The sequence below is a fragment of the Agrobacterium sp. fls2-241-TYG-188a genome (assembly GCF_030209845.1).
On record NZ_JARVRD010000006.1, the window covers coordinates 1 to 57,671 of the forward strand.

Annotated in this window: 51 protein-coding genes and 3 pseudogenes (1 of these 54 running past the window's edge); 28 read left to right on the forward strand and 26 right to left on the reverse strand. The window is 55.8% G+C overall.

The window, feature by feature from the left end:
• Positions 1-845 precede the first annotated feature (845 nt).
• Positions 846-2,027: pseudogene (locus QRN85_RS17845) on the forward strand (IS3 family transposase); the annotation flags it as partial.
• Positions 2,028-2,132: 105 nt separating this feature from the next.
• On the opposite strand, the gene QRN85_RS17850 reads toward QRN85_RS17845, so the two are convergent.
• The 4 genes and pseudogenes from QRN85_RS17850 to QRN85_RS17865 all read right to left on the reverse strand — a co-directional run.
• Positions 2,133-2,840 (reverse strand): GAD-like domain-containing protein, encoded by a 708-nt coding sequence (locus QRN85_RS17850; RefSeq protein WP_284759616.1) that lies wholly within the window; start codon positions 2,838-2,840, stop codon positions 2,133-2,135.
• A gap of 21 nt (positions 2,841-2,861) precedes the next feature.
• Positions 2,862-4,550, reverse strand: a complete 1,689-nt coding sequence (locus QRN85_RS17855; RefSeq protein WP_284759617.1) for a PAAR-like domain-containing protein — start codon at positions 4,548-4,550, stop codon at positions 2,862-2,864.
• Positions 4,550-4,822 carry a DUF2169 domain-containing protein gene (locus QRN85_RS17860; RefSeq protein WP_284759749.1) on the reverse strand — a complete coding sequence of 91 codons (273 nt, stop codon included), beginning with the start codon at positions 4,820-4,822 and terminating at the stop codon, positions 4,550-4,552. The genes QRN85_RS17855 and QRN85_RS17860 overlap by 1 nt, the downstream gene beginning before the upstream one ends.
• A 52-nt stretch (positions 4,823-4,874) precedes the next feature.
• Positions 4,875-5,345 (reverse strand): annotated as a pseudogene (locus QRN85_RS17865) (type VI secretion system tip protein VgrG); the annotation flags it as partial.
• Positions 5,346-5,885: 540 nt separating this feature from the next.
• Here QRN85_RS17865 and QRN85_RS17870 point away from each other — a divergent pair.
• Positions 5,886-7,829, forward strand: coding sequence for an ABC transporter ATP-binding protein/permease (locus QRN85_RS17870; protein ID WP_284759618.1), 1,944 nt, complete (start codon positions 5,886-5,888; stop codon positions 7,827-7,829).
• 470 nt (positions 7,830-8,299) lie between these two features.
• On the opposite strand, the gene QRN85_RS17875 is transcribed toward QRN85_RS17870, so the two are convergent.
• On the reverse strand, positions 8,300-9,760 hold the full coding sequence (locus tag QRN85_RS17875; protein WP_284759619.1) for an FAD/NAD(P)-binding protein: 1,461 nt from the start codon (positions 9,758-9,760) through the stop codon (positions 8,300-8,302).
• A 138-nt stretch (positions 9,761-9,898) separates the two neighbouring features.
• Between QRN85_RS17875 and QRN85_RS17880 the strand changes: the two genes are divergently transcribed.
• On the forward strand, positions 9,899-10,438 hold the full coding sequence (locus QRN85_RS17880; protein WP_113098137.1) for a flavin reductase family protein: 540 nt from the start codon (positions 9,899-9,901) through the stop codon (positions 10,436-10,438).
• Positions 10,439-10,465: 27 nt separating this feature from the next.
• On the forward strand, positions 10,466-11,344 hold the full coding sequence (locus tag QRN85_RS17885) for an acyl-CoA dehydrogenase family protein (RefSeq protein WP_284759620.1): 879 nt from the start codon (positions 10,466-10,468) through the stop codon (positions 11,342-11,344).
• On the opposite strand, the gene QRN85_RS17890 is transcribed toward QRN85_RS17885, so the two are convergent.
• Positions 11,320-11,766, reverse strand: coding sequence for an RrF2 family transcriptional regulator (locus QRN85_RS17890; protein ID WP_062586212.1), 447 nt, complete (start codon positions 11,764-11,766; stop codon positions 11,320-11,322). The genes QRN85_RS17885 and QRN85_RS17890 overlap by 25 nt on opposite strands.
• Positions 11,767-12,029: 263 nt before the next feature.
• On the opposite strand from QRN85_RS17890, the gene QRN85_RS17895 reads away from it, so the two are divergent.
• Genes QRN85_RS17895 through QRN85_RS17910 form a run of 4 tightly spaced genes read left to right on the forward strand, consistent with a single transcriptional unit; the run spans position 12,030 to position 16,033 of the window.
• The gene (locus tag QRN85_RS17895) at positions 12,030-13,382 is read left to right on the forward strand and encodes an LLM class flavin-dependent oxidoreductase (RefSeq protein WP_284759621.1); all 1,353 of its coding nucleotides are present in this window, start codon (positions 12,030-12,032) and stop codon (positions 13,380-13,382) included.
• A gap of 8 nt (positions 13,383-13,390) precedes the next feature.
• On the forward strand, positions 13,391-14,230 hold the full coding sequence (locus QRN85_RS17900; protein WP_062586208.1) for an ABC transporter permease: 840 nt from the start codon (positions 13,391-13,393) through the stop codon (positions 14,228-14,230).
• Positions 14,231-14,278: 48 nt separating this feature from the next.
• Positions 14,279-15,256, forward strand: a complete 978-nt coding sequence (locus QRN85_RS17905) for an ABC transporter substrate-binding protein (protein ID WP_284759622.1) — start codon at positions 14,279-14,281, stop codon at positions 15,254-15,256.
• 3 nt (positions 15,257-15,259) lie between these two features.
• Positions 15,260-16,033 carry an ABC transporter ATP-binding protein gene (locus QRN85_RS17910; protein WP_284759623.1) on the forward strand — a complete coding sequence of 258 codons (774 nt, stop codon included), beginning with the start codon at positions 15,260-15,262 and terminating at the stop codon, positions 16,031-16,033.
• 264 nt (positions 16,034-16,297) lie between these two features.
• On the opposite strand, the gene QRN85_RS17915 is transcribed toward QRN85_RS17910, so the two are convergent.
• Complete coding sequence (locus tag QRN85_RS17915) at positions 16,298-17,623, reverse strand: NAD(P)/FAD-dependent oxidoreductase (RefSeq protein ID WP_112962552.1); 1,326 nt, start codon at positions 17,621-17,623, stop codon at positions 16,298-16,300.
• A gap of 227 nt (positions 17,624-17,850) precedes the next feature.
• Here QRN85_RS17915 and QRN85_RS17920 point away from each other — a divergent pair, with 227 nt between their 5' ends.
• Positions 17,851-18,327 carry an Lrp/AsnC family transcriptional regulator gene (locus tag QRN85_RS17920; RefSeq protein ID WP_062586280.1) on the forward strand — a complete coding sequence of 159 codons (477 nt, stop codon included), beginning with the start codon at positions 17,851-17,853 and terminating at the stop codon, positions 18,325-18,327.
• 10 nt (positions 18,328-18,337) lie between these two features.
• Here the strand turns inward: QRN85_RS17920 and QRN85_RS17925 are convergent.
• The 7 genes and pseudogenes from QRN85_RS17925 to QRN85_RS17955 form a co-directional block, all read right to left on the reverse strand.
• Positions 18,338-19,999: pseudogene (locus QRN85_RS17925) on the reverse strand (ABC transporter ATP-binding protein).
• Complete coding sequence (locus QRN85_RS17930) at positions 19,999-20,841, reverse strand: ABC transporter permease (protein WP_112962551.1); 843 nt, start codon at positions 20,839-20,841, stop codon at positions 19,999-20,001. Before QRN85_RS17930 ends, QRN85_RS17925 begins: the two are co-directional and overlap by 1 nt.
• Positions 20,842-20,843: 2 nt before the next feature.
• Positions 20,844-21,794 carry an ABC transporter permease gene (locus QRN85_RS17935; RefSeq protein ID WP_062586200.1) on the reverse strand — a complete coding sequence of 317 codons (951 nt, stop codon included), beginning with the start codon at positions 21,792-21,794 and terminating at the stop codon, positions 20,844-20,846.
• A gap of 130 nt (positions 21,795-21,924) precedes the next feature.
• Positions 21,925-23,538 carry an ABC transporter substrate-binding protein gene (locus QRN85_RS17940; protein WP_112962572.1) on the reverse strand — a complete coding sequence of 538 codons (1,614 nt, stop codon included), beginning with the start codon at positions 23,536-23,538 and terminating at the stop codon, positions 21,925-21,927.
• A gap of 75 nt (positions 23,539-23,613) precedes the next feature.
• Positions 23,614-24,330 (reverse strand): HAD-IA family hydrolase, encoded by a 717-nt coding sequence (locus tag QRN85_RS17945; protein WP_162723374.1) that lies wholly within the window; start codon positions 24,328-24,330, stop codon positions 23,614-23,616.
• 241 nt (positions 24,331-24,571) lie between these two features.
• Positions 24,572-25,945 (reverse strand): aspartate aminotransferase family protein, encoded by a 1,374-nt coding sequence (locus QRN85_RS17950; RefSeq protein WP_284759624.1) that lies wholly within the window; start codon positions 25,943-25,945, stop codon positions 24,572-24,574.
• 14 nt (positions 25,946-25,959) lie between these two features.
• Positions 25,960-26,808, reverse strand: coding sequence for a GNAT family N-acetyltransferase (locus QRN85_RS17955; RefSeq protein WP_284759625.1), 849 nt, complete (start codon positions 26,806-26,808; stop codon positions 25,960-25,962).
• Between QRN85_RS17955 and QRN85_RS17960 the strand changes: the two genes are divergently transcribed.
• Genes QRN85_RS17960 through QRN85_RS17970 form a run of 3 tightly spaced genes read left to right on the forward strand, consistent with a single transcriptional unit; the run spans position 26,794 to position 29,089 of the window.
• Positions 26,794-27,120, forward strand: a complete 327-nt coding sequence (locus QRN85_RS17960; protein ID WP_162739309.1) for a hypothetical protein — start codon at positions 26,794-26,796, stop codon at positions 27,118-27,120. The two genes, QRN85_RS17955 and QRN85_RS17960, sit on opposite strands and share 15 nt — an antisense overlap.
• The gene (locus QRN85_RS17965; RefSeq protein ID WP_112962546.1) at positions 27,117-27,785 is read left to right on the forward strand and encodes a haloacid dehalogenase type II; all 669 of its coding nucleotides are present in this window, start codon (positions 27,117-27,119) and stop codon (positions 27,783-27,785) included. The genes QRN85_RS17960 and QRN85_RS17965 overlap by 4 nt, the downstream gene beginning before the upstream one ends.
• Positions 27,786-27,811: 26 nt before the next feature.
• On the forward strand, positions 27,812-29,089 hold the full coding sequence (locus tag QRN85_RS17970) for an NAD(P)/FAD-dependent oxidoreductase (protein ID WP_284759626.1): 1,278 nt from the start codon (positions 27,812-27,814) through the stop codon (positions 29,087-29,089).
• A 41-nt stretch (positions 29,090-29,130) separates the two neighbouring features.
• Here the strand turns inward: QRN85_RS17970 and QRN85_RS17975 are convergent, their stop codons facing one another.
• The 6 genes from QRN85_RS17975 to argE all read right to left on the reverse strand — a co-directional run bounded on the left by QRN85_RS17975 (position 29,131) and on the right by argE (position 35,674).
• Complete coding sequence (locus QRN85_RS17975) at positions 29,131-30,588, reverse strand: NAD-dependent succinate-semialdehyde dehydrogenase (protein ID WP_284759627.1); 1,458 nt, start codon at positions 30,586-30,588, stop codon at positions 29,131-29,133.
• Positions 30,585-31,646 (reverse strand): tartrate dehydrogenase, encoded by a 1,062-nt coding sequence (locus tag QRN85_RS17980; RefSeq protein ID WP_284759628.1) that lies wholly within the window; start codon positions 31,644-31,646, stop codon positions 30,585-30,587. Before QRN85_RS17980 ends, QRN85_RS17975 begins: the two co-directional genes overlap by 4 nt.
• 14 nt (positions 31,647-31,660) lie before the next feature.
• Positions 31,661-33,124: an aldehyde dehydrogenase family protein gene (locus QRN85_RS17985; protein WP_284759629.1), complete on the reverse strand. Its 1,464-nt coding sequence runs from the start codon at positions 33,122-33,124 to the stop codon at positions 31,661-31,663.
• A 14-nt stretch (positions 33,125-33,138) separates the two neighbouring features.
• Complete coding sequence (locus QRN85_RS17990; protein WP_062586184.1) at positions 33,139-33,501, reverse strand: cupin domain-containing protein; 363 nt, start codon at positions 33,499-33,501, stop codon at positions 33,139-33,141.
• Between the two features lie 21 nt (positions 33,502-33,522).
• Positions 33,523-34,446: a 2-hydroxyacid dehydrogenase gene (locus QRN85_RS17995; RefSeq protein WP_062586182.1), complete on the reverse strand. Its 924-nt coding sequence runs from the start codon at positions 34,444-34,446 to the stop codon at positions 33,523-33,525.
• Between the two features lie 103 nt (positions 34,447-34,549).
• The gene (gene argE, locus QRN85_RS18000; protein ID WP_284759630.1) at positions 34,550-35,674 is read right to left on the reverse strand and encodes an acetylornithine deacetylase; all 1,125 of its coding nucleotides are present in this window, start codon (positions 35,672-35,674) and stop codon (positions 34,550-34,552) included.
• Between the two features lie 200 nt (positions 35,675-35,874).
• On the opposite strand from argE, the gene QRN85_RS18005 reads away from it, so the two are divergent.
• Complete coding sequence (locus QRN85_RS18005) at positions 35,875-36,771, forward strand: GNAT family N-acetyltransferase (RefSeq protein WP_284759631.1); 897 nt, start codon at positions 35,875-35,877, stop codon at positions 36,769-36,771.
• A 298-nt stretch (positions 36,772-37,069) separates the two neighbouring features.
• Here the strand turns inward: QRN85_RS18005 and QRN85_RS18010 are convergent, their stop codons facing one another.
• Positions 37,070-38,986, reverse strand: a complete 1,917-nt coding sequence (locus QRN85_RS18010; protein WP_284759632.1) for an ATP-binding protein — start codon at positions 38,984-38,986, stop codon at positions 37,070-37,072.
• A gap of 456 nt (positions 38,987-39,442) precedes the next feature.
• Here QRN85_RS18010 and QRN85_RS18015 point away from each other — a divergent pair, with 456 nt between their 5' ends.
• Entirely contained in the window at positions 39,443-39,778 is a 336-nt protein-coding gene (locus QRN85_RS18015) for a hypothetical protein (RefSeq protein WP_162723372.1), read from the forward strand.
• Positions 39,779-40,213: 435 nt separating this feature from the next.
• A complete protein-coding gene (locus tag QRN85_RS18020) occupies positions 40,214-41,407 on the forward strand; it encodes a glycosyltransferase family 4 protein (RefSeq protein ID WP_284759633.1) in 1,194 nt (397 codons plus the stop codon).
• A gap of 440 nt (positions 41,408-41,847) precedes the next feature.
• Here QRN85_RS18020 and QRN85_RS18025 read toward each other — a convergent pair whose 3' ends face one another.
• Together QRN85_RS18025 and QRN85_RS18030 are read right to left on the reverse strand one after the other, a co-directional pair.
• Positions 41,848-42,231 (reverse strand): response regulator transcription factor, encoded by a 384-nt coding sequence (locus QRN85_RS18025; protein WP_112962537.1) that lies wholly within the window; start codon positions 42,229-42,231, stop codon positions 41,848-41,850.
• Between the two features lie 69 nt (positions 42,232-42,300).
• Complete coding sequence (locus QRN85_RS18030) at positions 42,301-42,945, reverse strand: response regulator transcription factor (protein WP_284759634.1); 645 nt, start codon at positions 42,943-42,945, stop codon at positions 42,301-42,303.
• Between the two features lie 114 nt (positions 42,946-43,059).
• Here QRN85_RS18030 and QRN85_RS18035 point away from each other — a divergent pair, with 114 nt between their 5' ends.
• Positions 43,060-45,204, forward strand: a complete 2,145-nt coding sequence (locus QRN85_RS18035) for a sensor histidine kinase (protein WP_284759635.1) — start codon at positions 43,060-43,062, stop codon at positions 45,202-45,204.
• Positions 45,205-45,304: 100 nt separating this feature from the next.
• Here the strand turns inward: QRN85_RS18035 and QRN85_RS18040 are convergent, their stop codons facing one another.
• Complete coding sequence (locus QRN85_RS18040) at positions 45,305-46,339, reverse strand: glutamine synthetase beta-grasp domain-containing protein (RefSeq protein ID WP_284759636.1); 1,035 nt, start codon at positions 46,337-46,339, stop codon at positions 45,305-45,307.
• A 365-nt stretch (positions 46,340-46,704) separates the two neighbouring features.
• On the opposite strand from QRN85_RS18040, the gene QRN85_RS18045 reads away from it, so the two are divergent.
• Positions 46,705-47,856: an esterase-like activity of phytase family protein gene (locus tag QRN85_RS18045; protein WP_284759637.1), complete on the forward strand. Its 1,152-nt coding sequence runs from the start codon at positions 46,705-46,707 to the stop codon at positions 47,854-47,856.
• Positions 47,857-48,051: 195 nt separating this feature from the next.
• On the opposite strand, the gene QRN85_RS24530 is transcribed toward QRN85_RS18045, so the two are convergent.
• Positions 48,052-48,252 (reverse strand): DUF1127 domain-containing protein, encoded by a 201-nt coding sequence (locus tag QRN85_RS24530; protein WP_112962533.1) that lies wholly within the window; start codon positions 48,250-48,252, stop codon positions 48,052-48,054.
• 269 nt (positions 48,253-48,521) lie between these two features.
• Between QRN85_RS24530 and def the strand changes: the two genes are divergently transcribed.
• Positions 48,522-48,986 carry a peptide deformylase gene (gene def, locus QRN85_RS18050; RefSeq protein ID WP_284759638.1) on the forward strand — a complete coding sequence of 155 codons (465 nt, stop codon included), beginning with the start codon at positions 48,522-48,524 and terminating at the stop codon, positions 48,984-48,986.
• A 137-nt stretch (positions 48,987-49,123) separates the two neighbouring features.
• A complete protein-coding gene (locus QRN85_RS18055) occupies positions 49,124-50,422 on the forward strand; it encodes an MFS transporter (RefSeq protein WP_284759639.1) in 1,299 nt (432 codons plus the stop codon).
• A gap of 93 nt (positions 50,423-50,515) precedes the next feature.
• Here the strand turns inward: QRN85_RS18055 and QRN85_RS18060 are convergent, their stop codons facing one another.
• Positions 50,516-51,685 (reverse strand): cytochrome P450, encoded by a 1,170-nt coding sequence (locus QRN85_RS18060; RefSeq protein WP_284759640.1) that lies wholly within the window; start codon positions 51,683-51,685, stop codon positions 50,516-50,518.
• A 248-nt stretch (positions 51,686-51,933) separates the two neighbouring features.
• Here QRN85_RS18060 and QRN85_RS24535 point away from each other — a divergent pair, with 248 nt between their 5' ends.
• The 9 genes from QRN85_RS24535 to QRN85_RS18100 form a co-directional block, all read left to right on the forward strand.
• The gene (locus QRN85_RS24535; protein ID WP_350225082.1) at positions 51,934-52,074 is read left to right on the forward strand and encodes a TrmO family methyltransferase domain-containing protein; all 141 of its coding nucleotides are present in this window, start codon (positions 51,934-51,936) and stop codon (positions 52,072-52,074) included.
• A 140-nt stretch (positions 52,075-52,214) separates the two neighbouring features.
• On the forward strand, positions 52,215-53,423 hold the full coding sequence (locus tag QRN85_RS18065) for a cytochrome P450 (RefSeq protein WP_284759641.1): 1,209 nt from the start codon (positions 52,215-52,217) through the stop codon (positions 53,421-53,423).
• Between the two features lie 132 nt (positions 53,424-53,555).
• Complete coding sequence (locus QRN85_RS18070) at positions 53,556-53,801, forward strand: DUF1127 domain-containing protein (RefSeq protein WP_284759642.1); 246 nt, start codon at positions 53,556-53,558, stop codon at positions 53,799-53,801.
• A 17-nt stretch (positions 53,802-53,818) separates the two neighbouring features.
• Positions 53,819-54,088 carry a hypothetical protein gene (locus QRN85_RS18075; RefSeq protein ID WP_112962528.1) on the forward strand — a complete coding sequence of 90 codons (270 nt, stop codon included), beginning with the start codon at positions 53,819-53,821 and terminating at the stop codon, positions 54,086-54,088.
• Positions 54,063-54,698 (forward strand): c-type cytochrome, encoded by a 636-nt coding sequence (locus QRN85_RS18080; RefSeq protein WP_284759643.1) that lies wholly within the window; start codon positions 54,063-54,065, stop codon positions 54,696-54,698. Before QRN85_RS18075 ends, QRN85_RS18080 begins: the two co-directional genes overlap by 26 nt.
• Positions 54,699-55,318: 620 nt before the next feature.
• Positions 55,319-55,669, forward strand: a complete 351-nt coding sequence (locus tag QRN85_RS18085) for a hypothetical protein (protein WP_284759644.1) — start codon at positions 55,319-55,321, stop codon at positions 55,667-55,669.
• Positions 55,670-55,771: 102 nt separating this feature from the next.
• On the forward strand, positions 55,772-56,488 hold the full coding sequence (locus QRN85_RS18090; RefSeq protein WP_284759645.1) for an EAL domain-containing protein: 717 nt from the start codon (positions 55,772-55,774) through the stop codon (positions 56,486-56,488).
• 106 nt (positions 56,489-56,594) lie between these two features.
• The gene (locus QRN85_RS18095; protein ID WP_284759646.1) at positions 56,595-57,245 is read left to right on the forward strand and encodes a phosphatase PAP2 family protein; all 651 of its coding nucleotides are present in this window, start codon (positions 56,595-56,597) and stop codon (positions 57,243-57,245) included.
• A gap of 140 nt (positions 57,246-57,385) precedes the next feature.
• Positions 57,386-57,671, forward strand: partial view of a cytochrome-c peroxidase gene (locus QRN85_RS18100; RefSeq protein WP_284759647.1) — the 5' end (the start) only. The gene runs 740 nt beyond the window's last position; only the first 286 of its 1,026 coding nucleotides appear in the window; its start codon is at positions 57,386-57,388; the stop codon falls past the right edge of the window.

Consider the following 57,671-nt stretch of genomic DNA (forward strand, 5'->3'; position numbering starts at 1 on the left):
GCTCGTCAGGCTCATAACCTGAAGGCCGCAGGTTCAAATCCTGCCCCCGCAACCACTGAGACTTGTAACACCTTCCATTCAGCCTCCGCCTCGGCAAGTATGGCGCGGAAGCGCTCAAGATATGCCAGCTTCTCAGACTGATTATTGAACTCACCCGCCCTGACACGGCGGGCGAACTCGTTTCTATGCCGCTCTGTGAGACCGGCACTATATTCCTGAAACGCCTGCATCGAAGAACGGATAGCAGCAAGTTGGCCGTAAATTGTCAGCTCCGTCGACTTGCCGTCAGAGGTGGGCGAGATGACGACCTTTTGAACAAGCTGCCTCAGGAATTACAAATGTCGCTGAGCGGTATCATCTTAGCTAGCACCGGTGCGGACAACAGTGGTGAGCGCACCGATGACAGCTTTATATATCGCCGGATTGGTAACGAACGTCTTTGGAGGAGGGCCTTTCGTCTTTCCGGTGTTCTTCGCGAGATTGGCTTCAGTTTCATCGTGCTGGTTCCTTAGGTCATCGAGTATCTTATTAATTGCTTCGACCTGCGGCTGGAGAATTGAGCGGTGTGGCGCATCGCGTTGGCGAAATACTGGAAACGCAGTAAAGCACCTTGAGCTGTGCTCAAACGATCCAATTTGCGCCGAACACTCGCCAGAAAATGACCATGATGACCGCGAGATGCGCGAAGCGGCTTGCCACGCCTGTCTTTTGGTACCGGAAACCACGTGCGAAGCGCGGAATACTAGGCTCGACAAGGGGACTGCTAATCTGACGTTAGTCGTGACCATGCCCCGTTGACCGAATCCATTTTGAAGTAAGCTCTGGCCCATCGAGAGGACCAGAGAATGAGGCGCAACCGTATAGCAGACGAGCAGATCATCGGGATATTGAATGAGCATGAAGCAGGCATGCCGCTCTCGGAGCTTTGCTGCAAGCATGGCGTCAGCGATGCCAGCATCTATAAATGGAAGGCCAAATTTGGCGGCATAGACGCCTCCGAAGCCAAGCTGTTGAAGACGCTTGAAGATGAGAACACCAAGCTGAAGCGGCTCCTGGCGGACGCGATGCTCGACAATGCAGCTTTGAAAGAACCATTTGGGAAAGAAGTGGTGACGCCCGCAGCTAGGCGGATAGCTGTTGCGCATTTGATGGGGCACCCACCAGATGAGCAACCATTGCCTGGCAGGCGGTGTTTACACCGCTGAGAGGGGCGGGCGCGTAAAGCCGTCGGCTTATGCCGGATGACGATCCGTTACGAAACCAGTCGCAGCGATGACCACGACCTTCGCGAGCGGATGAAGGCGTTGGCGCATGAACGCGGCGGCTTTGGATATCGGCGCCTTCATGTGCTGCTCAGACGCGAGGGCCATCTTGGGAATCACAAGAAATTCTTCCGGCTCTATCGGGAGGCGGAGCTCACGGTACGCAAGCGTGGCGGGCGTAAGTGGGTGATAGGCACCCGAACGCCGATGTTGATCCCGACAGCCGCCAATGATCGCTGGTCGCTGGACTTCGTGTCAGATCAGCTCGCCGATGGCCGCAGGTTCCGGGTGCTTACGGTCGTCGATGATTGCACAAGAGAATGCTTGGGCCTCGTCGCCGATACGTCCCTTTCCGGCTTGCGGGTTGCCCATGAGTTAGACCGGATCATCGAAAGACGTGGCAAGCCGAAGATGCTCGTCAGTGACAACGGCAGCGAGTTCACCAGTAACGCAATCCTGCATTGGGCGGATCGGACCAAAGTGGAATGGCACTATATAGCACTAGGCAAACCGATCCAGAACGCCTTCATCGAAAGCTTCAATGGACGGCTACGAGACGAGTTCCTGAATGAGACCCTCTTCTCGTCACTGACCCATGCTCGATCTTCGCTTTCAGCCTGGCGCATCGATTACAACGATCATCGACCACACTCTGAACTCGGCTGGATGACGCCTACTGAGTTCGCTCAGACAATCAACCCGCGACGTGATGCGGTGCTGCGCAGCCGGAATGGCTCCGCACCGCAACCCGTCGCTACCGCCCCGAATACAGCAACCCAAAACCGCTGGAGCGAACTTAAAACTAGAAAAACTTGGGGGCAAGGTCAGTCCCATTCTCTCGGAAGTTATGACGTCCCAGTTCATTTCCAGTTATCCAATGGTCCGAATTGCGGTGTATTGCCCGCGTTCGAGACGCATTAAACTAAATGTTCCAAGTTGAGCAAGGATAGCAAAATGCTCGAGAGCCTTCACACGCTTGACGTTCTCTACTCGTCGCATCGAACTATCTAAGCCAACAGTGGCAATGGCAGGGAAGTATCCAAAACATTCTCCCCTCTCCAGGGACCCATGCGCAACAACACATCGGTCAAACATGGGTTGATCTTGTGCATCGAATTCCTCGAATGTCTTGCTCTTTGAAGGTAGCAGGGATCGAGCAAGAACATCTGGATCAGTGCTTCTGTCACGTTTGGGAAGGCCGGGTGGCAAAACGAATGCTGTAGGTGCCAGCTTGCTGGAAGTCAGTCGCATATCGACGAGATCGATCTCAAAATGATCATGACGCTGGGACCAGCAAACCAGCCGCCCAAATGCCGAATAGCCGATCACGAAGCAGTCTTTGTGACTGAAGTCAGGATCTGCAGCGAAAACGAGCGCAAGAACCTCCGAGAAATCGGAAGGATCGCAGTACTGTAGGCGACGGTCGAAATAATCACCAAACCCATACATGCGGAGGAAAGCCATAAAGCTCCTTGGGAGAACCTTCGACAAACGCTCATCCTGTTCACTAGTCAGTGGAACAGCGCGCTCCGGTGGGCCTAGCTCATCGATTATCTCGGAAAAGAATGTATCCAGCATGTAAAGCCTTCCTGTTACCTGTTATTCGCCGCAGATTTTGAGCGCAACCTTCATCAACTTGTTCGCTTGCCCGTTGGTACGCAAACGGTTTGCTTCTTGTTTCATCAAATTAGCGCGCCCCCGTTGTGCCCACATAGGCCCAATTCTTTGATTTTCGGCGCCGCCGCCGATACCGACTGAGGAGGGATTTCCGCCAGCATAGATGTCCAGATAGTGGGTCGCATTTAAGGAAGACATCGTTTTTTGTATTTCCGACGCGCTATATCCGGCCTCTCTCAATGAATCTTCATATTGACTTCTAGCAGCGTCCTGAGCTTTCGAGTCGCGCAGCAAATTCGTAAACGGTCCTTTTCTATTACCCCAAGCTTTCTTTGCGTGGTCGAGAACGGTATGAGCATATGCCATATCGTCCGCTGTCATGTTGTTAATGGTAGCCTGCTGCTCCTTCAACTGGCGACGAAACTCGTCGCGATTTACGCCCCTCGGCAGGTCGAAGCATGGCACATTCAGATGACCCGTGACACGTCCACCGCCGCCACCATCAACTTTTTCACCAGCATTTTCGACTTTCTTGGCATCTTCTACATGCTCAGCCTCCCGTGCGATCTTGCCAATTTTACCAGCTTCTTCGAGCCCTTCCCCTGCCTCTTTCAGCATCTTCAGCTTTTTGCCCGGGCTGAGAACGCTCGCTAAAACACCCGTTCCGGCGCCAAGCGCACCCGATACGCCGTGCGTGTTATAGCCTTTTTCAACGCTGTTGACCGCGCCCTTGACCCCGTCAGCAACAAACCCTCCAGCTGCCTTCGCGCTGCCGATTGGGTCGTTGATGACATTTTCCCCGACATTGTACAGACCGCTTCCAATATCCTGCGTACTTTGCCAGATTTGGGGTCTTGTAGGCAGACTTTCGTAGACCCCTTGAACGTCTTCCAAAAGCGACGCCTTGCCGTTGTAGTAGTCACTAATCTTATTAACGGCGCCATCTATCAGTGATGCCTCGTCTGAGGTGGCTTTCATTCCGGCCCAAAAGTGACCAAGTTCCTCTTTAGCTTGGCCAATTGTTGATCTGTCTTGATTGTCCGCGGCGTCTGGAGCTTCTTTGGTTTCCGTTGAGTTTACATAACAATATTCTCCTTCAGTGTTCCCGTTATTTAGTGTGCAGCGGTCGGCGTGACGTTGTATTGGAATGCCGTTCACTTTGACGATTGGAGAAGAGGTGGCGGGCTCGACAACATCAACCACAGTACCAGACTTGACCCCTAGGCCAGTGCCAGGCTCATCTCCGTAAGTGATTGTAAATTTCGAATCGAACCGCTTAATGGCCTCACCGTTCGCCAATACATTCGGTGAATAGTTGTAATCATTGTTAGCGGTACCCCACACGGGGAATGGGCAAGGTTTTTCGGGTGCGCGACAAACATCTGGCGAAAGACCGATTGCCAGTGCCTTTTCATTATCCGGTATTATTTCAGGCGGCGCCGGACTCGGAGCGGCCGGACGAGGCTGTACTTCTGCCACTCCTTTCTGATTCTCTTTTGGGGGTGGCCAAGGACCCTTATAACTGAGCAACGGCCCTTGCAGACCGTCGGGCGTTTTGCTCAAAAGCGTGCCACTGATAGGTGGCCCGGTGATTTGTGTGCCAGGTGGCAGACCATATTTGGCTGCAAACGCATCGTCGAAAAGTGGATCGGGGAATTGGCGGTCTCCCATTATGCGACTTCTCGCTGGGAAGAGAGAAAGATGAGCTTCGGCAAGCCTTTTCGGCTTGCCCAAGGAAAACCGACTCGCCAAGTTAAAAACACTCGCCCAACATCAGGCCGCATATCAAAATGGACGCCATCCAATACCATCGCCGCGCGGGCTGGTCCCTTGCCTTGGTCGAGTTCGATCGACAGCTTTAGTTTTGGAAGTTGTCCTTCTAGCCGCGTGTGTCCGGGCCGCGTGCCACTCCCACGCCCAACAGATCGCCGGCCATATTGTATTGACGAAACGCAAGCGCGGGAAACGGCGTGTGATTATCAACTGTCATCCGCTTCAGCCTTTTGCTTTGGAATCGGACTCTGAGGGATCAGCTTCATCAAATCCGCCGCCTGGCTTATTCAAATCCACCACGGTTCCGTTCATCTGTGTTGGCCCCGATGCTGTGAAGTTGAACTGCGTCCCGAGAATGATCACCGTACCATCCTTGCGCATGATAAACTTCGAGGTACCACACTCAATGACGAACTCCTCACCGACAATGGTTTTTTTGAATTTCCCGATGTTTTCAATCGATGTTTGACCAACATTGGAAACCTTGCTGACACCGATCTGCTCGGTCTTGGCGACACCGACCGACGTTGATTGGAACGCGCCAATGATCGTGTTCATGATGCCGGGGAGGGGGGACAGGCCGGATGCATCCGATCCGACACCCGTACCGGGACCGGCCAGTGCAGTACCCGCATCAGAACGCGGGCTTGGACCAGAGACCACACCCTCGCGTGACGACATGCCGCCAGCCCCGAAACGCGGCTGGCTTGGATGAAATCGGATGACGATGGCTGCTCGGTCATGGGGAACCCCGGTGATCGGATTGGAAAAATATCAATCAGCTGTCAAATTCAGGCCCAAATACAATCAATCATTGTGGCGAAAGGATGGACTGCTGGTCATGTTTGCAAGCAAAGGCTCATATTGCGTGGCATCCCAAACTCGCTGGCATCTTAAGACCGGACTGTCTGAGAGGTAAAACAGAGCAAGGGCACGTGGCACTGGAAGCCCATTTGAAGCAGCCGAATGAGAGTTATCAATCCTTGGACTGCCTAGGCCTTTGGAATTACCGGCAGCTGTTTCGAGCTTATTATGGGCGTAAAGGGTCCAGTTTCATCTCCTGAGATTGTATTTGTTGCTCCCGCGCCCGTCATCCAAATTTCCGGATATTTGGACGCACGCTTTATCTGCCGCAACTTTCAACTCCCCGGTTGCGCGATACGGTCGCGAACAATATTTCGCTCACCTTCACAAAGTCGTGAAACCTTTCCCATTGTCGCTCGTTCAGCGCCCATGAAAAACAATCAAGTAGAACCGGTCAATGATGCCGACGCAGCTGAGACCGAAGCCACATCCTCGCAAGATGTTCATGACAATGCTGAGGAGCTTCCCCCAGAGGCAGCGGAGCCCGATGCCGGTTTGACGCCGGAGGAGGCTGAGGAAGCGCGCCGGAAATATCTGCTGAAACGATTCTGGATCAGCGCGCGGGGCTTCTGGAGCCGCCGGGGCGATAAGTTGGCATGGCTATTCACGCTTGGCCTGCTGGCGATGATCGGAATCAATGTCGCAATCCAATACGGGGTCAACGTCTGGAACCGCGGGATTTTCGACGCTATCGAAAAACGGGATGCGTCGACTGTCTATTCCCTTGCCTCCATATTTCCGCTTCTGGTTCTGGGAAGTGTATTCATCGTCACCTCGCAGGTCTATGTCAGAATGCGCATCCAGCGGCGCTGGCGCTCCTGGTTGACCAAGTTAACGGTGGGTAGATGGATTGCAAACGGCCGCTACTACCAGCTCAACCTGATTGATGGCGACCACAAGAACCCGGAAGCAAGGCTGTCGGAGGATATGCGCATCGCCACCGAGGCACCGGTCGATTTCGTCTCCGGTGTCATCTCCGCTTTCGTATCCGCCTCCACCTTCATCGTTGTTCTATGGACGATTGGGGGAGCGCTCACACTGTCAATCGGCGGCGTTTGGGTCACCATTCCCGGCTTTCTCGTGATAGCGGCCATCATTTACGCGGCAGTCACCTCCACTTCCATCGCGTTCATCGCGCGAAACTTCGTCAAGGTTTCCGAAGTTAAAAACCAGGTTGAAGCGGAATACCGCTACACGCTGACACGCGTCAGGGAAAATGGTGAGAGCATTGCCTTGCTTGGCGGGGAAGAGGAGGAGCGTAGCGATCTCGACAAAAGATTCGGCAATGTCCGGCGGCAATGGCGGTTGATGGCGCAGCAATACATGCGGACCACCGTCGTCTCCAACGGCTCGGTACTGATTGCTCCAGTCGTGCCACTTCTGCTCTGTGCACCGAAGTTTCTCGATGGCAGCATGTCACTTGGCGAGGTCATGCAGGCAGCGTCCGCTTTCACCATTGTTCAGTCCGCCTTTGGATGGCTTGTTGATAACTATCCGCGCTTGGCCGACTGGAACGCCTGCGCGCGACGCGTGGCCTCCCTGATGATGTCGCTTGATGGTCTTGAGCGAGCCGAAAGAAGCGAGACTTTCGGACGCATTATTCGCGGCGAAACCGAAGGCGAAACCATGCTGAGCCTCAAGGACGTATCCGTATCACTCGGTGATGGAACTGCGGTGGTGAAGGAGACCGATGTCGAAATCGGGGCAGGCGAGAGAGTGCTCGTTTCAGGAGAATCCGGCTCGGGCAAAAGCACGCTGGTTCGTGCCATTTCCGGCCTCTGGCCTTGGGGTGGGGGTAGCGTCAATTTCCGCGCCGGGAGCCAGTTGTTTATGCTGCCGCAGCGACCATACATTCCAGCAGGGACGCTTCGCCGCGCGGTCTCTTATCCGGAACCTGCGGAAAGCTGGACGGCAGAAGAGATCGGCATTGCCTTAGATAAGGTCGGTCTCGGCCAACTCAAAGACAAGATCGAAGACGATGCGCCCTGGGACCAGACCTTGTCAGGCGGAGAAAAACAGCGGCTTACCTTTGCACGCCTGCTTCTCAACGCCCCGGATATTATCGTAATGGACGAGGCGACCGCAGCGCTGGACGAAAAAAGTCAGGACAAGATGATGCAGATCGTTATCGATGAGCTACCCGACGCCACAATTATCAGCGTGGCGCATCGTGCTGAGCTTGAAGCATTTCACAGCCGCAAGATTACTCTTGAGCGCCGAGACGGAGGCGCAAAACTGGTTAGCGATATCGAGCTTATTCCGCGTAAATCCAGAGCGCGGTCTATGCTTCGGCGGGTGGTGAAGCGAAGGTGATTTGAGTCTGCCTTCAACGTCAGAGGTGAGGTGGCGCACTTACTGGTGTCAGTGGGCGCCGCGCGCCCATTTTAATGGTGGAGGCAATCGAGAATGACGTTTCCTTATGCCGCTTCGCTGCTTGGTTATTTAAAAATAACAAACAAAAAAAGCATCAGCAGTCGCTTATAAAATGCCGCTGCTTGGCGCCCATGTTTTTTAAGGCGAATGTCGCGCGTCCCACTTGGTCGCATGTTCGTATGCGACTCTACCCTTTATATCTCATTGCACATTCCGTCAGCGGCAAATCATTGCGGTGCCGAAAGAGGGGGAGTTGTCCGTTAAGCCGCTGATCTTTGCTGCACGCATGGGAGCTCCGACGCGACCTTTTGTAATTGGAACGCTAAATACGGCGGCTTAAAAATGTGGAGTATAAAAACACCGTGGCCCTAACCACAGCTGGGTATAGCGTCAGTGGCAGGTCATAACCTCTACACCGATGGGCTGACAATGATCGTCCTTGTTTCACGCGCACAACAGCCGATGATCTGGTCCACCATACGCGCAGCCTGATTGGCAATTTCAGGAACGCCTGTAAGCTCGCCGAACGCCGGGCGGGCGGGCGGGCCGGCGACAAACAGCGTAGCGTTCGGGGTTCCTGCGATGCTGAGAGCTCTGCCTCCTGTATCGCAGCTAAGGCCGAGACCGAGAGGAGCTGACTGGATGAAGCCATCGCGGTGCATGCCGAGCAGAAACCTCTGGTGGTCTGCATAATCCCGGAATTCCGGCCCCGTCGCCAGAAGAATGCGGCGACAGCGAAGCTCGGACCCGCTGTTGCGAGTTTCAATCCAAGCCAGCAGGTCCTTTCCATCCCGTGTTATCGATACGAGCTCTCCGCGCTCGACGGTGACGCGGCCCATATTGAGGCCCTTTTCCAGCGTTAGGGCCGCCTGTGGCGGCATGCGATAACGGTGGACATCGTACCAGCGGCGAAGGCGGCGCAGAAACTTTTGCCGCTCGGGCATCGGTAGACCCTGCCAGATTTCCTGGGCATGCTGCCGAAGCGCATCGAAAACGGATTGCCATGGAATACCCTGCGTTTCCGCATCGGCGATCGTCGCCCGCACCTTTGCCAACAGCTTTCTGGCGGAGGTGAGCTCGGCGCTGCGAAAGTCACCAAAGGGCGAGAAGCCTCCGCCTGCATGCGGCCTTGGCATCAGGCCGGAGCGGGAAAGAAGCGTGATCTCCCCGTTATGGCCGAGGGCATCAAGGCGGCTGAGTGCGTCTAGCGCTGTAAGCCCCGAACCTACGATGAGGATCGGGTCGGATTTGCCGATGCCGTCAAACACGTTCGGCGCGAAGACATCGGCGATACGAGACGCCGTCAAAGGATCGAGGTTGTCGATCACGGGCGGCCTCGATAAAGGAGGATGCCCTGTAGCGATGATCAGGATATCGGCCGAGATTGCGGTGCCGCTGGAGTCCGTGACCCGCCAATGTTCGTTTTGGCGATCAACGCTCCGAACGGTTTGGCGAAGGTGCCTGATCGCGCCGCTGTCCAGATGTGGCGCTAATTGTTCCTGCATGAAGCGCCCGAAATCGCTGCGGCGGGCAAAGATGCCTTCCGGGGTCACAGCCTCGGGATCGACGGTGAGAGTTCCGCTGGTCTGCAGCCAGTCAAGAAAGGCTGCGGGCGAGCCGGGTATGGCGCGCATTCTATGCGCTGCGACGTTGAGGCGGACATCAATGTTCTCGACATCATAGGCAAGGCCACAACCGAGCTGCTCGCGAGGCTCGAAAACAGTGACCTCTTCAATGTCGCGCAATCCTCGCTCGACCAGAAGTTTGGCAATGATGGCACCGGTGTATCCGCCGCCGATGATGACGACGCGAGAGGCCGGACGTGTCGTTTGCGCCTGCAGTCTCGGCGATGACATCCTGATCTTCAACATGGCAGTCGTCCTTCCGGTCCGCGGGGTTAGATCTGGGCATATTTTCTATAAAATATATGGAGATTAAAAACGCTTGTCTACTGATTGGGTTCCGCGGCTGTTACCCATGGTTCAGATGAAGTAACGCGGAGAGGTCAGATGAACATTTTTACCAGAAGTGAATTTCAGGAACCCCGGACGCGCTCAGTGTCGGATCGCCCGGCAGATGCGGCTGGCTTGAAGGAGGCCTTGAGAACGCTTGGCGGCGGCGTCAGTGTCATCACGGCAGGTGACGGCGCGGAACGCACAGGCGCGACCGTCACCTCTGCGACGGCATTGTCCGTCGATCCCCCGCGCATGTTGGTATCCCTCAACAGATCCTCCTCGACCTGGCCCGTCGTTGAACGTTACGGACATTTCGCGGTCAATGTGATTGGCGCCGATCATCAGGACGTCGCAAACCGGTTTGCGGGCGTCGGCGGCTTGAAAGGGGCAGAGCGCTATGTCGGGTCCGAATGGACGAGGCTTGCCAGCGGAGCGCCAGTCCTGGAAGATGCGGTTGCCGCGCTCGATTGCGAGGTTGAGGAGGCGATCGAGCGACATAGCCATGTCATCCTGATCGGCCGGGTTCTGTCGATTCGCCTCGGTAGTGGCAGTTCACTGCTCTATCAGAATGGCAAATACCACGCGTTGACGTGACATCAGTCTGAGTGAAGGATAGCCTGCATGATGGTGCCGACTTCTGACCGATTGCGACCAGTGCCGCTTGCCCTGACAAGGGAGGGCGATGTCGTGGCAGCGCTCGATCGGTTGGAAGCGTTGGCGGCCAGTGGCAATTTGGACCAGTCCTCTGTTCTCCCCGCAAGCGGGCTTCTCGCTATGTCCATTCCGGCAAGCTTCGGGGGTGCGGATATTTCGAACCTGATCGTTGCAGAGGCCGTCAGCCGGATCGCAACGTGGAGCACCGCCGTGGCCGAGCGGCTTCTCGGACATCTTGTCGCCCTGGAAATGATCCGGACCAGCGGATCGACAGAACAGCGCAAAGCAATTTACGCACGCGTCGTGCTGGGTGATGTCTTCGAACTTAGCAGTCGTCGCGAGGGCGCCGCGCTACCAAGGCTGGTGCGGTCGGGTCTGGCTTTTGCTCTGGAGCATGGTGGATCGGTTCTAGCGAACAGTGCGGTTGACTGGACAATTATAGGGGCATCTAGCGCCGGTTCTGAGCCGATGGTCGCGATTCTGAACAACAAGCATCTGTTGGTGCACGATGAAGACGCATCATCGGATTTGACCGTTTACCCGGACTACGTTCTTTCACTTGGGGAAAACGCAGACTGTCTCGCGCGTCTGATGTTGGCATTTCTGAAGGCTGCTTATATCCGCGGACACGTCAACGCCCAGATGCGGATAAATCCGCCGGAACCCACCATCGCAGTCGAAGTCGAACTCTTGGACGGCATGATCCAAAAGGCCGCATCCCTGATTGATGTCATTCAGGTGGACGATCCCGCGATCGACCTTGAACAGATCGATCGATATTGCCGGTCGTTGGACACGGCAAGATTACGCTGTTCTAACGATCATCCGCCAGCGATCAAATCCTGATCGGTCTGTCCAGACGCCGCGAATTGCGTCAGCGTCATCGTGTCGAGAACGGCTGCCATCGCATCCCGGACCTGCGTCATGGAAATACGGATCTGGCACGAGGCTGGATCCCGGCAGTCGTCACAGGCTTCAAATGCCGTACGACTGGCACAGCGGATCGGCGCAAGCGGCCCGTCGAGGGCTCGGATGACGTGACCGATCATGATCTCGTCGGCTGGCTTTGATAGGGCGTAGCCGCCGTTCGGCCCCTTCTTCGAACGCAGGAAACCGTTGTTGCGCAGTTCCAGCAGGATCGTGTCGAGGAATTTCTTTGAAATATTGTTTCGCGTGGCGATATCGGTCACAAACGCTGTCTGCCCTGGTTCCAGACCGGCGAGGTCGACCAGCGCTTTCAAGCCATATTTGCCTTTGTTTGTGAGCATTGTTCAGACATCCGGTCGATGGCCATCGCGATTGAATTTGTCCAATTACATAGTTTTTATAAATTATCTGTTCAAGCTCTGATTGTCGCGACCTTATCCTTCTTCGCAGCGTTTCGAAATCTGCGGCAGGCTTGTTCGCATCGATTGCTTGGCCCGGAAATCCATTTGCCATTAGGCGCAATCTTCGAAATCTTATTTCTCCATAAAAAAGATAGACAATATAGGCTTCTTGTATTCGATCATCGAGTGAGAGAGGACCAGCCATGACACGCAAGATCAGACTAGGAGCATTCCTTCCAGGTGGTGGCCAGCATATCGCTTCTTGGAGACACCCCGATCAACCGCGCGACGGCGCCGTCAGCTTCGAGTTTCACAAGCAATTGGCTTTGACGGCCGAGAGGGGTCTGTTCGACGCCTATTTCCTGGCCGATGGCCTCGCAGTCGGCTTCGGCGGTGCACGCGAAGGCGGCAACGCACGCGTCGCCGGGTTCGAGCCCGTCACGCTATTTTCGGCACTCGCGCCATTCACCACCCATCTCGGTTTCATCGCGACAGCCTCGACGACCTACGAGGAGCCCTATAACACTGCGCGCAAATTTGCCTCCCTCGACCTGATTTCTGACGGCCGGGCAGGCTGGAACGTCGTGACGACGACAGGCGATGCCACGGCGCAGAACTTCAATCTCGACACACAACTGGCCCATGCCGACCGCTACAAGCGCGCCGCCGAGCATGTCGATGTCGTCAAGAAGCTCTGGGACAGTTTTGAGGACGATGCCTTCATTCGCGACAAGCAAACGGGCGTCTTCTTTGATCCTGCAAAGCTTCATGATGCCGCTCACAAGGGTGAGCATTTCAAGGTCAAGGGACCGCTCAACGTCTCGCGCTCCCGACAGGGGCATCCCGTGATCGTCCAGGCGGGCCAGTCCGATGACGGGCGTGGGCTTGCCGCGGCAACAGCGGAGGTAATCTTCACCGCCCATCAGCACATCGAGACCGCCCAGGAATTCTACCGTGACATCAAGAGCCGCGCCCGTGGCCTCGGCCGCAATCCCGATCACGTTCTGGTCATGCCCGGCGTCTCGCCTTTTGTCGGTCGCACCGAAGCGGAGGCGCGGGAGAAGTATGACCGCCTGACCTCGCTCATCCTGGAAGAAGACGGCATTGGCCTTCTCAACGGCCTGACAGGCGGCACGCTCGATCTGAAGGGCTATGATCTTGATGGGCCGCTTCCGCCCGCTCCGCCAACGGAAGGCATGAAGAGCCGCCAGGCGCTGATCCGTCAAATAGCCGATGAGAACAATTTCTCGATCCGTCAGCTCTATCAATGGGTCGCCTCGGCACGCGGTCACTTCACCATTGTCGGCACCCCCGGTCAGATCGCCGACACACTGCAGGAATGGTTCGAGAACGAAGCGGCTGATGGCTTCAACATCCTGCCACCGTGGTTGCCGACGGGCCTTAACGACTTCGTTGACCTCGTCATCCCCGAGCTGCAACGCCGTGGTCTGTTCCGCACCGCCTATGAGGGGCGGACGCTGCGCGAAAACCTCGGCTTGCCGTTCCCCATCAACCGCTACGCAGCCGAGCGCTCGGTACTGCAGGCAGCCGAGTGAGGTCCGCCATGTCCTATGAAGATATCCATCAAGTGCGGGCCTATGGCCTCGACCTCGCCCCTGCGGCGCCGCGCCCGCCGCGCTGGCTAACCCACGCGATGTCGGCAATCACGCCCTTCCTCGCGCGCTATGGACTTGTGATCGCTTTCCTGGTGCTATGGCAGGCGTCGTCCACCTTGGGCTGGGTCAACGCATCTGTCTTTCCTCCGTTGGACCAGATCATCAGAGCGTTGTGGAAGGCAATTGCGACCGGTGCCATCCTTGACGATATAGCCATCAGTTTACAGCGATCAGGTATCGCCTTCGTCGCTGCCGTTGGGCTCGGCGTCCCGCTTGGCCTTTTCATGGGGCAGGTGAGAGCCATTGAGCGAGCCCTCGATCCTCTCTTGCAGTTCTTTCGCCAGACCTCGGCGCTCGCCCTCTATCCCGTTTTCATCCTGCTTCTAGGCCTCGGCGAAACGTCGAAGATATTCGTCATCTTCTGGGCGACGCTCTTCCCGGTCCTGTTGTCGACGATTGGCGGCGTGAAGGAGGTGGATCAGAAACTCATCGAGATGGCCCGCACCTACGGCGCCGGATCGTTGCAGATCTTCCGCCGCGTGGTTCTGCCGGCCTCTGTCCCCGCGATTTTCGTCGGCCTGCGTCTTTCCGCTACGACGGCACTGCTGCTCCTCATCGCCGCCGAGATGATCGGCGCCAACAAGGGCATCGGCTTCCAGGTGATGAACGCCCAATACAATTTCCAAATCCCGCTTATGTTCGCGGCGATCCTGCTTCTCGCGCTGCTCGGCCTCGCTGCCAATGCCGCACTCGTCTTTATGCAGCGGCGTCTGTGCCGTTGGGCCTGACGAGGTATCAAAATTCACCCCAAAATTCGTGATCTGAAGGATTTTCCCATGACATTCCATTCCCGCAAGTTCCTCCTATCCGCAGCAATCACCTTCGCCCTCTCGGGCTCCGCCTTCGCCGCAGAGGAGGTGAAGTTGCGCTATCTCGCCAGCCAGGGCGGCTTGTCCGCGCATGAACTTGCCGCCGAACTCGGCTATTTCGACGGCACCGGCATCACCATCGAGAATGTCGGCTACGCCACGGGTGGCCCGGCATCGCTGATTGCTCTCGCCTCAGGCGATGTCGAAATCGGCAGTGCCGCTACCTCTGCCGTCTTGAACTCGATCGTCGGCGGCAACGACTTTGTCGCAGCCTATCCGTCGAATGGCATCAACAATGAAGTGCAGTCGATCTTCTATGTGCTGGAAGACAGCCCCATCCATGACATCAAGGACATTGCCGGAAAAAGCATTGCAGTGAACACGCTCGGTGCCCATCTCGATTACACGATCCGCGAAGCCTTGCACTCCGTCGGCCTGCCGACCGACGCCGCCAACCAGATCGTCGTTCCGGGGCCGCAGCTAGAACAGGTCCTACGTTCGGGACAGGTCGACATCTCGGCCTTCGGTTACTGGCAGACGACCTTCGAAGGCGTGGCGAAGCAGAAGGGCGGGTTACGTGCAATCTTTGACGATACCGATGTACTCGGCGAAATCGCTGGTGGCTTCGTCGTCCTGCGCCGGGACTTCATCAAAAAACACCCGGAAGCTGCCAAGGTCTTCGTCGAACAGTCCGAGCGCGCTCTCGACTATGCCCGCGAGCATCCTAAGGAAACCAAGGCTATCTTTGCCAAGGCGCTGGCCGAGCGAGGTGAAAATGCCGACATAGCCCAGTATTTCCGTGGTTATGGTGTACGTCCGGGCGGCAAGGCGGTCGAGCGTGACCTGCAGTTCTGGATCGACGTTCTGGTTCGCGAAGGCAAACTGAAACAGGGCCAGCTTTCGGCAAACGATCTTCTCTACACCTCCGAAACTGCGAGCAACTGATCCATGGCGCTTCCTCAGTTCAACACCGGCCGCGGAGAGGTGACGATCCGTCACCTCTCCAAGACTTTCACCCTAAACGGACAGCCGCTGCCGATCCTGAAAGATCTGAACCTTACCATCCGCTCCGGCGAAAGCCTGGCGATCGTCGGTGCCAGCGGCTCCGGCAAGACAACGCTTCTGCGCATTCTCGCAGGACTTGAGGAGGCGGATAGCGGCGACGTACTGATCGACGGTCGCCGCATCCGCGGTGTCGGAACAGAGCGCGCCGTCATCTTCCAGGAGCCGCGCCTACTTCCCTGGCTGACGGTCATCGACAACATCGGCTTTGGCTTGGAAACCAGGGGTGTGTCCCGCGAGGAATCACGCCTTGTCTCCCAGCGCTATGTCGATCTGGTCGGGCTGAAGGGCTTCGAAACCGCCTATCCGCGTCAGCTCTCAGGCGGAATGGCGCAAAGGGTCGGTATCGCTCGTGCGCTCGCCGTCCAGCCGGAAATCCTGTTGCTCGACGAACCGCTGGGTGCGCTCGATGCCATGACCAAGATCGGCATGCAACAGGAACTGGCGCGGATATGGAAGGAGGAGGACGTGACGACGGTGCTCGTGACCCACGATCTCGAAGAGGCGATTTTCCTTGCCGACCGCATCTTGATCCTGCCGCGAGAAAAGGGCGGTGAACCGCGGCTGATCGACATCGACTTGCCCCGGCCCCGCGATCGCAGCGCTTCAGGTTTCGTGCGCCAGCGGGAGGATCTGCTCGGATTGTTTGGGCTGCATTGAAATAGGATACGCGGTGTTCTGTAGTACCATGAACGGACTCCTTCCTAGCCGTGGAGAGTGCCGTAAGACTACAAGGCCTTTGCCGCGCGCGATTGCCGGAGCCCTCATCAACCCGGCTCGGATGCACGGCTAGCGGCTGAGGGGGTTGAAACTAAGGAGTAGAGAGACGCACCTACGTTATTGGGTTGCGATAACGTCTATGGTTTGTGAGCGCGCGTCCAATAGCTTGAAGGAAATTGTTGAGAGAATTTACCGTTCCAGGATTTAGAAATCTGCAACCTTGCCCCAGACGGAGGTGTTCAGACGGGAGGGGCGGTAGGGAACGGGATCGACGATGGGCGTCGCTCCGGTCACGATATCGGCGACCAGATGTCCTGCACCCGGCCCGATGCCGAAACCGTGGCCGCTGAAACCGGCGGCCAAAATGAGGCCGGGTACGCTATCGATTTCGCCAATCGCCGGCACGCCGTCAGGCGTGCTGTCGATGAAACCGGCCCAGGCGCTGGCGATGGTCGTCTTGCGCAGTTCGGGCAGCAAATCTTTTGCCCGGCGAAAGGTTTCGTCGATTTGGGTCTGGTCGGTCTTGGGGTCGAGAATGCGGTTTTTCTCCATGGGCGTGATCTTGTGCATGGACCATTTCTTCAGCGTCTCATGGCCCGCCTTCCAGCCCTCTAACCCGCCGAGTGCCAGGCTTTTGCGGCGTTTTAGGAACATCGGTACGAACTCGCGGGAAAAGCGGAGCTGTTGCGGTGTGGGGTCGACACGCGCCCTGCCACTGATTGCCAGCGTGTAACCGCCATCGCCACGCCTGGTGATTGACACATCTGCCGTGTGCAAGGCATCCGGCAGATCTTGGGCACCTGGGGTCACCGATAAAATAGATGAGCGAACGGCTGCCTGCGGAAAGCGGATTCCAAGCTGGTAGCAGAAGGACGATGCCCAGGCACCGCCTGCCAACACGACTAACTTCGTCGCGATGGTTCCTTTTTCCGTGACGACACCGGATACGCTGCCAGCCTGCAACTCGAGACCGCGTGCAGCGCACATCTGGTGCACGGTTCCACCAAGCTTCATGATTGCCCGCGCCACGACGGGTGCAGCCCGGGAGGGGTCGGCGATGCCATCAGTCGGTGAAAAAACGCCACCCCGCCAATCCCGTCTGGTGGCGCGGCCACGCTCCTTCGCCTCATCAGCACTGAGCATATGTGTGGTTACTCCGACTGTGCGAGCGAAATCACGCCAGCGCGCCCAACCCTCGAGTTCCGCCTCATTGTTGCTGAGATAGAGCAATCCGCACCGGCGAAATCCGGTTTCTTCTCCTGTCTCGGCGGCAAACCGCTCCCATAGCGCCAAGCTGTGCGTGGACATGGGCAATTCACGCGCATCGCGGTTTTGTTGTCTGCACCAGCCCCAATTGCGGCTGCTTTGTTCGGCTCCAATGAGACCCTTTTCGACCAGTGCCACCTTCAGCCCACGCTGCGCCAGATAATAGGCGGAAAACACACCCGCCACGCCGCCACCAATGACGATCACATCGGCTTCTCCAGGCAGTTGCGACGTCGTCTCGATGCGGTAAAGCGGTGCAGGCATTGGATTCTCCTATCGACGCCCCATACTAACAGCAACATCCTATTGCACCTGCCGCAAGGAGCAGGTTTGACAGAATTTTATTCTGTAGCGTGTTATCGCGCCGCATCTATCTGCCAAATTTGCGTGGAGACCCGGCGGAGAACCTGTATTTCGGCGGTTTTGCTTGCGCTGCTCGATACGCCGCATATTATGCTGCGTGGAAATGACCCAGCGGGATGTGGAGCAACATGAAGCTTGACCGGATCGATATCAAGATTCTCCATGAACTTCAAAAGAACGGCCGCATCACGAATGTTGAGCTTGCAGAACTGGTGAATCTCTCACCCAGCCCGTGCCTGATGCGGGTCAAAAAATTGCAGGCAGAAGGGTTCATCACCAGCTATTCGGCGCACATCAATATCGGCAAGCTTGGCCAGACATTGACGGTCTTTACCGAAGTGACCTTGAAAAACCATCGTCAAATCGATTTTGCACGCTTTCTCGCCGCCGTCGAAAAGCTGGATTCGGTTATTGAATGCCATCTGGTTTCCGGTGGCTATGATTATCTGCTGAAATTTGTCACTGGCAGCATTGGCGAGTATCAGACCATCATGGAGCGCCTGATCGACATGGATATCGGAATCGACAAATATTTCAGCTTCGTCGTGCTGAAATCCCCCATCGTCAAACCGCATATGCCGCTGACCAGCTTGTTCCCGATGTAGCAACAGCGCTTCAGCGCTGCGCGAATGCCCGTACCAATTCTGGGTCCCGCTCCAGACCGTCCAGCCAACCGGTGTCCAGTTTGGGTACGGAAGAAAACAGCAGCTTGGAATAGGGATGAGCGTTGGCATTGCCCACGGCTGATGGTGGCATCTGCTCCACCTTTTCGCCCGCATACATGACGGCGATTTCATCGCAGATGGCCTGCACCACGGAGAGATCGTGGCTGATAAAGATGTAGGAGAGCTTCAATTCCCGCTGCAACTCTTTCAACAGGTCGATGATGGCGGCGGCGACGACCGTGTCCAATGCAGACGTAATCTCGTCGCAAAGAATGATTTTCGGATCGGCAGCCAAAGCACGCGCCAGGTTGACACGCTGTTTTTGCCCGCCGGACAATTCGGCCGGACGGCGAAATTTTAAGGTGCGTGGCAGCCGAACCATATCGAGAAGCTGATCGACCCGTGCTTGGCGCGCAGCTCTGTCCATGTCGTGATAGAATGCGAGCGGTCGTTCCAGAATGTCGCCAACGGCCTTGGAGGGGTTGAGCGCCGTATCGGCAAACTGAAAGACGATCTGAAGCTTGCGCAGCTCTTCGCGTCGGCGCTGGCGGGCGTCCGCGGCCAACTCCTTGCCATCGAAGATGATGTGGCCGGACACAGGCGGCAGAATGCCTGCGATGACGCGGGCAAGGGTTGATTTTCCGCAACCGGATTCACCGATAATACCGAGATTTCGGCCCTCTTCCAGTGCGATATCGACCGATTTCAATGCGAGCGCTAATGGCATGCCGTTGGGATGAATCGGTCCGTAACCTGCAACAATGCCCTTCGCTTCCAGCAGTGGCTTTTAAAATTTACTTCCAGTTTCCTCTGCGCTGGCGTGGATACGAGGTTTAAAGGCTGCAAGAAGCTCCTGCGTGTAGGGGTGTTGCGGCGCGGTCAGAATCTGTTCGGCGGTGCCGATCTCCTGCACTTCGCCGCCCTTTAAAACGACGATGCGATCCGCAATCTGTGCGACGACAGCAAGATCGTGCGAGACGTAAACACCTGCTAGGTTGCCGGCTTTCATGACAGATTTGAAGGCGCGCAGAACTTCGATCTGGGTCGTGACGTCAAGCGCAGTCGTCGGTTCATCAAAAATCACGAGGCGGGGATTGCCGATCAACGCCATGGCGGCAGAAAGCCGTTGAAGCTGACCGCCGGAAACCTGGTGCGGGTAACGATCACCGATCGTATCGGCATTGGGTAAGGCAAGTGCCCGGAACAGTTCGATGGCACGCTCCTTTGCGACTTCATCGCTCATGAGCCCGTGAATACGCATGACTTCTATCACCTGATCCATGATGCGCTGCGCGGGATTAAAAGCGGCAGCCGCACTTTGCGGAACATAGGCGACTTCCGTGCCACGCAGTTTCGCAAGCCCTTTGCGTGACGTCGCGGCCATATCATTGGCGCCCAGACGAACCGAGCCGCCAACGATCTTGCAGCCCGGGCGGGTGTGACCCATCAACGTCAACGCAATGGTCGTCTTGCCGGAACCGCTTTCACCAATCAGAGCAACGATTTCACCATCGGCAATATCGAAACTGACGCCGCGAATGATTTCGACCGTCCGGCCAGTATCGGTTTTTGCTTCGACCTTGAGATCACGAACTTCAACGAGATTGGCCATCATGCGCTCCGGTCACGAATTTTCTGCGGCAGATTGTCGATCAGCATGTTGACGCTGATGGTGAGCGTCGCGATCGCGATGGATGGAAACATCACGGCAGGTGCGCCGTAGGAGAGCCCGCCGATGTTTTCCCTCACCAGTGCGCCCCAGTCGGCGTTGGGCGGCTGCACGCCAAGGCCAAGGAAGGACAGGCCGGACAAAAGTAGCACGATGAATACGAAGCGAAGGCCAAAGTCTGCCAGCACCGGGCCCAAGATATTGGGCAGGATTTCCGAGCGGATAATGTAGAAAACGCCTTCTCCACGCGCGCGGGCGACAGTCACAAAATCCATTGTGTTGATGTTGACGGCAAGCGAGCGGGCAAACCGGTAGGAACCCGGGGTATAGATGATGGCCATGGTTATGATCAGGACCGGAATCGATGGCCCCATGGCTGCCACGATGACGAGGCCGAAAAGCTTGCTGGGAATTGAAATCAGCGCATCCAGAAAGCGTGACAGGCATGTATCGAACCACCCGCCCGTAACGGCGGCGCACATGCCAAGCGTCACACCCGAAACGCAGGCTATGGTAACTGAGGCAAGCGAGATGCCGACCGTGTAGCGTGCGCCCATCAGAATGCGGGAGAAGATATCACGACCCAGATAGTCCGTGCCCATGACGAACTTCTGAGACATTGGACCGAAGTAGTCGAAATCAACGATATCGCCGACCGGATAGGGGATCAGCAGCGGCGCGAAAATCGCGATGACGGCCCAGAAGAGAATGACCGTCAGCGCCGCAATTCCGACTGCGTTGAACCGATATCCGAGCTTGCGGGGGGAAAGAGCAAAACCTGCCATGATCAGCGGAGCCTCGGATTAGAGACGATGGCGATGATGTCTGCAATGGTGATCAATATGAGATAACCGAGGCAGAAGATCAGGGCACAGGTCTGGATAAGGGGCAAGTCGCGGGTGGAAACGGCATCGACCATCAATTTGGCAATGCCCGGATAATTGAAAATGGTTTCAACGATAATGACGCCTCCCAGCAGGTAGGATACAGAAAGCGCGACGGCGTTGACGATGGGGCCGAGCGCATTGGGAAGAGCATGGCGCAACACCATGCGGGACCGTGATGCGCCTTTCAGCAAAGCCATTTCCACATAGGGCGTGTCGAGCGTCTCAATGACGGCTGCGCGTGTCATGCGGATCATCTGCGCGGAAATGACGAAACTCAGCGTAATCACGGGCATTGCAAAGACGCGCAGCAATTCGCCGAAGGATTGGACCTCATTTGCAAAGGCAAGCGCTGGCAGCCATTTCAGATAGACCGCGAAAATCAGAACGGCGGAGGTTGCCACCATGAATTCGGGAACGGATATGACCGTGATGGTGATTGTCGTGACGATACGGTCGTATATCGTCCCACGCATGATGGCGGCGGTGATGCCGAGCGTCAACGCGATAGGAATGGAAAACAGCGCGGTCACGGCGGCCAGCTTCATTGTATTGGCCAGACGTCCACCGATGAGGTCGACAATGGCCATGTTGTTTGCGTAGGATTTGCCCAGATCGCCAACGAACAAACCGCCAAGCCAACGGAGAAAGCGTAGAATGGCGGGGTCATCAAGATGCATGGCGGTTCTCAGACCCGCTACGGCCTCTGGCGTGGCTGACTGTCCGAGCAGGATTTGCGCGACATCGCCTGGCAACATCTCGGTTGCGAAAAACACGGTGAAGGCAACGATCAGCAGGGTGATGATTGCCACGAAGAGCCGGTTTATCACAAGTGCAAGGACATGTTTGTTCATACGGCCTCTCTTTCGGAAACGATCCTGGCTCCCGTTTCAAGTCATTGTCCGGCCAAAGCGTGCGGATATCAATGCGGGGAAATAGGCGAACCTTCGCCCGCCGCCTGTCGCGACGGGCAAAGGTCCGGGATCAGGCCTCGAGCCATACATATTCGGCGAAGGCGTAACCCATCATTCCGCCAAGCGGGCTGGGCTGAAGGCCCTTCAGCTTGGAAGATATGCCATCGACATTTGAGATATAGACCGGAACGATCGTACCGGCTTCTTCCGCGATCATCACCTGCATTTCGTTGTAGATCGTTTTGCGCTTTTCGATGTCGAGCATGCCGCGTGCTTCCACCAGCATCTTGTCGAACTTCTCCGACTTGTATTGGCTTTCATTCCATGGCGCGTTGGAAGCGTAGAGAAGCGAAAAGAGGATATCAGGGGTCGGCCGCGGGTTGATGTTGCCGAAGTGCATTGGTGCTTTCAGCCAGTAGTTCGACCAGTACCCGTCGGAGGGAACGCGCTGGACATCGAACTTCATACCAAGTTGAGCGCCTGCCGCCTGTACGACCATTGCCATGTCAATGGAGGAGTTTGCAGCTTCCGATGCGACGATCGGGATGGACTGGCCGAGCAGGCCAGACTTCTGGAAATGGAACTTCGCCTTGTCAGGATCGAAGGCTTTCGGCTTGAGGTCCTTGTTATGGTACATGTTGGCTGGCGAAACCGGCTGGTCGTTGCCGAGTTCGGCCAGACCGCGCAGCACAGACTTCTGGATTTGCTCGCGATTGACCAGATTTTTCATGCCTTGCACGAAATCGGCCTTATTGCCCGGTGCCATGTCCAGGCGCATGTTGAGGTTGGTGTAGTTGCCTGAAGTCGTCTTGGAGATGACAACGTTTGGCTGACCTTCCATCAGGCGGATGGCGCGTGGGTTTACGGATGCGGCAAGCTGGATATCGCCTGCCAGAAGCGCGTTGACGCGGGCGGTATCGTCGGAGATCGCGAAGAACTCGAAGGAATCGAGATAAGGCCCTTCGGACTTCCAGTAGTTTTTGTTCTTCGTGGCGACCGAGCGGACGCCGGGTTCGAACACTTCGCAGACGAAAGCGCCGGTGCCGTTGGCTTTCGAGAAATCCGTCGTGCCATCGGCGATGATCATGAAGTGGTGCAGCGCCAGAATGGTCGGCAAGTCAGCATTGGGATTTTCAAGGGTGATTTCGACGGTCAGATCATCGATGGCCTTGAAGCCGGTCATCTGCTTGGCAATGGAATTGACCTTGGAGCCGACGGCGGGGTCGAGGTGGCGCTTGAGAGAATAGACGACGTCTGCCGAGGTCAGCGACTTGCCGTTGTGGAATGTCACGCCCTTGCGAAGCTTGACGGTCCAGACCTTGGCGTCCTTGCTGTCAATGGTTTCTGCCAGTTCCATCTTCGTCATGCCGGCCTGATCGATGATGGAAAGGCGATTATAGAAGGCGCAGCAGCGTACATAGTCCGTGGAAAGGGATGCCTTGGCCGGATCGAGCGTATCTGCGGTGGAAGACGACCAGCCAGCCGCCTTTAGCGAGCCACCGGAAACCGGCGCGGCAGCAAGGGCCTGACCTGCGCGTCCGAGAATGGCGGAGCCTGCGGTCATGGCAACGCCACCCGCCATTAGCATCTTAAGAAGGTCGCGACGGCTCGCGCCACGGCGAATGGCATTTTCAACCATGGCATCGTCAGCTGAGGTCCAGTTGATGAGGGTGTTATCGGTCATGTTCATTCCCCTTTTTGTTAGATTCAGGCGGGTCGAACGGCTTATGTGCGCCGCTTTTACCCTTGGAGGGCAGTGTCAGGCGTTGGCTTTCTCCTCGACTGCATCGGCGAGCGCTGCCATGGAGGTGAAGTGGAAATCCGGTTCGGTAAAGTTTTCCGGCTCGATGGTTCCGCCATAGCCCTTTTGCGCATGGCGTCTCTCGATCCAGCAATTCGTCATGCCCAGCTTCCGGGAAATTCCGATGTCGTGATACTGGCTCTGGGCGACGTGCAAAATGTCGTCCTTGCTGTTGCCTTCGGCTTGAACGAACTCGAAGACATGGTGGAAAAAGGCAGGGTCGGGCTTTTCCGTGCCGGTGTCGTCGGCGGTGAAGCCCTGATAGAACGGATTTCCAAGTTCCTTGGAAAAGCATTCGAAAGCCCAACGCTGGGCGTTTGTCATGGCAATCAACCTGTAGCGCTTGGCAAGTTGCGCGAGGGCGTCAGCGCTATCGGGAAACGCTTTCCAGCTTTTCGCGGAATCGCGAAGCCGTTCGCCAAGCGCGCGTTCGGCGGGCAAGCCGAGATCCGGTGCGATTACCAGATAAACGCGAACGAGATCATCCGGGAACAGGCCGACATCAGGCAGATAGCGGGCCTTGCGATAAAGCGTCAGCGCAGCTTCGGCATCGACGGACACGCCATGCTCTTCAGCGATCTGCTTCAGGCATGTAATCAGGCCGCTTTCGAAATCGATCAGCGTTCCCACCACATCGAAGCTCAGATATTTGAAGTCTGCTAAACTCTTCGGCAAAGTCATGCTCCTGTTTTGCAAGCGGATCGCGGATGGGTCTTGATGTCGTCGCAGAATTCTGTGCTGTCAGTTTTGATCCGTAATCGCTCTGTTCCTGGCTTGGACGGTCGATTCTGGCGAAAGTACCGCGTTCTTTGCGTTCATCATGGCAAGAATTGATCGCGGGATTCGCTGAAAGACCGGACCATTGCGGCACAATATTCTGAATATGCCGCCCGAGCGGTATTTCCAACACAGCCCGTCAGGCCATAGCGGCGCGCACGTCCGGATCTTCGAGCGTCTGGTCCAGCGTCATGCGCGTGCGCTCGATGATCGCGTCAATCTCGCTTTCGGTGCAGCAGAGCGGCGGCGCATAGCCGAGGACACCATTGCCGAAGGCGCGAATGACGAGGCCATTTTCCCAGGCTCGGTCAAAAATTCGGCGCGATGGGTCAGCAGCGGCAGGCAAAGGCGTCTTCCTATGCTTGTCCGTTACCAATTCAATGGCTGCCAGCATGCCGCGACCGCGGACATCGCCGACGAGGGGATGGTCTGCAAGGCTCTGAAGTCCCGCCATCAACCGCGCGCCGGCTTTGACGCCGTTTTCAAGTAACCCGTTTTCATAGAGTCTCAGCACTTCCAGCCCAACAGCCGCGCTGACTGGATGGGCCGAGTAGGTGTAGCCATGGCCGATTGCCGCGGCCCCTGCACCATCCGCGATGACATTATACACCCTGTCGGACATGAACACGGCACCCATCGGCACGTAACCGGAGGTCAGGCCTTTGGCGGTGGTTATGAAATCCGGCACGACATCATCTTCCGAACACGCAAAGAGCGGGCCGGTGCGGCCAAAGCCGGTGATGACTTCGTCGGCCACCAGCAGCACATCATACTCTTTGCAAACCTCGTGCATAGCCTTTAGCCATCCCCTTGGTGGCACCAGAACACCGCCCGAGCCTTGAATTGGTTCTACATAGAATGCCGCAACACGTTCAGCCCCAATCTCTTCGATCTTCGCTCGCAAGGCCGCAACGGAAGAGGCGATAATGGCGTGTGGATCGGCGCCGACCGGATTGCGATAGGCATAATGCGACGGAATTTTGTGCTGCCAGTCAAACGGCAGACCGAAGCCCGCATGAAATATCGGAAGCGCAGTGAGGCCCGCACCGACGGTGCTTGAACCATGATAACCCTGTTCAAGGGAAATGAACTGATCCTTCTGCGGTGTGCCGAGAGAATGGTAGTAATAGCGGATAAAGCGAACCGTGCTGTCCACGGCATCTGAGCCACCAAGCGTGAAATAGATATGGTTGAGGTCACCGGGCGCACGGTCTGCCAGTTCCGATGCCAGGCGGATTGCAGGTTCGGAGCCGAGGCTGAAATAGCCTGTTGCATATGGCAGCTCGCGCATCTGTTTTGCAGCGGCTTCTACGATGCTTTCATGGCCGTAACCGGCATTGACGCACCACAGACCGGCGAAACCATCAATCATCTGGTGACCGGTCATGTCGGTCACGGTGGCACCGTTGGCCGATTTCAGCACGCGGACACCGAGCTTTTCATGGCCTCTGTAGGACGCAACGGGATGGACCAGATGTGCGCGGTCGAGTTCGATAAGGGAATTGCTGAGCATAACGATCTCCAGGATTAACCGAGGGCCTGACTGGCCAATGCAAATGTTTGGGGGATGATTGTTTGAACGGCGATGTTTTCGCGATGCTTTGCATCCCGCACCATGGCGATGCCGCCGCCGACATGAAACAGGCCATGATCCTTCAGCCACGGGGCAAGGCCGGTGTGTTCGCTTGTGTCGACGCGCAGGAACTGGCCCTCCCTTCCGGCAAACAGAAACGAAAGCAGAGTCTTTGCATCCGCGGCGTTGTCTGCGACGACAGGCCCCGCGACTTCACCGCGCCCGAAGTGGCGGATGGCGCCGAAGCCGACAATGCGGCTTTCACGACGAATGACGGCAAGGTGGCCGTGTTCTGCCAGGTAGTCAAGCAGAGTGCGGCGATCCATGGTGCAGGCCGTGCGGTCAAGGTCCAGGCATTGCGCCAAATCCTGCTTGCCCGCCCACTCAACACCTTCACCGGGCGGAATGGAAGATATCTGTCCCTGATGTTGGACGATGCGGTGCGTCTCGCGAAAACCGAGCTTTTCATAGAGCGGCAATCCATCCTGCGTGGCAACTAGCCTGCACTCGCGCCCACTCGCCGCGTTCAGCGCAAAATCCATCAGACGCTTGCCGATGCCGAGTCCGCGCATTGTTTCATCAACAATCACCATGTTGATAGTCGCGACATCATCGCCATAGAGCGTTGCCATTGCTGTTCCAAGAACGCGGCCCTGATGTACGGCAGCGACGCCCCTGCTGAGTGCAAGACCCATGGCCCAGTCTTCGATTCTATGCGGCCATTGCGCTTGTTGCGAAAGCGCCAGCGCACCCTCCAGATGGTTGGAAGTGAATTCAACGAGATCGATTTGGCTCGCCAGCATGGCGTATTCCCTCACGGCATGTTTGCTTTCTTCATTGATAGCCCTTGGCGCAAAGAAGATCGTCCTTACCTCAGCGTCGGTTCGATCAGTTTGCGCTGTCTGTGGTTGAAGCTGCCGCATCTTATGCTGCGGCCATGGTGGATGGCCCTAACGAGCGAAGGTCGCGCAACTCTCTGCCAAAGCGCTGCATCTTTACGCAACAATCTGCTTCGGTTGACGGTGATTGCGGTGACCGCCGCCGAATCCGACCACTATTATGACGTGATGAAGAGCTCAGCCCCACGGCCACTGCACAAGGACAGAACGACATGACCCAGTTTCGACCGAAGTACATCACCTTCGATTGCTACGGTACGCTGACCAACTTCCAGATGGCGGAAGCGGCACAGACGCTCTACGGCGACCGGCTGGATGCGCAGCAGATGGCGCAGTTCATCAAGAACTTTGCAGCCTACAGGCTGGATGAGATTCTGGGAGACTGGAAGCCTTATAACGAAGTCGTTCACAACGCATTGGAGCGCACATGCCGCAAGAACGGCGTTACCTTTAAGGATGAAGACGGTCGCTTCGTTTATGAGCAGGTGCCGAGCTGGGGGCCGCATGCGGATGTTCCCGCCGGTCTAGCCAAGGTCGCCAAGGAAATTCCGCTGGTTATCCTGTCGAATGCCATGAACGAGCAGATCATGTACAATGTGGAAAAGCTCGGCGTGCCTTTCCACGCCGTTTACACCGCGCAGCAGGCCAACGCCTATAAGCCGCGCTTCAAGGCTTTCGAATATATGTTCGACATGCTGGGCTGTAATCCGGAAGACATTCTCCATGTTTCCTCGTCATTCCGCTACGATCTCATGTCTGCGCATGATCTCGGCATCAAGAACAAGGTTTGGGTCAATCGCGGCCATGAACCAGCCAATCCTTATTACGGCTATACGGAAATCAAGGATATCTCGGGTCTCGCTGGCGTCGTCGGACTTTAACGCAGCAACATAGGGGAATGAGGACGATGCAGTTCAAATCCTACTGGCACGACACGGCCCCCATCTTTACATCTGCAACACCGGGAGAGGTGGAAGGTACGTTCGATGTCGCCATTATCGGTGGCGGCTTTACCGGCCTGTCCGCAGCGCGCAGTCTGGCCAAAGGTGGTGCGAAAGTTGTTGTGCTGGAGGGGCAGCATGTCGGCTTCGGCGGCTCCGGCCGCAATGGTGGGCATCTGAACAACGGCATCGCTCACAGTTTCATTTCGGCAAAAGAACATCTAGGCGTAGAGCGCGCCAGCGCGCTCTACCGCGCATATGATGATTCCGTTGATACGATCGCGGCGATCGTGGCGGAAGAGGGCATTGATTGCAGCTTCCGCCGCGCCGGCAAACTGAAACTGGCGTCAAAGCCTGCACATTTCGACGCCATTGCCAAGAATTTCGAAGTCGTCCACCGCGAGATAGACGCCGATACCGCGCTACTTTCCAAGGCTGAGCTGCAGACGGAAATCGGTTCTGATGACTTCCACGGTGCGATGCTGTCGAAGAAAAGCGGCATGATGCATATGGGTCGTTTCGTGCATGGCGTTGCACAAGCGTGCGTGCGCCACGGTGTTACCATTTTTGAAAAGGCGCCTGTGACGGACCGCACCGAACAGGGTGGCATCCATCGGCTGACAACACCCCGCGGTTTTGTCGAGGCGCGCAATATCGTCGTCGCCACCAACGCCTACACGTCTGGCCCCTTCGATTATTTCAGGCGCCGCATCATTCCGGTCGGCAGCTTTATCGTGGCGACACGACCGCTGAGCGAAACGGAAGTCGCTTCCGTCATGCCCGGCAACCGCACCTGCGTTACCTCCATGAATATTGGCAACTACTTCCGTTTGTCGCCGGATAACCGGTTGATATTTGGCGGGCGAGCGCGTTTTTCCGCGACATCGGATGCGCGCTCGGATGCCAAAAGTGGTGAAATCCTCAAAAGCGGGTTGGCAGAGATTTTTCCGCAGCTACGCGGTGTGGATATCGACTATTGCTGGGGTGGTCTGGTGGGCATGACCAGCGACCGGTTCCCGCGCGCAGGCGAAGTCGAAGGCCTGAACTTTGCCATGGGCTATTCCGGCCATGGCGCGCAGATGTCGATCCATATGGGAACGCTGATTGCCGACAAACTGCTCGGAAAGCCGGATCGCAATCCGCTGAAGGGACTGGATTGGAATGCGGTGCCGGGCTATTCCGGCAAGCCCTGGTTCCTGCCAGTGGTCGGCTTTTACTACAAGATGCTCGATAAGTTTCAGTAGAGCCAGAGGCCCGCAACGATCAGGTTGCGGGCATTTTTCTCTCAGTTCAAGCCGCCTATATGGAATGCCTTGGTCTCAAGATATTCCTCTATACCGCACTGCGCGCCTTCACGACCAAGCCCGGATTGCTTCATTCCGCCAAAGGGTGCGACTTCCATGGAAACGGAACCAGTGTTGAGCCCAACCATACCGAATTCCAGTGCTTCTCCCACGCGCCAGGACCGCTTCAGGCTTTCCGTGTAGAAATAGGCCGCCAAGCCAAAAGGTGTGCCGTTGGCAATGGTAATTGCCTCTTCTTCTGTTTCAAACCTGAAGAGCGGGGCGACGGGCCCAAAGGTTTCCTCAGCGGCCAGAGCCATGTCTATTGTCGCACCGCCCAACACGATGGGTGCGGTAAATTGATCGCCCTCAGGCAATGTCGGGCGGGTCGACAGAATTTCCGCTCCCTTGGAGAGCGCGTCTTCGACGTGGCGGTTGATCTTCTCGATAGCGGCAGCGTTGATCATCGGACCGATTGTGACGCCAGCTTTAGTGCCCGGACCAACCGTCATGGCGGACACTTTTGCCGACAGTTTCGCGGCAAAAGTATCGTAAACGCCAGACTGGACCAGAATGCGGTTGGAGCAGACGCATGTCTGGCCGCCATTGCGGAATTTGGACGCAATCGCGCCTTCGACAGCAAGATCGACGTCGGCATCATCGAAAACGATGAACGGCGCATTTCCACCAAGCTCCAGGCTCAGGCGCTTGATGCTGTCTGCGGCGCCTCGCATCAGCAACGAGCCGACACGCGTGGAGCCGGTAAAGGATATCTTGCGGACAGTTTCGTTGGACAGCATCTCGTTGCCGATCTCTGTCGGCATGCCGGTGACGATGTTGATGACGCCTGCGGGAATGCCTGCCCGCTCTGCCAAAACGCCCAATGCCAGAGCGGAATAGGGCGTGAATTCGGAGGGTTTGATGACGACGGTGCATCCGGCGGCAAGCGCTGGAGCCACTTTGCGGGTAATCATCGCATTGGGAAAGTTCCATGGTGTGATGATGCCGCAGACACCCACAGCTTCCTTCAAAATGACGATACGTCGGTCTGGGGTGGGGGATGGGATGGTATGGCCATTTATGCGACGGGCTTCCTCGGCAAACCATTTGACGAAGGATGCGCCGTAGCGGATTTCACCCTTGCCTTCTGCCAAGGGCTTGCCCTGTTCCATGGTCAGCAGGAGCGCGAGATCGTCCTCGTGCTCGATCATCAGCGCATACCACTTTTCTAGGAGGGCTGCGCGCTCTGCATGGGTTTTGGCCTTCCACGGTGCGAAGGCCTTGGCCGCAGCATCAATGGCTGCGCGTGTTTCATTCCCACCCATATCCGGCACGGTACCCAGCACACTCTGTGTGGCGGGGTCGATGACATCGACAGTCTTGCCTGACGCTGCGTTCAGCCATTTACCGGCAATGAAACCTTGCTGCTGAAACAGGCCCTGATCTTTTAGAGCGTTCATTCCATTTCTCCTCTAAGCAACGCAGTCAGCACGGCTGCGGTAATCACGTCGGTTTTGTCCTTGCCAGGCACGGTTCCAACACCTTTGGCGGTGGCTGTCTCAATGGCCAAAATGATAGCAGCGGCGGCTTCTTTCTCGCCGAGATGATCGAGCATCATCGCGCCCGACCAGATGGCCGCTATGGGATTGGCAATGCCGAGATGGGCGATATCGGGTGCCGAGCCATGCACGGGTTCGAACATGGAGGGGGCCGACCTGTCAGGGTTGATGTTCGCCGAGGCCGCAAAGCCCAGCCCGCCCTGGATGGCGGCACCCAGATCGGTAAGAATATCGCCGAACAGGTTGGAGGCGACAACGACATCCAGTGTTTCCGGTGCCATCACCATACGCGCGGCCATTGCGTCGATATGATAGGTCGTCACTTCGACGTCGGGATAGTCTGCTGCAAGTTTCGCCGTCATCTCGTCCCAGAAGACCATAGAGTATTTCTGGGCATTGGACTTGGTGATCGACGCCAGTTTCTTGCGGCGGGAGCGGGCCTGCTCGAAGCCGAAACGCAGAATCCGCTCTACGCCGGTGCGCGTAAAGATAGAGGTTTCGACCGCCACCTCGTCCGGTGTGCCGACATGGACACGACCACCCGCCCCGGAATATTCCCCTTCGGTGTTTTCACGGATGCAAAGAATATCGAATTCGTCCTTTTTTAAGGGGCCTTCGACACCCGGCAACAGGCGGTGGGGGCGGATATTGGCATATTGTACAAAGGCTTTACGGATCGGTAGCAGCAGGCCGTGGAGCGATACAGAGTCCGGCACCTCTGCTGGCCAACCCACTGCGCCCAACAGAATGGCATCGAAACCGCGCAGCTCTTCTATTCCATCCGCCGGCATCATTGCGCCGGTCTCCTTGTAGAAGGCGCAGGACCACGGAAATGTCGTCGCGCTCAGCGTAAACGTGCCCTGCTTTTTCGCCGCTGCCTGCAACACGGCCCAAGCGGCATCGATAACCGCAGTGCCGATGCCGTCACCGGGAATGAGTGCGATGGAATGGTTTTTCATGGATTGTGTCCGCCTTAGAGATCGATAAGAACGCTTTTGGACTTACGGTTTGCAATATAGGCCTCACGCCCCAGATCCTTGCCGATCCCGGAGCTCTTGTAGCCCCCTGTCGGCAGAATGTGGTCGCGAGAGCGGCCGTAGCGGTTCACCCAGATCGTGCCCGCTTGCAACTTTCGCGTTACGCGGATGGCGCGCGAAAGATCACGCGTAAAGACGCCTGCCGCTAAGCCGTATGTCGGATGGTCGGCCAAGGCGAGAGCCTCCTCCTCATCCTGGAATGTCTGGACCGTGAGAACCGGCCCGAAGATTTCCTCCGTGACCGCGGGGGAATCCTGCGTGACGTTCGCAAGCAAAGTCGGGGCGTAGAAATAGCCATCGCGATCCATTATCTGCCCACCCGTCAGACACTCTGCACCGGCGCCGATCGCGGCACGGACGATTGCGTCGATGCGTTCGATCTGCTTTTGCGAAATGATCGGGCTGTATTGGGTTTTCTCGTCCCATGTCGGCCCTGTCTCAACGCGGCACATGATCGCGGCGATAGCTGAGATGAGTTCCTCTGCGATTTCCTGCGCAACGATGAGGCGTGACCCTGCCACACAGGCTTGGCCCGCATTGGAAATGATGCTTTGTGCGACGGCCTTGGCGGTGCGCTCGATATCGGCATCGGCAAAGACGACTTGCGGGCTTTTGCCGCCAAGCTCCAGCGTCATCGGCTTGATGCCGTTGCGAGCGACATTCTGCATGATAGCGGCACCAGCGGTGGTGGAGCCGGTGAAGCTGACTTTCGATATATCCCCATGGCCGGTAAGAGCATTGCCTGTGACCAAGCCATCGCCCAGGACGACGTTGATAAGTCCTGCGGGAATGCCTGCCTCGACCGAAAGCTCGGCAATGCGGAGGGTCGAGAATGGTGTCATTTCCGACGGTTTCAGCACGACGGCATTGCCCGCCGCCAAGGCGGGGCCGAGCTTCCAGCCCGCCATCGACAGCGGAAAATTCCACGGCGTGATGGCGCCGACGACACCATAAGGCTCGGTCATGATCAAGCCCAGGCTGGTGTCGGAGGTGGGAACAAGATCGCTGCCTTCCTTGTCCGCAAATTCGGCAAAGAAGCGGATTTGCTCTGCAGTGACGGCGATATCGCCCGCAACCAGATGCCCAACGGGACGGGTGGAGGATACCGCTTCAAGCTTTGCCAGATGTTCCGCGTCCTGCTCGATTAGATCCGCCCAGCGTTGCATCGCGCGGGTGCGGTCTCGCGGGCGCACACCGCCCCAGTTGCTGCCTTTGAGCGCGGTTTTGGCAATCTGCACGGCCTGATCCACAAGATCGGCACTGGCGACCGGGCAATCTCCAAATGCCACACCATCCGAGGGGCGATGCATGGCAATGCCCTCGCTGGCATCCACCCTTTCACCGCCGATGAAGTGGTAATGCGGCAGTGATATCGTGTCTGGATCAAAGCTAAGCGTCATCGCCGTGTCGTTCCTTATGCCGGATCCGTCACGGTCACGTAGATTTTGCGAACCGTCTCGATGGTACGCCAGACGCCGACAAAGCCGGGCTTCATCATGAAGCTGTCGCCTGCGCGATAGGTAGTGGTTTCGCCGTCTTTTTCGTCCAGCTCGATGACGCCGGAGATGATGTGGCAGAATTCGTAGGTCGTGCCCTTGATGGAATGGGTCTCGCCTGGTGTCGCCTCCCAGATGCCGGTGTGAACGGTGCCATCGCGGCAGTCGTCCAGCGCCCATGTCTTGAAGGATGGGTTGCCGGAAATGAGCCGCTCAGGGGTTGGCTTTGCTTCTTTCGGCGTGGTCTGCGGATTAGTGTCGATACGGGTGATGAGCGACATGGACTGTCCTTTCTGTGCTATTCAGTAGCCGCGGCTGCGGTCGATGAGGCCGATGGGGTCGAGGCCGTTTGTGTGGCGGCGGATATTGTCGATAACGGCCATCGCTGCCGTTTCCGGCTGGGTGACAGAGGCGATGTGCGGGGTAATGATGACGCCGGGGTACCGCCACAGCGGATGGTCCGCAGGCAGCGGTTCCGGGTCTGTCACATCAAGCACTGCACCGGACAGATGGCCAATGTTCAACGCGTCTATCAACGCTGATTGGTCGAGCTGCTGTCCACGCCCGGCATGTATGAGAGCCGCTCCGGCGGGCAGCTTCGCAAAAAGTTGGGCGTTCAGGAGCCCTCGCGTTTCAGGCGTCAACGGTAGAAGGCAGATGAGAATATCCGTCTGCGCCAGAAAGCCATCGAGCTGATCTGCGCCGTGGTGGCAGGTCACGCCTTCGACGGCATGGGCGCTGCGGCTCCAGCCAGAGAGCGGAAAGCCGAAAGGTTTTAGCCTCTCCAAAACCGCCTTGCCGAGATGACCGAGGCCCATGACGCCGACGCGCCGCTCATGTGCTTGTTTTACTGGCAGTGCTTTCCATTCGGCTTTCGCCCGCTGCGCAAGATAGTCTGGCAGGCGACGGTGGAGTGCCAGAACGCCGAGCGTCACATATTCCTGCATCATCCTTATAATGCCGTCTTCCACCATGCGCACCAGTTTCACATGGGCGGGCAGGGCCGAGGTATCGAACTGATCGATGCCGGCACCGATGGAAAACAGAATTTCCAGATTTTTATAGCGGGCAAGGTCGTCAGGTGCCGTCCAGGTGATGAGATAGTGCACGCTTTCTGGATCGACGGAGGCGGGATCGCATATGAACGGCACCTCTGGCAGCTCCTGCGCAAAATGCTCGGCGAAGATTTTCGCGCGCGCCGCGTCGGAATTGAACAGAAATGTCATGCGCCAGCCCTCGTATTTCAGTCGCCCGAAGGTGGCGTATTTCAAACGGCAGGATGCACTGAAGCAGCAATGGATCGCAGCACATCTGACCGATTTGGCAGCGTCACGCGCTCAATCGCCTTCCAAGCTGGAGAAGCATTCTGTGGCAGAGGGAGAGTTCGTCGCGGGTAATGAACTCGTTTGCCTTATGCGCGCGCGCGATATCACCCGGACCGCAGATGATGCTGTCGATACCGGCGGCCTGGTATAGTCCGGCTTCGGTGCCATAGCTGACGGCGGCTAATGGTTCGAGCCCCGTTAATTCACGCATGAGTGCGGTTAGAGGTGCGTCTTCTGCGAGTGAGAGAGCCGGGTATTCACTCAATGTATCGAAGCTGACGTCGAAACCGTTTGTTTCCAACGTTTCTGTTGCCTTGCGCAGTGGCTCGAGCAGACTGGCGGGCGAAACACCGGAAATAGCCCTTGCCTCGATATCGGCGACGCAGAGGTCGGGAATGATGTTCACGGCCTGCCCACCTTTGATCGTGCCGACCTGGAGCGAGGAGTAGGGAGGCTCAAAATTGCTGTCGAAAGGACCATGCGTCAATGCATCTGCCGATTTCACCGCGCTTTCCAGTATCTTGCTCATCGCATGAATGCCATTCAGGCCCTGATCGGGTCGCGAGGAATGGCCTGTACGGCCCCTTACCGTGATACGTGCTGCCGCCTTGCCCTTGTGCGCGCGAATGGCGCGCAGGCCGCTCGGCTCTCCAACGATGCACATATCGGGTAGGGCGCAAAGTGTGGGCATGAGGTTGATGAGGTGCGGCACACCTTTGCAGCCAGCTTCTTCGTCGTAGGAAAAAGCCAGATGGACAGGTCGCTTCAGCCGCATCTTCGATAGCTCGGGCAAGGCAGCGAGAGCGCAGGCAAGAAAGCCTTTCATGTCGCTGGTGCCGCGTCCATAAAGCCTGTCGCCGTCGGCATGCAGGGAGAAAGGATCAGATACCCAATCCGTTTCACCCGCCGGAACAACATCCATATGGCCGGAGAGAATGACTCCCGGCACATCGCGCGGGCCTATGGTGGCGAACAGGTTCGAGCGATCTCCCTCCGGTCCCAAGGCGATGCTGACCTGTGCACCATGGCTGCGGGCGTAGTCGGCAATCCATTGCACGATCGTTGCATTAGGCTGCCCAACGACTGACGGAAATGACACCAATCGTTCCAGTATGTCGAATTCACCCATGCCAGCCTCGCGATCTTTTCGCGACAAACTAGAACCTTTATCATCCAGAATACCTCGAATGCATCGCAGCTTTAGTGGATACTGCTGAAAGTCAGGCGAATTCGGCTGAAATATTTGGCGTCGATGAAGTATTTCTGGAAACCGTATTTATGACATGCAGGGAATGCCCATGGCGCGCGGAACCTGCACAGGGGGGCGCGGTGGATAATCACGGCACCATACAGCTTGAGGCCTTTGAACTGACGCTGGAAGATATCGCCAGCGCCGATATCGAAAAGCTGCACGCATTGTCCGTCGGCGTTGGCTGGCCTCATCGGCCCAAAGACTGGCAGATGCTTCTGGAAAACGGCAATGGTGTCGTCGCGGTCGATTCCATTGGTCGTCTTGCGGGCTCGGCCATGTGGTTTGACTTCGGACCATCGTTTTCCACGATTGGTATGGTCATAACGCCTCCTCGGCTTCAGGCAAGAGGGGCCGGAAACTGGATGATGCTGCATGTGATGCAGCAAGCAGGCAAGCGGCGGTTTGGGCTGAATGCCACCCGTGCGGCAAAGCGGCTCTATCAGTCTCTGGGTTTTGTAATCGAAAAGACCGTGTTTCAGTGCCAAGGCGAGGCAACGCCGGTCGCCAATCCCCCCCTTGCGGCTGGCGCTACGCTGCGCGCTCTGGCACCCGGCGATGTAGAAGCCATTCTTGCACTCGATTTGACCGCTTTCGGTGCCAGCCGCGACAGGCTGTTCAAATCTCTGCTTCCGGTTTCCAAAGGCGTGGTACTGGTGCGCGGGCAACGCATCGAAGCCTTCTCACTGTGCCGTCGTTTCGGGCGCGGCGCCTTGATCGGCCCTGTTGTCGCAACCAACGAGGCCGATGCCATCGCCGTGACCCATCCGCATGTGGTGGATCATGCCGGACAGTTCCTGCGCCTCGATACGAGAGAAGAAAGCCACGCATTTCCGCAATACCTCGCAAACTCGGGCATTGCAGTCTTCGATACTGTCACCACCATGTCACTTGGCGGTTGCTGGATAGGGGGGCACGAGGCTTCTAAAAATCTCGAACCCAAAATATGGGCACTCGCCAGTCAGGCCTTCGGCTGAATCTCTTCGTCTGAACCGGAAATAATTCTATCAACGTCGTATTCCGTTTCCGGGAGCTTCAGTTTCGGCGCGGTTTTTACCGATATACATTGCGTCGGTGCTGGGGCTTCATATGACCAGTTATCCGATCAACCTCGCGAACCGCTCCACCAGCCTGCTCAACGGCCAGTACCGCGCGAAAGCTGTCAAATAGGCCAGCTTTTGATGATGAGCTTGCCGTGCGTAGGTTCCATTTCATCGAATTGATCATCGAGTGTGGCAGGCGCTTGGCGTTGCGTCGGCTCGATCGGGTCGAATGTCATTCGGTCCGCATCAATGCCTCTCTGATACCTTCGGCGAGTGCGCTGGTGCTTAACGGCTCTCGTAGCACGTTGAAGCGCAACGCGATTGCAGCGCTGAGCATGTCCTCGTTTCCCGCGTGCGAGATCAGAACGACAGATGCGCCGCGGGCCATTGAGGCTATGTCGCATGCTGTATAGCGTGGCGGTAGTGACCTGATATCGATAATGATCAAGTCTGGGGTCTGGGTGGACAGCCATTCCTCCATGGCGCCGATAGCGAGAAACCCGACCGGTTCGTAGCCAAGCGCTGCAATCTTTTCCTCATGCATCGCAAGGTCGCGTGCATGGGGTTTTAGAAGTGCGATCAGCTGCCCGTTGCCCAAAGTCACTTTCGGCGTTTCGAAGAATTGGTTGATAGGAGTGGGCAATAGTGTCGAATGGGGAAAATACACTTCGAAAGATGTGCCCTTGGCGCAGTCGCTTTCTACATTGATCCGGCCATCCATGGCGGTTACCAGGCCGTGGACCGCGGAGAGCCCAAGGCCCGTCCCTCCTGTGGCAGCCTTTGTCGTGAAGAATGGTTCAAAGATATGCGGCAGGGCGTCTGGTGATATCCCTGTGCCGTTATCCGCGATACGGACCCGCACATATTTGCCTGGTTGCAACAGTCCCAGGGACAGGGACTGAACATCCTTTATGACGACAACATCGACATTTATGTCAACCCGGATTTCTCCGCGTGACGCTTCTGCTGCGTTTTTACAAAGGTTCATGACAACCTGTTGGAGTTCAACAGGATGACCGAGAAGTTTGCAATCCTCGTCGGGCTCCAGACGTGCATTGACCTCCAAGAGAGGCAACGAGGCCGATATCAGCGGTAGGGCGTCCCGGATCGCTTCCACCAGGTTGATCGGGCGCCTTTCCTGCTCCCGGTTTCGACTTAAGGTGAGGATCTGGTTCACAATATATTCTGCTCGTCTGGCAGTAGACATCATTTCCGCAAGATAAGGCTCCACCTGACCACCCTCCTGCGAGCGCTGCAATGCCATCTCACCGTAGCCCAGCAGTGCGCCCAAGATGTTGTTGAACTCATGCGCTATGCCTCCCGCCAACGTACCAACCGCTTGTACGCGTTCCGCATGCCTGAGGCGGCGTTCGAGATCTTCCCTGTTTCTCCGCTTGCAATGGTCAGAAGCCGTCTGGATGAGACCAGATAGAGATGAGCACAGCAGCGATACTTCATCCTGTCGAAAAGTTCGTCGAGGCTTGGGAAAGGTCAGGAGCATTATGGCAATGCGTCCGAGTGGCGTTAAAACCGCCGCGGCGACAGTGGTTGTTTGGCGGCCAGTGAACGATTTGAAATTTGAATTCGCAATGTCGAGGAAATAGCCGGCAGACTGGTCTTCGGTGGTTTGCGATGCGCTGACCCGTGTCAGGAAGTGTGCTTTGACTTCAGGCGCGAGGGGAGGCGGGAATTGTGCACTCAAATATTCTTCGATCGTTACACCTGTCCGCGGCTCCACGATTTCGACCCTGAGCGCGTCCGCCCCGAAATAGAATGCGAACTCCGAGAGAACTCTTGTTGCAACGACTGTGAATTCGTCCCTGTTCAGGGTCTCGTCAAACGCTTGAGCGAACCTGTGCAGGAGTGACTGTCCATCCAGCAACCGCTTGATGGATGTTGCCTGCCTCATTCCACTGAATGTCAGCCACGAGGCGTAAGCGCACAAACAAAGAGACGCGAAGGCAAAAACCGCACCGGCCAGAGAAAAGCGATCAGTTATGCCCCATGCCCTGCATCCCGCCATTACACCGCCGCAGGACGCAAAATAGGCGAGGAAGAACGCGCCTGATATGCAGACCAATATCCTCAAGGAATTGTCGACAAAGATAAATCGAGTCAGCGTGGTGGGCACAGATGGGAGGGTCGTCATATCTGCTCATGTTGTGAAGGGGAAATCGGGTTGCTGAGGGGCTGAGACTGAGCCAAGCAATGCGAGTTGACGACGAGCTCTGAGGCAAGCGAGCAAATTTGAAGGTACGCGCACCTGGAGACGGCCAAATTGATCTGAGGATAGGCAGTCATATTGGTCCGCAACTTGGGTTACCCGCGGTAAGAGGTGGCGAAGTGTCTCGGCATGAAGGCCATCACCAGACTCTGCCTCTCCCAAAGTGCGACATTGTTTCTGTTTTGACGTCCCGCGTTACAAATGAAATTCGTCGCCGCCCGACAAACGCGCCGGGAGCACACGGTTTGTTGCATTTGAAAGCAAATATTGCCGATCTGACACGCATCCGATAATCGGGTCGTCTTTCTATGAAAGTTCATCTCCGACACGCTGCCATTCCTGTCACAGTCGGACCCGATTGCGGCTATGAGGATCGATCAAATGCCCCAGGTTGAAAGTCTGAAAGCGTCAGCAGCAATAAAATCGGATCCGATGTGCAGTTGCTCAGTCGAGCACTTCCTGGCGACCATTGATGCAGCAGGCGGGAGAATTCTGCTGACGTCCGACGAATTGGAAAGTCTGGAGACCGACCCCAGCTTTACGAAAGCTTGGCAGCGCGATCTTGTCCGGATTGATGCTGGTGGAGAGTGGTGTGAAGGGGGAATTGTTTACCTGACCAAGTCTGGACGTTCCTTTTTAAAAGCATCCCGCCCGTCCATGCCTGACGAAAGTATTGTCACAAGGCTTCTGCGCTGGTGCGCAAACCTATCACGATAAGTATTCCCCGCGTTTCATTTTAAGTCCGGGACAACCGGAGTGGCAACTCGGGCCGCCGGCTCGATTGCTGAGATTACCTGGGCCAAATAAGCGACGTTCAGCATTTTTGCACCCCAGCCATTTCGGCTCGTTGCAGATGTAATTCTATTTCGCTTCTCGTTCACATTACGCTTTTGCAGGCCGTCCAGAGGTTCGTCATCGCAATGATGGAGAACGGACGTTGATGCCAATCGAGTTAACCGCAAAGCCGAGGTTACCACGTCTACGTGGCCACGTGATCCAATCCAGATCTACGGGAAGGCACACCCTGTGCCCTAGGCGGTAACGCCCACAGTGATGCCACTGGCGGCCCCGATCCGTCCGCAGGCTTCGGCCGATTGATGCGACCAAGTTGGGAGCCACACCTCATATAATCCCGAGAACGCGAGAAGAACCATGACTGGTCACCTCACTATTCTAGCTCCGGTCCGTTATCCCTCCCTCTTCAACAGCCCAAGAAAGTCTCGTCATCACATTCTCCGGCGTCGATTTCTGCCGATGAATTACCTGTCGCCGAAAGTTGAAGGCGTGACGGTATTCCCCCCAAGTTTGCTCGACAGGATTGATCTCATTCATGGATTCAACCGGATTCCACTCAATCCCAAGCCCTTTGTCATAGGATTCGAGTCACATCTTCCCAGGGGTTTCGGAATTGAAAACTCATTCTTCTTTACGTTCATGCGAAACCAGTTGTTGAATGAGCGGTGCAGGGCCATCGTCGCAATTTCCGAATATGCAAAACGCACCTTTCTCGCGCAACATGAGGGCACATCTGCATATCATGAACTTGCGGCGAAGCTGGTTGTCCGCATGCCCTCCGTCGTATTGCCAAAGGATCCGCCAGCGAGAAAACAGACTTTGCCGCCAATTCGTCTGCTGTTTGTTGGAAACCACTTTGCGAGAAAGGGTGGTTGCGTGGCTCTGCGTCTTGCGCAGTTGTCGCTGGATGCAGGGCTGCCATTGGAAATTGAAATTATTTCCAAGCTGGAAATTGGTCGCGTCTCGTGGACAGATCCACTGGATGAGAGTTTTTTCGATCGGTATCGACCACTTCTCAATTTGCCCAATGTCCGATGTTGGGGAGAGCTGCCCAATCAGCAGGTGATCGAAAAAATCCGTCAATCCCATTTCCTTCTGCTCCCGACCTTTGGAGACAGCTTCGGTTACAGCGCGATTGAGTCTCTCATCAACGGCACCCCTGTCATCGCTACCCGGCAATGTGCACTGCCGGAATTTATAAGGGATGGCGTCAACGGCATCATGCTTGACCTGCCTTTGAATGAGAAAGGCGAATGGATACATTTGAACAGTCCAGATCGCGGGTCAAAAATATTCGAGAAAATCCATGCGCAGGAGGTGGATCAGCTGGCAGAAGAGACGCTTCGTCGTCTGGAGGAAATGTTGAATTCTCCGACCTCTTTCGATGCGATGGCACTGAATGCGCATGAAACCGCGGTCCAGAGATTTGACTCTCGACTGCATGATACGTTTTGGGATGATCTTTATGAAACGGCGGTTTTGCAGCCTGTGGAGGCCTATGCCCCGGACGGTGCACATCAGGCCTACCCAATCGACCATTTTGAGACTTGACGGAGCAAGCTGCCAGGGCGACGAGACCAGCAATCTCGTCACCCCCAGTGGCGTCGGACCTGATTAGCTTGGACCAGAGCTGAGCTACAGCCGAAACGAATTTCTATAAATTTTGAAACAATGGCGAGGTTCGGGCGACCGATCATGCTGCCTTCAGTCTGATATCACCCCACCTCACCATTGGAGTCTAGAATGAAGACACTGTTTCAAACGATGGCAGTCCTGGCCGCCCTCATTGTGCCTGCCAATGCTTTCGAACCTATTCCGTTCAGCCTTACATTTCCAACCCAGCCCCGGTCAAAGGTGTCCGCCATTCCAGGCGGTAAAGTTTCGAGGCTGAACAGATCGAACTCGAACGTCGCTTCCGACAACTCGAAAAAATTCGGTCAGACACAAAATCCTGCTCGACATGAGAAACATTCGCGGTGACGCGCCGCCGACTAGCAGAGCAGGTTGCCTATCACGGATTGCACAGCGTCGATCAAGGCCTGGCCACTGAAGGGCTTGTATAGCAATACGAAGCCACCACATTCAGACACCCGTTTGACCAAGGAAGCGTCGGACTTTGCGGTGACGAAAATCACTGCGGTTTCGCAGCCATCGTCGTTCATTTTCTGTTTCATCTCGATGCCTGACATTCCCGGCATGTGAATGTCGGAGATTACGCAGGCCGGGTTCAGGCCTGTGCGGGCTTCCAGGAATTCTGTGGCTGTTGCAAACCCTGCTGTCTCGTATCCAAGGGACCTCATCAAGCCTTCCGTCGCTGTGCGAAAGGAATTGTCATCATCTACGATGGCGATGAGCACGTTGCTGTGCTTCGGCATTGCGATTACCCTTGTGGAAAGATACTGGTACGTATCCTACCTCATCGCATAAACGCGCCCGTCACGAAATCATACGGTGGTGTTAGTGCTTCGTTTTGGATCGCGTTCCTGCAAGGCATCCGCCATACGCACCAGATCAGGGACCGTGCGGGCACCCATCTTCCGCATTGCAGCGCCACGATGGATTTTGACCGTAACCTCGCTGATGCCCAGATCTCCTGCGATCTGTTTGTTCAGCAAACCTCTCGTCACCATCCACATCACCTGCTGTTCCCGACTGGAGAGCGTCTGGAAGCGCGCTTCAGTCTCGGCAGTCTGTCCGTGCTCCGCGCGCCTCTTTCGATCAAGCTTGAGTGCTGAAGCGATTGCATCCAGCATATCCTGATCGCGAAATGGCTTTGTCAGAAAGTCCACAGCACCCGCTTTCATACCGCGGACCGACATCGGAATATCACCGTGACCCGTCATCAGGATAACTGGAATGAAAATGCCATGGGCGTTCAACTGATCCTGAAAATCGAGCCCACTCGTCCCCTGCAATCGGATATCGAGCACCAGACATCCTTCAGCATCCGAACGATTGGCTGCCAGGAAAGCCTCAGTCGACACATATGTCGCAGTCGTAAAGCCGACAGACCGGAACAGGCTGTCCAAAGCAGACCTGAGAGATTCATCGTCATCGATGACGTGAATGATGGGGGGCTGGGGCTTCACGTGTTCCCTCTTGCAAAAACACACATTGCTTTACTTAAAAGCGTTTCCCCTTCATGCCAAAAAAGTAGACATTGTGAAAGTCGTTTTGTGCGCAAGCTTTTTTAAGGATGAATCGTGAGCCCTTTGCCTGAGCAAATCGGTCTGATGGACTCGAAGCCAAGCTCCCCTGAAGCTTTGAGCAGGCTTCTCACGGCGATGGGTGCACTCGTGCTGGAGGTCGATGCATCTTCTGCCATGGCTGTGTTGACCACGCTCCAAAAGGAGGGGGTCTCAGATCTCGGAAACCATCTTGAAAGTCATCACGACGTCACCCGTCAGATCATGCGAGACACAACATGGGCGGTCCAGCTTGCAGATCATGCGGCATCGGGGATCGGTGTCCTTTGGCCAGAAGAGAGCGCGAGCAGTTTCATTGATCTGGTCGTCTCGTCCTTTTTGGGCGGGGGCGAGTGGCGTGGCGAGTGCCGGATGCGCCATGACAACGGTAGTGTCTATCATGCTCAACTGACGTCGGTCATAATCCATCGATCGGAAACAGACCTTCGTCTTCTTCTCGCACTGAAGGATATTTCCGCCGAAAAAGAAGAATTTGACCGGCTCACTGCGAGTGAGCGCCGCTTCAGACAGCTTTTCGATTACATGCCGATCGCATTGACGGAGGTCGATGCCAGCCGTCTTGTCGATATATTCCGTAGCCTTCGTGAGCAGGGCGTAGAAGATCTTTCTTCATATATTGACGCCAATCCCGGCTTCATGGCCGACGTGATGAACGCGATGCATGTTGAGGAAGTCAATCACTACAATGTCGCGATGTTCGGGGCAGAATCTCAAGAGGCGATGAAGGGGCCGATAACGCGGTACTGGCAAGCCGGGATAGCAACGCTTAGACGGTCTATCGAGGCGAGATATCGGGGTGAGAACTTCTTCCAGGAGGAAGGTCAAGTTTGCCGTATGGATGGAACGGTCATCGACGTTCTCTATGCGGCGGCGCGGCATGGATCCAGTCCTGACAAGAGTCTTGTGGCTTTCATTGATATTTCGGATCGTAAGAAAGCCGCAGAAGCACTGCGCCGGAGCGAACGACGTTATCAGGACCTTTTCCAGCATGTGCCGGTTCCGGTGTTGCAGGTGAATGCCAGCGGGCTCCTTGCGCTTCTCGCAGAGCTGAAGGAGCAGGGGGTAGACGATCTCGAAGCCTACATCGCCGGGAACCCGCAGTTCCTGTGGGCAGCGATGCAAAGCACCGTGATAGAGGAGGCAAATTACGCTGCGATAAAAGTTCTTGGAGTGACCAACGCGGATGAGTTGAAAGGTCCGATCACGCCGCTGTGGCGCAACCACCCGGAAATCTATTCCCGTCTGCTCAAACATCGTTATCTCGACAATACGACCTATGAGGAGGAGGTTACGATCACCTCCTACGATGGCAGAACAAGGGAAGGATCGTTGACTGTCACATTCCCTCCTGAGATGGGCGACAATGGACTAACAATTAATGCCTTCGTAGACACGACGGACAGGAAATTGGCGGAACAGAAGCTGAGGCAAATCGAGGCAGATTACGCACACGCAGCCCGGATTTCCATGCTGGGAGAATTGACGGCGTCTATCGCCCATGAGGTCAATCAGCCGCTTGCAGCAATCACCACCTATGGCGAAGCCGGGTTGCGCTGGCTAGGAAGACCGGAACCTGAGCTTTCCGAGGTCAAGGAAATCGTGGAGCGAATCGTCGCGGATGCCCAGCGTGCCGCTAGCGTTATATCCCGAGTGCGAAACCTCGCGCTAAGGCGGGCAACAAGCGAACAGGTTCTGCCGCTCGATGATGTGGTTGCCGAAGCACTGTCATTTTTAAAGCACGAGTGCCATACGCATCAGGTTCGTGTAACGCATCTGCCGGCACTGGGCCGCACGGATGTTGTTGTGGATCGCACGCAGTTGCAGCAGGTCGTCGTCAATCTTACCGTCAACTCAATTCAGGCGATGGCCTCGGTCAGCAAAAATCGACGTCAAATCTCTATTCAGACGGTAGCTGACGGTATCAAGGTGCGGTGCATAGTCGATGATTCCGGGCCGGGTATCATGGATGCAGAGGCTGAGAACCTGTTCCAGAGCTTTGTTACGACCAAGGAAAACGGCATGGGAATGGGCCTGGCCATATGTCGCTCCATTGTGGAAGCGCATGGCGGACACATCCATGCAAGCGCAGACAGCGCGCTCGGTGGGGCGCGCTTTATTTTCGAGTTACCAGCCGCGCCATGACGGTTGGTTGTTGAGAGGCAGGTCGCCAGAACGCCATGCCTCTCAACCTGTTTTACGTCCTCAGGCCCATGCTGGGCGATCTACAGTTCTTCGCAAATGCTCACGCTGCAACGGATGACATGGTCGGGACCTGGGAGATTGTCTTGAGAATTTGGGAAGCGATCTGGTAGGGATCGCCCTGGCTGTTCGGACGGCGATCCTCGAGATAGCCTTTGTAATCGCTCGTCACGAATGAATGCGGAACGCGGACAGACGCGCCGCGATCAGCGATCCCGTAGGAGAACTCGTTCCAAGGGGCCGTCTCGTGTTTTCCGGTGAGGCGTTTGTCATTGTCAGGACCATAGACGTTGATGTGGTCCATCACATTTGCCTTGAACTGCGCCATGAGCGCTTCGAAGTAGTCTTTCCCTCCAACCTCGCGCATGAATTTGGTAGAGAAGTTGCAATGCATTCCAGAGCCGTTCCAGTCGGTGTCGCCCAGCGGCTTGCAGTGGAACTCGACGTCGATGCCGTATGTTTCGGTGAGACGCTGGAGCAAGTAGCGAGCCATCCAGATCTGGTCTGCGGCCCGCTTTGAGCCCTTCCCAAAAATCTGGAACTCCCACTGGCCCTTGGCCACTTCCGCATTGATGCCCTCGTGATTGATACCGGCGGCCAGGCACAGATCGAGGTGCTCCTCGACAATCTTGCGTGCGATGGAGCCCACATTCTTATGGCCAACCCCGGTATAGTAAGGACCTTGCGGTGCGGGATAACCCGACTCGGGAAAGCCGAGCGGCCGTCCATCCTTGTAGAAAAAGTATTCCTGCTCAAAGCCGAACCAGGCATCTTCATCGTCAAGGATGGTGGCTCTCTTATTGGACTCATGCGGCGTCACTCCGTCCGGCAGCATGACTTCGCACATGACAAGAATACCGTTGATGCGCGCAGGGTCAGGATACATGGCGACGGGCTTGAGGACGCAATCGGAATTGCTCCCTTCTGCCTGCATGGTCGAGCTACCATCGAAGCCCCACAGCGGCAACTCCTCAAGTATCGGCATTGTCTGGAAATCTTTGATTTTTGTCTTGCCACGCAGGTTCGGTACCGGTGTGTAGCCGTCCAGCCATATATATTCGAGTTTGTATTTCGTCATAAGGATCTCCTGTTTTGAAGAGCCTTTATTTGAGGACTGGATGCTTCAAATCGATTTCCCGCTTAACCGTCAAAGTTTCAGATTTAACGTTAGCCAGCCCTGCATTGGAGTTGGCAATTTCATTTGAAGTCCGCCCACTAAAACCTGAAATCCGTTGATGCGATTTTTACCCGAAGCTCTCGACGTGGCCAGGTCACTCCAGGTCAAAAAGATGCGCATAACAGGCAGGACTGTCCCGCATCTTGATTGCACAACCAAAACCAGAGCGGATCGCAGCCGTTGCCGGACGGAAGGCTATTTGCGCAAACGACCCTGACCATGAAGGCTACGCGCGACGACCGCTATTCACACAGATAGGATCTTTGATGAGTAAGCGTTTATTTGCCACGGTGGCATTCACCTTTCTGCTTGGCACTACAACCTACGCGAATGCCGAGGTGAAGCCTGTGGAAACCACATGCCCGTTTGGAGATTGCGATGCGGCTATTTCCTTCTCCTATCTTGGAGAAGTCATCATCCCGACGGGAACCATGGAGAATGGACTGGAATTCGGCGGTATTTCGGGCCTGGATTTCGACCCCTCCAGTGGTCGCTACATTGCAATCAGCGATGATCGTTCCGACAAGGGACCTGCCCGCTTTTACGAGCTTGATATAGACGTGAGCGCTAACGGTTTAAAAAGCGTCAAAGTGGTCAAGCGGGTGACCCTACTGGACGCTGACGGGGAAGCCTTTCCAAAAAACGCTGTAGATCCGGAGGCCATTCGTGTCGGCAAGGAAGGGATATACTGGTCTAGCGAAGGCGGTGGCGATCCGCTGATCGCGCCGTCGGTTCACGTTGCCGCGTCCGACGGCAAATCCATTCGAGAATTGTGGTTGCCGGGGGAATTCGCGCCGACTGCCAACAAGACGAGCGGTGTTCGCGAGAACCTGTCATTTGAAAATCTCGCGGTAGCTCCATCCGGTGCCGTGTTTGTCGCGGTCGAGGCAGCTCTCTATCAAGATGGAGACAAGCCTGGGCTTACCAATGGCAGTCTTGCCCGGATCATTAGTTATGACAGCGCCACGGGCGAGCCTGGAAAACAATACGTCTATCCGGTTTCACCAATTCCTCAAGCCGCTAGCAAGGCTGACGGGGCAAATGACAATGGCATGTCTGACATGCTTGCACTTGATGATCGCCACATGCTTGTCGTTGAACGCAACTTCGCTCAAGGTTTTGGAAACAACATCAAGTTGTTCATGGTCGATCTCGAAGGTGCGACCGATGTCTCGAACATTGCCTCACTGGCCCGCACCGGGGAGCGCGTTGTTCCTGCTCGCAAGAGCCAGGTGCTCGACCTGCGCGCTATCGGCTTGACGCCAGATAACATCGAGGCGATTTCTCTCGGTAAGGCAAAGGACGGAACTGATGTTCTCATTCTTGCGGCGGACAACAATTTCTCGGATCGTCAGAAAACGCAGTTCTACGCCTTTAAAATTGGAGGTCGGTGGACGGCTCCCGGCAGCGCCCGATAATTGAACAAGCTGCGCTCCGCTTAAACGCCTAGCAAGCAAAACGCAGCCCTTGAAGTCGGATGGGGACGTCAAGGGCTGCAATTTCGTAATGGTGTAAGCACTTTACTTGTAGGCAGTATTGCCGGAACTCCGAAGTCCTCAAAGTGATGTCGCGATCCCTAAGTTGTGCCGTATGCAAATGCCGACTGGGACCATTTATTTTGTGTATCCTCGACGGCCAAAGCGCACGATGTTTTCGATGTCACACCGGCCGATTCCGATGTCATTGAGCAAGTAATCGTCCAGCTCTTCCAGACGGTTCATGGCCGCTCTCAGCTTTCTTTTACGCATGACTGTCGTGATAAGATCGCGCAATCGCAATACGGATAGGTGTTGAGTTATCATCATGCTCTCCATAAATGCCTTCAGAAAAGTCCAGACGCCTAAAAGACGTGCAATGGACGATGATTATTTGGGCATTTAAGGCTAATGCGACGTTTCACACCTGCTGATCTTGATTACAGTTGTAGGCGGCCGATCCGGCGGCAACTATAGATTCTCAAAAGAGCTGATGGCATTTCAGCTGAAGTCTCATCGCAGATTTCTAAAATCAATCGGTGCGACTTACCTCCCACATTCCTGGTCTTTGCGTGATCAGCCATCACGCGTGACGAGGAGTGCGCCGCTTGACCGTTCGGAAAATTGTTTCATCTCTCAATCGGATGCTCAGGCAACGGTCTCAGCCCGTGTCGCTGGAGGATCGGACGATTGGCGCGCTGGTCAAGGATATGCTTGATACGATGTACGCCGCAGGGGGCGTAGGGCTTGCTGCCGTTCAGATAGGGGTTCTCAAGCAAGTTATCGTCGTTGACCTTCCCGGCGGAGACCCGCCGGGTCCACAAATTTTCATCAATCCGGAGATCATTGAAGCAAGCGGGGAGCCGGCTGTTTTCCGCGAAGGTTGCCTGTCACTTCCGGGCGTGATGGTGAATGTGAAGCGCCCGACACATGTGCACGTCCGGTACCGATCCCTTGATGGCGAGGCCTGTGAGATAATGGCTCATGGTTTGCTGGGAGTTTGTCTGCAGCATGAAATCGACCATCTCAATGGCGTACTCATCACTGATCATGTCTCGCCAGAAGAGTTCTGACACGGGCAGAGCAGCATGTTACAGTTGAAATGACTTTAGCGCCGATTAATCCAAGAAATTGCGGGCAGCTGCTTGAATTTGGATTTCCCGTTGCGTATCGGGCAATGAGATTGTGCTGATGTTTTCAGGGGGCGCCCATGGCAAGTAGTGTTACACGGCTTCCTCGTCTTCTGGCGCTTTCCGGGATTGGTGGCGCACTGGAGTTTTTCGACTTCGTCATCTTTCTCTTTCTTGCCCCCGTTATCAGCAAGAATTTCTTCCCGCCGGACACTCCGGAATGGTTGGCGGACGTTCATGTGCTCGGCATTTTTGCCGCTGGGTACGTCTTTCGCCCGCTGGGTGGTCTCATCATGGCCCATTTTGGAGACCGCTCCGGCCGTAAGCAGGTTTTCCTTTTTTCGATCCTGCTCATGACTTTTGCGACAACTGGTATCGCGTTGATCCCGAGTTATTCGACGGCCGGTTGGCTGGCGCCACTCCTTCTGGTCTTTCTGCGCATGATGCAGGGCGTCGCAATTGGAGGCGAAGCTCCCGGTGCCTGGACATTCGTCGCGGAACACGTTGCTCCTCGTCATCTCGCGCTGGCTTGCAGCTTCATGAGTTCATCTCTCATTGCCGGTGTCTTGATGGCTTCTCTGGTCACGATGGCGGTGCACAGTTACTTCTCTCCCGCCGCCATGCTTGATTATGGCTGGCGTGTCCCATTTGTCGTGGCAGGGGGTCTGGGACTGTTGGGCGCCATCTTGCGGCGGTGGCTCAGCGAAACACCCGTGTTCCTAAGGGCTAGAAAGCAGCGTGCCGCTGCAAAGCGGCTGCCGATTCTGGTCGTGTTGCGCAGTCACTGGGAGGCGCTTTCGATTTCGGTGGTTGCGACATGGATCCTGTCGGCTGTCGTGATTGTCACGACACTTATGACGCCGCTGATCCTTCAAAAGCAGTACCATTTTGATCCCCAGGCAGCACTTGCGATTTCAGCCTTCGGATCGCCCTTTGTTTGTGTGGGGGGCATTTGCGCGGGCTATATGGCAGACAGGGTTGGCCTCGGTCGCTATTTCATGTTTGCCAGTCTTCCTTTTGCGACGGCCAATTTCCTGTTCTACTCCTATGTGGATCCTGCAAGCGGCAATGTGTATCTGCTGTACGGTCTGTCGTCTTTTTTCAATGGCATGGTAGGAGCGATTCCATGCTTCATGGTTCGGGCATTTCCGAGCAGTGTCCGTTTCACCGGCATCTCGCTGGCGTACAACGTGACATTCGCAGTGTTCGGCGGGCTTACACCAGTCGTGATCGGTGCCCTTCTCCCGACCTTGCCCCTGTCCCACATGTATTATCTGCTTGCGGTCGCCGTCGGCATTTTCCTGTTGGGCGCTTATGTAACCGTGAGGCCATCGGCTGTGCGATACAGATCGGCTCGCGACGAAGGTTTGGCGATTTAGCGCTTTCAAGTTGCGCATCTTCGAAACTGCGCAGACATTTAAAGCTTGCGTAAAGCGCGCAATCGCCGCGTGCCGATGATTTTTGGTTGGTTCTCAGACGGGCCAGCTGACACAGAAATGGCTCGGCATGCGAACAAAGATATGGCCGTTGAAAACTGGTATGTCTTCCAGCCGCAGCTTCGGCAGTCTTCGTGTGAAAACCGATAGACACTCTTCCAGCTCGATTCGTGCCAGATGATCAGCGACGCATCGATGTGCCCCGGCACCAAATGCGAGATGGTCTCGCGAAAGGTCATCGCGGTGAATGTCGAATGTATCAGGATGCTGGTAGACTGTTTCGTCTCTCAACGCCGATATTGTCGATAAGATCAGCAGCGTATGTGCGGGGATTATGTGTCCATGCAACTCGATTTCATCCGCAGTCGCGCGCACCATTCCCGCGATTCCGGGCTGATAACGCATCGCTTCGCTCACAGCTGCGGCCACAAGACTTTGTTCCTCACAAACCGCATTCCATTGGCTTTTATGAAGCAAAAGAAGAGATGTCTGTGCGACGATAGCGGCCCGCACGGACTCGTTTCCCCCTATGATGAGTTGAATGATCTGGATAGCTGCTTCCACAGGGCTCACGCCCGCATCCTCTGCCGCTTCCCTGATAGCATCCATGAAACCTGCGCCAGTGTGCGACTGAGCCATTTTTAGCATCAGGTAATCGCGAAGGAACGCTGCCGCTTCAGCCGATTTTGCGATGTCGGCAGTTGTCGAGGTGGGGCTGAAGAACCGGCTCAACTCACCCACATGCGAAACGAATACGGCACGCTCTTCCTGAGGAACGCCGAGGATACCTGCCAGAGCAAGAACGGGAATCTTGTCGGCAAACTGGCTGACGAATTCAGCGGTGCCCTGCGCGTAGACAGCATCGATCAAGTCTTCGGTCGCGTTTCGGACACTAGCACGCAGTTCCTTGGCCAAAACGGTTGAAAGAGCGCGGGACATGATGGACCTGCGTCTTTCGTGAGGCGCTCCGTTTGCCGTCAACATGCCAAGGCTGAAAAACTCATGCAGGATCCCCTCGGTGACACCTCTGGATTCCGGTATCGCAGCTTCTGTTGCGACAATGCGTGGGTCTGAACTCAGCTGAACGACATCGGCATGGCGAAGAACGAACAGACCGCCCCCCTCATACTCCACAATAGGGCTCTTCGAGCGCCAGCGTTTGAAAGCAGCCTGGGGATTGGCGTCAAGCTCTGCGATCGTCAGCATAATGTCTCCTACTCGTAAGATATGCCGTTTGGCACCAAGAAGTATTTGTATCGATATTATCAAATATATCAAATATGTCGAGTTGCATAAGGTTTCAGATGTAACCATGACAAGCGCATGACGATGTTTCGGGATCGCAGCGGATGGGATGGGCCCGGCGCCAGCAGACAGGTGCGAAAAGGTTTCGATGACAACGGTAATCGTGCACCCGTCCACTGAAGCGCAAAAGAAACCGACCGGCTTCAAACATGCCGGACGCGCCTAATAGCCTCCCTTGCGCGACTGTCCATCGACGGAAAGCGCTGCCCTTCAGCGGAATGGATTGTTACGACAACACGCCAGTGCTGGATATCAAGCCTTATCGTGGGCTTCGTTGGCCATCGAGGTGATCTAACATTCGCAGCGTAGAGGCAGATACAGACGCTCCTCCAGAGATGCTCATGTCAAATGCAATAGTATTTCGTGGCCATGTAATGAGCGCGTCGGATTGAATGGCAAAAAAGCGGTCTCGTTTTCGAAGGAACCGCATTTGACCTACTCATCTCCAGTCGCCAGTCCACCTGTTCTTGGTTTCCGTGAGCTCAACGCCCAACCTCATGAGACATTCGCCGAATATCGCTCCGTCGTTCCCTTTTTGAAGAGAGAAGATGGTGCGCATCTCTTATTGAGAGGCCACGACGTTCAGAGGTTCGTGAAGGATCCAAAGACGAAGCAACTAGAGACCGAATTGCTATATGCTCGCGGCATAACAGCAGGTCCGCTCGTCGAGCTCGCAGCGAACAGCATGTTGTTCTCCAACGGCGAGGTACACCGGCGGCGGCGACAGGCGATGGCGAAATGTTTCTCCTTTAGCTTAATGGAACGCGTCAGGCCGGAGGTTCGAAGGCTCGCACAGGGCATCATCAACAGTGACGCCCATGCTGAAGGATTCAAGCTTCGCGATGATTTTGCCGCTGCAATACCGGCCGTGACCCTTGCCGCCATACTGGGCATTTCCCAAGCGGACATTCCATTGTTCACATCGTTGGCCTACCGGGTATCGAAGGTCCTGACCACGTCTTGGGGCGCTGAGGATGTTCCAGAGATGGAAGAGGCCACGCGTCAACTCGTATCCTATTGCGAAAATCTCATGGCCGAACGACGCAGGAAACCACAGGATGATTTTCTTTCCCGATATGTAGCAAGTGTGGATGCGAATGCTGATCTCTCTCCCGCCGAGGCCGTGATGCAACTGGTTTCCGTGGTTCTCGGGGGCACGGATACGACACGCGCCGCGATCGTCATCCAGACAGGACTATTGCTTGAAAGGCCGGATATCTGGAGCGCGATCCAGGAAGACGACAGCCTGATTGCGCCAGCGGTCGCCGAATCGTTGCGATTGGAACCAGCCGTCGCATCCATTCCCCGCCTCGTGGTCGAGGATATCGATATAGAAGGCCACATGATCCCAAGGGGAAGCGTGCTGCTTCTGTCTACGATGTCCGCGCTTCGTGACCCACTTCAATTTCCTCATCCGGGCGAGTTTGATCTACACCGCGAACGGCCAAGATGGCATCCTGTCTATGGAGATGGCGAACATCGGTGTCTGGGACAGGCATTAGCGCAGGTCGAACTGGAAGAAGCGCTTCGCGCACTGATCAAATCCAGACGCAGCTTGCGCATGGACAATCAGACCTTACGTGTCTCGGGACATGCCGGCATAAGGCAGGTCGAGGAAATAATCGTCCAGTTTGCATGACAGTGCTGAGATGAAGCCATTCATTCAAAGCGAGCAACGCGTATTTCGTCTGCAACCGATCTGCCTGTTTGGCAATCAACTTAAAATTTTACGCGGCCAGAGTGGCCCAAGTGAACGACTTGGAGAACTCTCATGGCGCTAGATAAATCAATAGACGATGTCGTACTGACGGGCTCCGCTTCGGGTACTGGTCTCGTCAAGCGATGTGCAAGCCTGCTGCGCAAAACAGCAGACGGGCTTGGCTCGTATCAAGCCACGGCCAGACATAACGAGGAGTTGCGCGCTCTCGATGACCGTCTCCTCCGGGACATCGGAATCAACCGGCAGGACCTGGAATTTATGATTGTGTTTCCGTCGCGGTCGCATCGGGATTTGTGATGGAGAGATGCTTCATCATGTCTCCTGAGCGCCCGGCAAAGCCGATCAGCAATGTCGTTGCTTTCAAAGGTTCTCATCAGAGAGAACAAGGGCTCGACAAAGACCGACGCGGACATTTGGCAAATGCAGCGGCAGGCGCGCAGCGGCAGGAGGCGAAGCCCTCTTTCTGGTTGCGCCTGTTCTTATCGTTCAGCGCGGCCTGTTGCCTCGTCTCCGTCATGCCGATCTATGGCGGTGAGCGCGGGCAAGGCAATCACCTGGATGAAGGTCAAGATGGCGACGTCTGACCAGTTCCCTATGTCCGGCCTCTCGATTCATCCACCGGACAGTGAAACCCGAGCACATGAGGATCCCGTGTATTCAAGAACTTTAAAGGCGCCACGCGTTCCGCTGGCAAGCGTTACGCTTCTCGCATCTCTATGTCTTGGTCCCCTTTGCGCCAAGGCAGAGCCAGACGCTGATCTCATTGCCCGCGGCGCGTATTTGTCTCTGCTCGGCAATTGCGAACATTGTCATACTCCGGGGCACTTCCTGGGGAAGCGAGATGAGAGCAAGGCCTTATCCGGTTCTGATGTTGGCTTCTGGGACCCTGTTGCCGGGACCGTCATTGGTCCAAACATCACCCCAGATATCGAAACAGGCATAGGCTCATGGTCGAGTGCTGACCTCAAAAAAGCGCTTACAACAGGTGAACGGCCCGATGGGCGAATGCTCTCCCCTGTCATGCCCTGGCAGGATCTCGCTCGATTGCATGACGAAGACATTGCTGCGCTTGTACAATATCTCAAGTCGCTCAAACCTGTAAAAAATCAAGTGGTTGGGCCATTAGGGCCGACCGAGCCAGTACCGGTTCACACGCTGCGTCTGACGCCTCCCGAAACCAGAAGCACACGCTGAGGATGCTGCCTGGAGAGTGTGGCCAAGCGAGATATTTCGCCGCCATCAAACGTTATTTGCGACCCCTAGGGATACTCTCAATGACAGATTGCCCCAATTCACAAAGAGCAGCGCGGCCATCCCATCTCTATCTGGTGAGCAATGAAGAACCGAAGTGTCTGCGAAGAAACGGATCTTCCCCCGACGATCAGTCAATCGGAGGTTCGGCCAGAAAAGCTTGCAAAAACTCAAAAGGGATGAGGTCCGTCGACAGCCCGCGCAGGCTGGTCAATCAGGCCCCGTCTAAGAAGGACGATGGGAGACAGGTCCAGGATCGTGACCGTTTGAACGGTGTTGACGACCTATGGCATTCGGGTGTCTTGCCGATCACTCTCTTGATCGCCATAGGCATAATTCACTTCACGATCTTCTCGGTGATATGGCAGTCGGTGCCGACATATGTCGACTGGCGCCCGTAGAGCGAACAAATGCAATTGTAACATTGCGGCGATTGCCGGAAACAAGCCCGAAACATCGCGACATCATGTTTTATGCTTCTGAGAATTACCAAGTAGCGAGTATACAGGGGTAAAGATGGGCTTCGGAATCAGAATTATTCATCGCCACTTTGCGAGGGCAGTATGACGAAGCGCTGCGTCTTGTTCGTCATGATCGATCCACTCGTCGTCTCCGGTCAAATGAGAGGTCTGATGCAGCGGCCATTGGCAGGAAATTTGCATTTCAGCCAAATGCTGGATCCGGATAACGCCAATGCGGATGCCACCGTCACTGGCGAAATCCACATGGCGAAAATGATCATCACTCTCAATATCTATCACGCGCTGGAAGGATATGACTGGAAGAACATCATCCGTGTTGTCGATGGTGCGCCTTGCGGTGCCGACGTGGAATTTGCCTCGTCGGAAGAGGCGAGGAGGTTTCAGATGGCGAATCCCTCTTCCGTTGATGTCGTTCAGCGGTGCCATGCGTAGCCTTCAGGGCTTTGCCGTTTTCAAGATGCTCCTTGTGAAACGGGAACCACTGGTCAGCGCGGGAATCTCGGTCGATGCGATGCCTTCAGGGGCTGGCTACTGATGCCGCATGATTTTGATTCAACAGTTAAAATTGCCATGGAGCGAGGATTGCTGTCGCTCGTCTATCAGCCAATACGCTGTCTCGAGTCCGGTGAAATCAGTGCTGTTGAGGCGCTGATGAGATTGCGAATGCTTGACGGTGCCGAGGTCCCGCCCCAACAGTTCATACCGGTTGCGGAGAAAACCGGAGGAATTATCCAACTGGGTTACTGGGCCATCCGCGAGGCCTGTTGCAAGCTCCTGACCAATGCAGATTTGCCTCTCGTCAGCGTCAACGTTTCTCCCGTTCAATTGAGGGAGCCGAGCTTTGCGGACGAAGTCGGGGCCATCCTTTCTGAAGCGGGGATACGTGGCGACCGGCTGGCCTTCGAGATTACCGAAGGACAGAGAGTTGAAGCCAGATCCGTGGAATTGCATTGCATCCGCCGGCTTCAGGAGCTTGGTATCGCGATATGGCTTGATGACTTTGGAACTGGTTTTGCGGGCTTGGCCCTGCTTCGCCTTGTTGATTTCGACCTTGTGAAAATCGACCGGTCGTTTCTTTACGCAAGCAGCAGCAGGCGAGGTCACGTGATGTTACGCAACATCGTTCGGCTCATAAAAGACCATGGACCCGAGACTTTGGTCGAAGGAATAGAAAGCGCCTCACATCTGGAGTTGGCCAGGGCGCTCCAAGTGCGCCATGTTCAGGGTTTTCACATCGGTAGGCCAGCCTGAATTTGGCCGATTACTCTCCCACTTTGCACCGCGTTAAGATGGCGCGATAGGGAAGGGGGCTTGGCGATTTATATGCAGCACCTTTGCATCCACAGGACATCAAAACATGGAAAATCAGACGTCTAGAACCAGGATGCAAACGGTTTGTCTCCCTTTATTCGGCGCAACGATCTGCTTTGTGAGCATGTGGTTTTTCGATCGCGCCACACTCTTCGCTGTACGCGAAATGCCGGAAGCAACGAAACACGTTTTCATGCACCTGTCTTACTGGACAGAGCCATCAAAAGCGCTGACAGCGATGGCAATGGCTGTAGTCCTGACCGCCTTGTCGTCATCGGTGGTCGGATTTCCCCGACCGACACTTTTGATGTTTTTAGGATTAAGCCTGGTCAGTTGTGTTCTTGTTCTTTGTTTTGTTTTGCTTGCAAAGACCTCGATAGGTCGGGCACGGCCGTTGCCGTCTTCAGCTTTTGATCCTTTTGTATTTGCTCCTTTTTCCGGGTCCGAGGCATTTGAGTCTTTCCCGTCTGCTCAAGCAGCAATTGCGGCGGCGATCTGTTACTGTTTCATGTTTCGATACCCATCCTACCGCCCTTTGGCGTTTGCACTGATGGTCTCGGTTGGGCTCTCACGCGTCGTGATCGAGCGACACTGGATAAGCGATGTCGTGGCAGGTTGGTTGGTCGGATGGCTGGGCGCTGCGGTAATCTGCACCATGGTGCAGAATCGATATGCAAAGCCAAAATTGCATCGTTGATCGTAGATCACCTCATACCAACTTTCGCAGCTAATGATAGATTTGATGTTTGTGGAAATTCTGAAAGCTGATAAACAGTTTGCTCACTCCCGATGTTGACGTGCATTTCCTGATGGCCGCCTCCACGCTGGACAATATCCATGTACGCAAAGCGCCACTATTCGAAGTTGATCGTGATAAGCGTGCTGACGAGTTTCTTGGGCGCCATGTTTTCGAGTGCGCAACCCCTGTCGGATGATCTTCTTTACTATTCGGGTGAGGAAAACGCGCTGGCGCCTTTGCCTGCTCCACCTGTTCTGGATCCCGGCAAGGTTTTGATCGGTCGGCGCCTCTTTCATGACCCGGTGCTTTCGAAACAGAAGGCCCTGTCCTGCAGCACCTGCCACAATCTTGAGACAGGCGGTACGGTCCGGATACCGAGAACTG

What these genes read in the sequence shown, in the direction of transcription:
- QRN85_RS17850 (WP_284759616.1), bottom strand. Translation starts at nt 2,840, where the DNA reads ATGCTGGATACATTCTTTTCCGAGATAATCGATGAGCTAGGCCCACCG.
- QRN85_RS17855 (WP_284759617.1), bottom strand. Translation starts at nt 4,550, where the DNA reads ATGGGAGACCGCCAATTCCCCGATCCACTTTTCGACGATGCGTTTGCA.
- QRN85_RS17870 (WP_284759618.1), top strand. Translation starts at nt 5,886, where the DNA reads ATGAAAAACAATCAAGTAGAACCGGTCAATGATGCCGACGCAGCTGAG.
- QRN85_RS17875 (WP_284759619.1), bottom strand. Translation starts at nt 9,760, where the DNA reads ATGTTGAAGATCAGGATGTCATCGCCGAGACTGCAGGCGCAAACGACA.
- QRN85_RS17880 (WP_113098137.1), top strand. Translation starts at nt 9,899, where the DNA reads ATGAACATTTTTACCAGAAGTGAATTTCAGGAACCCCGGACGCGCTCA.
- QRN85_RS17885 (WP_284759620.1), top strand. Translation starts at nt 10,466, where the DNA reads ATGATGGTGCCGACTTCTGACCGATTGCGACCAGTGCCGCTTGCCCTG.
- QRN85_RS17890 (WP_062586212.1), bottom strand. Translation starts at nt 11,766, where the DNA reads ATGCTCACAAACAAAGGCAAATATGGCTTGAAAGCGCTGGTCGACCTC.
- QRN85_RS17895 (WP_284759621.1), top strand. Translation starts at nt 12,030, where the DNA reads ATGACACGCAAGATCAGACTAGGAGCATTCCTTCCAGGTGGTGGCCAG.
- QRN85_RS17900 (WP_062586208.1), top strand. Translation starts at nt 13,391, where the DNA reads ATGTCCTATGAAGATATCCATCAAGTGCGGGCCTATGGCCTCGACCTC.
- QRN85_RS17905 (WP_284759622.1), top strand. Translation starts at nt 14,279, where the DNA reads ATGACATTCCATTCCCGCAAGTTCCTCCTATCCGCAGCAATCACCTTC.
- QRN85_RS17910 (WP_284759623.1), top strand. Translation starts at nt 15,260, where the DNA reads ATGGCGCTTCCTCAGTTCAACACCGGCCGCGGAGAGGTGACGATCCGT.
- QRN85_RS17915 (WP_112962552.1), bottom strand. Translation starts at nt 17,623, where the DNA reads ATGCCTGCACCGCTTTACCGCATCGAGACGACGTCGCAACTGCCTGGA.
- QRN85_RS17920 (WP_062586280.1), top strand. Translation starts at nt 17,851, where the DNA reads ATGAAGCTTGACCGGATCGATATCAAGATTCTCCATGAACTTCAAAAG.
- QRN85_RS17930 (WP_112962551.1), bottom strand. Translation starts at nt 20,841, where the DNA reads ATGGCAGGTTTTGCTCTTTCCCCCCGCAAGCTCGGATATCGGTTCAAC.
- QRN85_RS17935 (WP_062586200.1), bottom strand. Translation starts at nt 21,794, where the DNA reads ATGAACAAACATGTCCTTGCACTTGTGATAAACCGGCTCTTCGTGGCA.
- QRN85_RS17940 (WP_112962572.1), bottom strand. Translation starts at nt 23,538, where the DNA reads ATGACCGATAACACCCTCATCAACTGGACCTCAGCTGACGATGCCATG.
- QRN85_RS17950 (WP_284759624.1), bottom strand. Translation starts at nt 25,945, where the DNA reads ATGCTCAGCAATTCCCTTATCGAACTCGACCGCGCACATCTGGTCCAT.
- QRN85_RS17955 (WP_284759625.1), bottom strand. Translation starts at nt 26,808, where the DNA reads ATGCTGGCGAGCCAAATCGATCTCGTTGAATTCACTTCCAACCATCTG.
- QRN85_RS17965 (WP_112962546.1), top strand. Translation starts at nt 27,117, where the DNA reads ATGACCCAGTTTCGACCGAAGTACATCACCTTCGATTGCTACGGTACG.
- QRN85_RS17970 (WP_284759626.1), top strand. Translation starts at nt 27,812, where the DNA reads ATGCAGTTCAAATCCTACTGGCACGACACGGCCCCCATCTTTACATCT.
- QRN85_RS17975 (WP_284759627.1), bottom strand. Translation starts at nt 30,588, where the DNA reads ATGAACGCTCTAAAAGATCAGGGCCTGTTTCAGCAGCAAGGTTTCATT.
- QRN85_RS17980 (WP_284759628.1), bottom strand. Translation starts at nt 31,646, where the DNA reads ATGAAAAACCATTCCATCGCACTCATTCCCGGTGACGGCATCGGCACT.
- QRN85_RS17985 (WP_284759629.1), bottom strand. Translation starts at nt 33,124, where the DNA reads ATGACGCTTAGCTTTGATCCAGACACGATATCACTGCCGCATTACCAC.
- QRN85_RS17990 (WP_062586184.1), bottom strand. Translation starts at nt 33,501, where the DNA reads ATGTCGCTCATCACCCGTATCGACACTAATCCGCAGACCACGCCGAAA.
- QRN85_RS17995 (WP_062586182.1), bottom strand. Translation starts at nt 34,446, where the DNA reads ATGACATTTCTGTTCAATTCCGACGCGGCGCGCGCGAAAATCTTCGCC.
- argE (WP_284759630.1), bottom strand. Translation starts at nt 35,674, where the DNA reads ATGGGTGAATTCGACATACTGGAACGATTGGTGTCATTTCCGTCAGTC.
- QRN85_RS18010 (WP_284759632.1), bottom strand. Translation starts at nt 38,986, where the DNA reads ATGACGACCCTCCCATCTGTGCCCACCACGCTGACTCGATTTATCTTT.
- QRN85_RS18015 (WP_162723372.1), top strand. Translation starts at nt 39,443, where the DNA reads ATGCCCCAGGTTGAAAGTCTGAAAGCGTCAGCAGCAATAAAATCGGAT.
- QRN85_RS18020 (WP_284759633.1), top strand. Translation starts at nt 40,214, where the DNA reads ATGACTGGTCACCTCACTATTCTAGCTCCGGTCCGTTATCCCTCCCTC.
- QRN85_RS18025 (WP_112962537.1), bottom strand. Translation starts at nt 42,231, where the DNA reads ATGCCGAAGCACAGCAACGTGCTCATCGCCATCGTAGATGATGACAAT.
- QRN85_RS18040 (WP_284759636.1), bottom strand. Translation starts at nt 46,339, where the DNA reads ATGACGAAATACAAACTCGAATATATATGGCTGGACGGCTACACACCG.
- QRN85_RS18045 (WP_284759637.1), top strand. Translation starts at nt 46,705, where the DNA reads ATGAGTAAGCGTTTATTTGCCACGGTGGCATTCACCTTTCTGCTTGGC.
- QRN85_RS24530 (WP_112962533.1), bottom strand. Translation starts at nt 48,252, where the DNA reads ATGGAGAGCATGATGATAACTCAACACCTATCCGTATTGCGATTGCGC.
- QRN85_RS18055 (WP_284759639.1), top strand. Translation starts at nt 49,124, where the DNA reads ATGGCAAGTAGTGTTACACGGCTTCCTCGTCTTCTGGCGCTTTCCGGG.
- QRN85_RS18060 (WP_284759640.1), bottom strand. Translation starts at nt 51,685, where the DNA reads ATGCTGACGATCGCAGAGCTTGACGCCAATCCCCAGGCTGCTTTCAAA.
- QRN85_RS24535 (WP_350225082.1), top strand. Translation starts at nt 51,934, where the DNA reads ATGCCGGACGCGCCTAATAGCCTCCCTTGCGCGACTGTCCATCGACGG.
- QRN85_RS18070 (WP_284759642.1), top strand. Translation starts at nt 53,556, where the DNA reads ATGGCGCTAGATAAATCAATAGACGATGTCGTACTGACGGGCTCCGCT.
- QRN85_RS18075 (WP_112962528.1), top strand. Translation starts at nt 53,819, where the DNA reads ATGTCTCCTGAGCGCCCGGCAAAGCCGATCAGCAATGTCGTTGCTTTC.
- QRN85_RS18080 (WP_284759643.1), top strand. Translation starts at nt 54,063, where the DNA reads ATGAAGGTCAAGATGGCGACGTCTGACCAGTTCCCTATGTCCGGCCTC.
- QRN85_RS18085 (WP_284759644.1), top strand. Translation starts at nt 55,319, where the DNA reads ATGACGAAGCGCTGCGTCTTGTTCGTCATGATCGATCCACTCGTCGTC.
- QRN85_RS18090 (WP_284759645.1), top strand. Translation starts at nt 55,772, where the DNA reads ATGCCGCATGATTTTGATTCAACAGTTAAAATTGCCATGGAGCGAGGA.
- QRN85_RS18095 (WP_284759646.1), top strand. Translation starts at nt 56,595, where the DNA reads ATGGAAAATCAGACGTCTAGAACCAGGATGCAAACGGTTTGTCTCCCT.